Annotated in this window: 53 protein-coding genes (2 of these 53 running past the window's edge); 7 read left to right on the plus strand and 46 right to left on the minus strand. The window is 69.5% G+C overall.

The genetic code is table 11. The annotated features are described in order from the left end of the window. The 12 genes from coaBC to pyrR form a co-directional block, all read right to left on the minus strand. On the minus strand, positions 1–1,110 hold the 5' portion of the coding sequence (coaBC, locus tag test1122_RS00550; protein ID WP_232267168.1) for a bifunctional phosphopantothenoylcysteine decarboxylase/phosphopantothenate--cysteine ligase CoaBC. 129 nt of this gene lie to the left of the window's left edge; 1,110 of the gene's 1,239 nt are visible here — the first part of the coding sequence; the start codon lies at positions 1,108–1,110; its stop codon lies off the left edge, out of view. 89 nt (positions 1,111–1,199) lie between these two features. Beyond that, positions 1,200–1,472 (minus strand): DNA-directed RNA polymerase subunit omega, encoded by a 273-nt coding sequence (gene rpoZ / locus test1122_RS00555; RefSeq protein WP_232267169.1) that lies wholly within the window; start codon positions 1,470–1,472, stop codon positions 1,200–1,202. A gap of 28 nt (positions 1,473–1,500) precedes the next feature. Beyond that, on the minus strand, positions 1,501–2,097 hold the full coding sequence (gmk, locus tag test1122_RS00560) for a guanylate kinase (protein ID WP_232267170.1): 597 nt from the start codon (positions 2,095–2,097) through the stop codon (positions 1,501–1,503). A 38-nt stretch (positions 2,098–2,135) separates the two neighbouring features. Then, positions 2,136–2,459, minus strand: coding sequence for an integration host factor, actinobacterial type (locus test1122_RS00565; protein WP_232267171.1), 324 nt, complete (start codon positions 2,457–2,459; stop codon positions 2,136–2,138). Between the two features lie 213 nt (positions 2,460–2,672). Further along, positions 2,673–3,518 (minus strand): orotidine-5'-phosphate decarboxylase, encoded by an 846-nt coding sequence (gene pyrF / locus test1122_RS00570; protein WP_232267172.1) that lies wholly within the window; start codon positions 3,516–3,518, stop codon positions 2,673–2,675. Further along, positions 3,515–4,630: a quinone-dependent dihydroorotate dehydrogenase gene (locus test1122_RS00575; protein ID WP_232267173.1), complete on the minus strand. Its 1,116-nt coding sequence runs from the start codon at positions 4,628–4,630 to the stop codon at positions 3,515–3,517. Before test1122_RS00575 ends, pyrF begins: the two co-directional genes overlap by 4 nt. Before the next feature lie 85 nt (positions 4,631–4,715). Further along, positions 4,716–8,027, minus strand: a complete 3,312-nt coding sequence (gene carB, locus test1122_RS00580) for a carbamoyl-phosphate synthase large subunit (RefSeq protein ID WP_232267174.1) — start codon at positions 8,025–8,027, stop codon at positions 4,716–4,718. After that, positions 8,020–9,171, minus strand: coding sequence for a glutamine-hydrolyzing carbamoyl-phosphate synthase small subunit (carA, locus tag test1122_RS00585; protein ID WP_232267175.1), 1,152 nt, complete (start codon positions 9,169–9,171; stop codon positions 8,020–8,022). The genes carB and carA overlap by 8 nt, the downstream gene beginning before the upstream one ends. Beyond that, positions 9,168–9,737, minus strand: coding sequence for a PH-like domain-containing protein (locus test1122_RS00590; RefSeq protein WP_232271689.1), 570 nt, complete (start codon positions 9,735–9,737; stop codon positions 9,168–9,170). The genes carA and test1122_RS00590 overlap by 4 nt, the downstream gene beginning before the upstream one ends. An 89-nt stretch (positions 9,738–9,826) precedes the next feature. Continuing rightward, on the minus strand, positions 9,827–11,113 hold the full coding sequence (locus test1122_RS00595; protein ID WP_232267176.1) for a dihydroorotase: 1,287 nt from the start codon (positions 11,111–11,113) through the stop codon (positions 9,827–9,829). Positions 11,114–11,189: 76 nt separating this feature from the next. Beyond that, positions 11,190–12,179, minus strand: a complete 990-nt coding sequence (locus test1122_RS00600; protein ID WP_232267177.1) for an aspartate carbamoyltransferase catalytic subunit — start codon at positions 12,177–12,179, stop codon at positions 11,190–11,192. A gap of 93 nt (positions 12,180–12,272) precedes the next feature. Next, positions 12,273–12,887 carry a bifunctional pyr operon transcriptional regulator/uracil phosphoribosyltransferase PyrR gene (gene pyrR / locus test1122_RS00605; protein WP_232267178.1) on the minus strand — a complete coding sequence of 205 codons (615 nt, stop codon included), beginning with the start codon at positions 12,885–12,887 and terminating at the stop codon, positions 12,273–12,275. A 199-nt stretch (positions 12,888–13,086) separates the two neighbouring features. Between pyrR and bldD the strand changes: the two genes are divergently transcribed. Next, on the plus strand, positions 13,087–13,587 hold the full coding sequence (bldD, locus tag test1122_RS00610; protein WP_232267179.1) for a transcriptional regulator BldD: 501 nt from the start codon (positions 13,087–13,089) through the stop codon (positions 13,585–13,587). A gap of 545 nt (positions 13,588–14,132) precedes the next feature. Here bldD and nusB read toward each other — a convergent pair. From nusB to test1122_RS00680, 14 genes are all read right to left on the minus strand, one after another. Continuing rightward, positions 14,133–14,573: a transcription antitermination factor NusB gene (gene nusB, locus test1122_RS00615; protein ID WP_232267180.1), complete on the minus strand. Its 441-nt coding sequence runs from the start codon at positions 14,571–14,573 to the stop codon at positions 14,133–14,135. A 2-nt stretch (positions 14,574–14,575) separates the two neighbouring features. Beyond that, positions 14,576–15,142: an elongation factor P gene (gene efp / locus test1122_RS00620; protein ID WP_232267181.1), complete on the minus strand. Its 567-nt coding sequence runs from the start codon at positions 15,140–15,142 to the stop codon at positions 14,576–14,578. Between the two features lie 69 nt (positions 15,143–15,211). Then, a complete protein-coding gene (locus tag test1122_RS00625) occupies positions 15,212–16,333 on the minus strand; it encodes an aminopeptidase P family protein (RefSeq protein WP_232267182.1) in 1,122 nt (373 codons plus the stop codon). 72 nt (positions 16,334–16,405) lie between these two features. Beyond that, positions 16,406–17,203, minus strand: coding sequence for an AAA family ATPase (locus tag test1122_RS00630; protein ID WP_232267183.1), 798 nt, complete (start codon positions 17,201–17,203; stop codon positions 16,406–16,408). A 245-nt stretch (positions 17,204–17,448) separates the two neighbouring features. After that, on the minus strand, positions 17,449–17,898 hold the full coding sequence (aroQ, locus tag test1122_RS00635) for a type II 3-dehydroquinate dehydratase (RefSeq protein WP_232267184.1): 450 nt from the start codon (positions 17,896–17,898) through the stop codon (positions 17,449–17,451). Continuing rightward, the gene (gene aroB, locus test1122_RS00640) at positions 17,895–18,989 is read right to left on the minus strand and encodes a 3-dehydroquinate synthase (protein WP_232267185.1); all 1,095 of its coding nucleotides are present in this window, start codon (positions 18,987–18,989) and stop codon (positions 17,895–17,897) included. The genes aroQ and aroB overlap by 4 nt, the downstream gene beginning before the upstream one ends. Next, complete coding sequence (locus test1122_RS00645; RefSeq protein ID WP_232267186.1) at positions 18,986–19,504, minus strand: shikimate kinase; 519 nt, start codon at positions 19,502–19,504, stop codon at positions 18,986–18,988. Before test1122_RS00645 ends, aroB begins: the two co-directional genes overlap by 4 nt. After that, positions 19,501–20,685, minus strand: a complete 1,185-nt coding sequence (aroC, locus tag test1122_RS00650; RefSeq protein ID WP_232267187.1) for a chorismate synthase — start codon at positions 20,683–20,685, stop codon at positions 19,501–19,503. The genes test1122_RS00645 and aroC overlap by 4 nt, the downstream gene beginning before the upstream one ends. Before the next feature lie 412 nt (positions 20,686–21,097). Next, complete coding sequence (locus tag test1122_RS00655) at positions 21,098–21,922, minus strand: shikimate dehydrogenase (RefSeq protein WP_232267188.1); 825 nt, start codon at positions 21,920–21,922, stop codon at positions 21,098–21,100. Further along, the gene (gene mltG, locus test1122_RS00660) at positions 21,922–23,496 is read right to left on the minus strand and encodes an endolytic transglycosylase MltG (RefSeq protein ID WP_232267189.1); all 1,575 of its coding nucleotides are present in this window, start codon (positions 23,494–23,496) and stop codon (positions 21,922–21,924) included. Before mltG ends, test1122_RS00655 begins: the two co-directional genes overlap by 1 nt. A gap of 89 nt (positions 23,497–23,585) precedes the next feature. After that, complete coding sequence (gene ruvX, locus test1122_RS00665) at positions 23,586–24,050, minus strand: Holliday junction resolvase RuvX (RefSeq protein ID WP_232267190.1); 465 nt, start codon at positions 24,048–24,050, stop codon at positions 23,586–23,588. Next, positions 24,050–26,719: an alanine--tRNA ligase gene (gene alaS / locus test1122_RS00670; RefSeq protein ID WP_232267191.1), complete on the minus strand. Its 2,670-nt coding sequence runs from the start codon at positions 26,717–26,719 to the stop codon at positions 24,050–24,052. The genes ruvX and alaS overlap by 1 nt, the downstream gene beginning before the upstream one ends. Next, positions 26,719–27,042, minus strand: coding sequence for a DUF6167 family protein (locus tag test1122_RS00675; protein WP_232267192.1), 324 nt, complete (start codon positions 27,040–27,042; stop codon positions 26,719–26,721). The genes alaS and test1122_RS00675 overlap by 1 nt, the downstream gene beginning before the upstream one ends. 9 nt (positions 27,043–27,051) lie before the next feature. Continuing rightward, on the minus strand, positions 27,052–27,492 hold the full coding sequence (locus test1122_RS00680) for a DUF948 domain-containing protein (protein ID WP_232267193.1): 441 nt from the start codon (positions 27,490–27,492) through the stop codon (positions 27,052–27,054). Positions 27,493–27,704: 212 nt separating this feature from the next. Here test1122_RS00680 and test1122_RS00685 point away from each other — a divergent pair, with 212 nt between their 5' ends. Continuing rightward, positions 27,705–29,954 (plus strand): ATP-binding protein, encoded by a 2,250-nt coding sequence (locus test1122_RS00685; protein ID WP_232267194.1) that lies wholly within the window; start codon positions 27,705–27,707, stop codon positions 29,952–29,954. A 30-nt stretch (positions 29,955–29,984) separates the two neighbouring features. Here the strand turns inward: test1122_RS00685 and rpsD are convergent, their stop codons facing one another. Further along, positions 29,985–30,596 carry a 30S ribosomal protein S4 gene (gene rpsD / locus test1122_RS00690; RefSeq protein ID WP_232267195.1) on the minus strand — a complete coding sequence of 204 codons (612 nt, stop codon included), beginning with the start codon at positions 30,594–30,596 and terminating at the stop codon, positions 29,985–29,987. Positions 30,597–30,651: 55 nt separating this feature from the next. Here rpsD and test1122_RS00695 point away from each other — a divergent pair, with 55 nt between their 5' ends. After that, entirely contained in the window at positions 30,652–31,488 is an 837-nt protein-coding gene (locus test1122_RS00695) for a DUF2470 domain-containing protein (RefSeq protein WP_232267196.1), read from the plus strand. Positions 31,489–31,490: 2 nt separating this feature from the next. Here test1122_RS00695 and test1122_RS00700 read toward each other — a convergent pair whose 3' ends face one another. From test1122_RS00700 to test1122_RS00715, 4 genes are all read right to left on the minus strand, one after another. Further along, on the minus strand, positions 31,491–32,858 hold the full coding sequence (locus test1122_RS00700; protein ID WP_232267197.1) for a replication-associated recombination protein A: 1,368 nt from the start codon (positions 32,856–32,858) through the stop codon (positions 31,491–31,493). Between the two features lie 104 nt (positions 32,859–32,962). Further along, the gene (locus tag test1122_RS00705; protein WP_232267198.1) at positions 32,963–33,610 is read right to left on the minus strand and encodes a vitamin K epoxide reductase family protein; all 648 of its coding nucleotides are present in this window, start codon (positions 33,608–33,610) and stop codon (positions 32,963–32,965) included. Between the two features lie 59 nt (positions 33,611–33,669). Further along, positions 33,670–34,929: a histidine--tRNA ligase gene (gene hisS, locus test1122_RS00710; protein WP_232267199.1), complete on the minus strand. Its 1,260-nt coding sequence runs from the start codon at positions 34,927–34,929 to the stop codon at positions 33,670–33,672. 12 nt (positions 34,930–34,941) lie between these two features. After that, on the minus strand, positions 34,942–35,658 hold the full coding sequence (locus test1122_RS00715; protein WP_232267200.1) for an MBL fold metallo-hydrolase: 717 nt from the start codon (positions 35,656–35,658) through the stop codon (positions 34,942–34,944). A gap of 133 nt (positions 35,659–35,791) precedes the next feature. Between test1122_RS00715 and test1122_RS00720 the strand changes: the two genes are divergently transcribed. Further along, positions 35,792–36,616, plus strand: a complete 825-nt coding sequence (locus test1122_RS00720; protein ID WP_232267201.1) for a peptidylprolyl isomerase — start codon at positions 35,792–35,794, stop codon at positions 36,614–36,616. 212 nt (positions 36,617–36,828) lie between these two features. After that, positions 36,829–38,058: a DUF349 domain-containing protein gene (locus test1122_RS00725; RefSeq protein WP_232267202.1), complete on the plus strand. Its 1,230-nt coding sequence runs from the start codon at positions 36,829–36,831 to the stop codon at positions 38,056–38,058. 70 nt (positions 38,059–38,128) lie between these two features. Here the strand turns inward: test1122_RS00725 and test1122_RS00730 are convergent, their stop codons facing one another. The 15 genes from test1122_RS00730 to pgsA form a co-directional block, all read right to left on the minus strand. Then, on the minus strand, positions 38,129–40,669 hold the full coding sequence (locus test1122_RS00730) for a RelA/SpoT family protein (RefSeq protein WP_232267203.1): 2,541 nt from the start codon (positions 40,667–40,669) through the stop codon (positions 38,129–38,131). A 271-nt stretch (positions 40,670–40,940) separates the two neighbouring features. Continuing rightward, a complete protein-coding gene (locus test1122_RS00735; protein ID WP_422397054.1) occupies positions 40,941–41,492 on the minus strand; it encodes an adenine phosphoribosyltransferase in 552 nt (183 codons plus the stop codon). Positions 41,493–41,508: 16 nt separating this feature from the next. Further along, positions 41,509–42,654 carry a protein translocase subunit SecF gene (secF, locus tag test1122_RS00740; protein ID WP_232267205.1) on the minus strand — a complete coding sequence of 382 codons (1,146 nt, stop codon included), beginning with the start codon at positions 42,652–42,654 and terminating at the stop codon, positions 41,509–41,511. Between the two features lies 1 nt (position 42,655). Further along, positions 42,656–44,425, minus strand: coding sequence for a protein translocase subunit SecD (gene secD / locus test1122_RS00745; protein ID WP_232267206.1), 1,770 nt, complete (start codon positions 44,423–44,425; stop codon positions 42,656–42,658). A gap of 117 nt (positions 44,426–44,542) precedes the next feature. Beyond that, complete coding sequence (yajC, locus tag test1122_RS00750) at positions 44,543–45,001, minus strand: preprotein translocase subunit YajC (RefSeq protein ID WP_232267207.1); 459 nt, start codon at positions 44,999–45,001, stop codon at positions 44,543–44,545. 162 nt (positions 45,002–45,163) lie between these two features. Then, on the minus strand, positions 45,164–46,231 hold the full coding sequence (gene ruvB, locus test1122_RS00755; RefSeq protein WP_232267208.1) for a Holliday junction branch migration DNA helicase RuvB: 1,068 nt from the start codon (positions 46,229–46,231) through the stop codon (positions 45,164–45,166). Between the two features lie 421 nt (positions 46,232–46,652). Next, entirely contained in the window at positions 46,653–47,282 is a 630-nt protein-coding gene (gene ruvA / locus test1122_RS00760) for a Holliday junction branch migration protein RuvA (RefSeq protein WP_232267209.1), read from the minus strand. Continuing rightward, on the minus strand, positions 47,279–47,830 hold the full coding sequence (gene ruvC / locus test1122_RS00765; protein WP_232267210.1) for a crossover junction endodeoxyribonuclease RuvC: 552 nt from the start codon (positions 47,828–47,830) through the stop codon (positions 47,279–47,281). Before ruvC ends, ruvA begins: the two co-directional genes overlap by 4 nt. A 125-nt stretch (positions 47,831–47,955) precedes the next feature. Next, positions 47,956–48,705, minus strand: a complete 750-nt coding sequence (locus tag test1122_RS00770) for a YebC/PmpR family DNA-binding transcriptional regulator (protein ID WP_232267211.1) — start codon at positions 48,703–48,705, stop codon at positions 47,956–47,958. Between the two features lie 57 nt (positions 48,706–48,762). Beyond that, positions 48,763–49,359: a pyridoxal 5'-phosphate synthase glutaminase subunit PdxT gene (pdxT, locus tag test1122_RS00775; protein WP_232267212.1), complete on the minus strand. Its 597-nt coding sequence runs from the start codon at positions 49,357–49,359 to the stop codon at positions 48,763–48,765. A gap of 211 nt (positions 49,360–49,570) precedes the next feature. Continuing rightward, on the minus strand, positions 49,571–50,485 hold the full coding sequence (gene pdxS / locus test1122_RS00780; RefSeq protein ID WP_277879784.1) for a pyridoxal 5'-phosphate synthase lyase subunit PdxS: 915 nt from the start codon (positions 50,483–50,485) through the stop codon (positions 49,571–49,573). Between the two features lie 158 nt (positions 50,486–50,643). Continuing rightward, positions 50,644–51,210, minus strand: a complete 567-nt coding sequence (locus test1122_RS00785; protein ID WP_232267213.1) for a hypothetical protein — start codon at positions 51,208–51,210, stop codon at positions 50,644–50,646. 47 nt (positions 51,211–51,257) lie between these two features. Beyond that, positions 51,258–52,415, minus strand: coding sequence for a glycosyltransferase family 4 protein (locus test1122_RS00790; protein ID WP_232267214.1), 1,158 nt, complete (start codon positions 52,413–52,415; stop codon positions 51,258–51,260). Continuing rightward, entirely contained in the window at positions 52,412–53,338 is a 927-nt protein-coding gene (locus test1122_RS00795; protein WP_232271691.1) for a phosphatidylinositol mannoside acyltransferase, read from the minus strand. Before test1122_RS00795 ends, test1122_RS00790 begins: the two co-directional genes overlap by 4 nt. Continuing rightward, positions 53,329–54,024, minus strand: coding sequence for a phosphatidylinositol phosphate synthase (gene pgsA, locus test1122_RS00800; protein ID WP_232271692.1), 696 nt, complete (start codon positions 54,022–54,024; stop codon positions 53,329–53,331). The genes test1122_RS00795 and pgsA overlap by 10 nt, the downstream gene beginning before the upstream one ends. Positions 54,025–54,288: 264 nt before the next feature. Here pgsA and test1122_RS00805 point away from each other — a divergent pair, with 264 nt between their 5' ends. Further along, positions 54,289–56,487, plus strand: coding sequence for an elongation factor G-like protein EF-G2 (locus tag test1122_RS00805; protein WP_232271693.1), 2,199 nt, complete (start codon positions 54,289–54,291; stop codon positions 56,485–56,487). Between the two features lie 95 nt (positions 56,488–56,582). Next, positions 56,583–57,671, plus strand: partial view of a hypothetical protein gene (locus test1122_RS00810; RefSeq protein ID WP_232267215.1) — the 5' portion only. 579 nt of this gene lie beyond the right edge of the window; 1,089 of the gene's 1,668 nt are visible here — the first part of the coding sequence; its start codon is at positions 56,583–56,585; its stop codon lies beyond the right edge, outside the window.

Consider the following 57,671-nt stretch of genomic DNA (forward strand, 5'->3'; position numbering starts at 1 on the left):
CACAGCTTCGTTCGCGGCCGAACCGAAGGCCTTGTGCTCCCCGACCTCATTGACGACCAGCAGATCGCAGCCCTTGCGGGCCAGCTTGGCCCGGCCGTTGGCCAGCACCTCGTCGGTCTCGGCTGCGAAGCCCACCACGATCTGGTCCGGGCGGGCCCGCTCGGCGGAGAGCTCGGCGAGGATGTCGGGGTTACGGACGAGGGCGATGGGGTCCGGCTCCCGGCTCTCCCGCTTTTTAATCTTGCCTTCGGCGTAGCGGGCGGGACGGAAGTCGGCGACGGCGGCGGCCATCACCACGGCGTCGGCGTCCGCAGCCGCCTTGAGCACCGCTTCGCGAAGCTGCCCGGCGGTGCCGACCGGCACCACATCCACCCCCGCCGGGTCCGGCAGGGCGCTGTTCGCGGCGACGAGGGTCACCCGGGCGCCACGGGCCGCCGCGGTGGCGGCAAGGGCGTAGCCCTGCTTGCCGGAGGAGCGGTTCCCGAGGAAGCGCACCGGGTCCAGTGGCTCCCGGGTGCCGCCCGCGCTGATGACGACATGGCGGCCGGTGAGGTCGGGGGCGGCTGCCGGCACCCCGCGGGCAAGGACCCTGCGGCACAACTCGAAGAGCCCGCCAGGCTCGGGAAGGCGTCCCTTGCCGGTGTCGACGCCGGTGAGCCGGCCGACGGCGGGCTCGATGACCACGGCGCCACGGCGGCGCAGGGTGGCGACGTTCTCCTGGGTGGCCGGGTGCTCCCACATCTCCGTATGCATGGCGGGCGCGAAGATGACCGGGCAGCGGGCGGTGAGGAGCGTATTGGTGAGCAGGTCGTCGGCGAGACCATGAGCGGACTTGGCGAGCAGGTCGGCGGTGGCGGGGGCCACCACGACCAGATCGGCTTCCTGGCCGATACGGACGTGCGGGACCTCGTGGACGCTCTCCCAGACCTCGGTGGCCACCGGATTGCCGGACAGCGCCGACCAGGTGGCCTCACCGACGAAGTGCAGCGCGGAGCCGGTCGGTACGACACGGACGTCGTGCCCGGACTCGGTCAGCCGGCGCAGCAGCTCGCACGCCTTGTAGGCGGCGATTCCGCCGCTGACCCCCAGGACGACCTTGGGCTTGTCCATCCGTTCGCCTCTCCTCTGACACACCACGGTATGACACACCACGGGCCCGGCAGCTGTGCTGCCGGGCCCGTGGTGAACGGCTTACGTGCTTACTGGGCCGGGGCCTCAACGGCCTCGGAGGTCAGCAGGCCCGCGTTGATCTCGCGGAGCGCGATCGACAGCGGCTTCTCGTGGACGTGGGTGTCCACGAGCGGCCCGACATACTCCAGGAGGCCCTCGCCGAGCTGCGAGTAGTACGCGTTGATCTGGCGGGCACGCTTGGCGGCGTAGATCACCAGGCTGTACTTCGAGTCGGTGGCCTCGAGCAGCTCATCAATCGGCGGGTTGATGATGCCCTCGGGCGTGGTGATGGAAGAGGACACGCTCTGCCTTCCGGAGAGTGGAAAAAGATCAATCGATACCCATCAAGGTTAGCAGTTCTGCGGAGACCTCCTCGACCGAGGTATTGACCAAGGTCGTATCGAACTCCGGCTCGGCCGCCAGCTCGGTCCTGGCCACCGCCAGCCGCCGCTCGATGACCTCGGGCGGCTCGGTGCCCCGGCCGGTGAGCCGGCGCACCAGCTCCTCCCAGCTGGGCGGGGCCAGGAAGACGAGCTGGGCCTCGGGCATGGACTCACGGACCAGCCGCGCGCCCTGCAGGTCGATCTCCAGCAGCACGGGCTCGCCCGCTTCCAGCCGCTCCAGCACGGCCTGCCGGGGGGTGCCATAGCGGTTGCCCGCGAACTCCGCCCACTCCAGCAGCTCCCCGTTGGCGACCAGCTTGTCGAACTCCTCGTCATCCACGAAGAAGTACTGCACGCCATGCTGCTCACCAGGGCGCGGCTTGCGGGTGGTGGCGGAGACCGAGAGCCAGACCTCGGGATGGACCTTGCGCAAATGAGCGACGACCGTGCTCTTGCCGACCCCTGAGGGGCCGGAGAGCACGGTCAGCCGCGGACGACCTTCCGGGGGTACGGGGGTCGTCCCCCGGGAGACTGCGGTACTCATACAGCGATTATCCCGGTTCCCAGGAGTGCCTGGGAACGTCAGGAGCCGGTGCTGCCGAACTCTTTCTCCAGCGAGGCGATCTGGTTGGAGCCCAGACCACGGACGCGACGGCTCTCGGAGATACCGAGCCGTTCCATGATCTGCTTTGCTCGGACCTTGCCGACGCCGGGCAGCGACTCCAGGAGTGCGCTCACCTTCATCTTGCCGATGACGTCGTTCTTCTGGCCCTCCGCGATGACCTCGTGGAGCGTAGCGCCGGAGTGCTTGAGCCGATTCTTGACCTCGGCGCGCTCCCGGCGAGCCGCGGCGGCCTTTTCGAGCGCGGCTGCGCGCTGTTCAGGGGTAAGGGGCGGAAGAGCCACGCCTACGTCACCTCAGTTAGGACTGTCGGATATGGAACGGTGAGGAACCTAGTAGCCCCGCACCTGCGGAGCAACGAGCAACGCGCCTGTTCACGATGCTCTTGTCGGAGACTAGCGGCCCATGGCGCCAGAGTCAGCGAGAACAGCGGAAAAGTCCTGGTCAGACTCAAGTCGACCAGGACTTTTCCGGACAAAAAGGACCCGAGATGGGTCTCATTTCACCGCTGAGCGCACCTCATCGGCGAATCGGGCCGCCGCTTCGCGCAGTCCCGCCGCGTCCGGACCGTGCCGCAGCACCCCCCGGCTGACGCTCGGGATGACATTGCGGACCGACGGGCCGAAGACCCCGGGGAGGTCCGCCGGGGTGGCGCCCTGGGCGCCGATGCCGGGGGCGAGCAGCGGACCGTTGATCGCGAGCTCGGCGCCGGCCCGGCCCAGGGTCTCCCCCAGCGTGGCGCCGACCACCGCGCCGAAGGACCCCAGGGGCCCGGCGTCCGCGTTCTCGGCGGCGAGGTGCCCCAGCATGGTCGCGGCGACGCTGCGGCCGTCCTCCCGGACGGCGTGCTGTACCTCGGCGCCCTCCGGGTTGGAGGTGAGGGCGAGTACGAAGACCCCGCACCCGCTGTGCCGGGCGAGGTCGAGCGCGGGGCGCAGCGAGCCATAGCCCAGATACGGGCTGACCGTGACCGCGTCGGAGAAGAGCGGGGAGCCGCTGTCAAGGTAGGTGGCGGCGTAGGCGGCCATGGTGCTCCCGATGTCACCCCTCTTCGCGTCCATCAGGACCAGTGCCCCGGCGGCGCGGGCGTCGGCGACGGCCCGTTCCAGGACGGCGATGCCGCGGGAACCGAAGCGTTCGAAGAAGGCCGACTGCGGTTTGAGGACGGCGACCCGGTCGGCGAGGGCTTCGACGACCGTATGGGTGAAGCGCTCCAGACCGCCGATGTCGTCGCTCAGCCCCCAGTCGGTAAGGAGCGAGCCGTGCGGGTCGATGCCGACGCAGAGGGGGCCGCGCTCATCCATGGCGCGGCGCAGCCGTGCGCCGAAGGGCTGGAGGGTCATGCCGCTGCGTCCCCCTTACGGGCGTCGGCGCCGACGGCGTCGGCGAGGGTGGTGTACGGGCTGGCCCTCAGCCGTGCGGCCAGGCCCTGGTGGATGGCTCGTGGCCAGAGAGGCCCCTGGTAGATGAAAGCGCTGTAGCCCTGGACCAGGGTGGCACCGGCGAGAACGCGCTGCCAGGCGTCCTCGGCGCTCTCGATGCCGCCGACACCGATGAGGGTGACGCGGTCGCCGACGCGGGCGTAGAGGCGGCGCAGCACCTGGAGGGAGCGCTCCTTCAGGGGTGCGCCGGACAGGCCGCCGGTCTCCGCGACCAGGGCGGGAGCCGAGGTCAGGCCGAGGCCTTCGCGGGCGATGGTGGTGTTCGTGGCGATGATGCCGTCCAGCCGGAGCTCGACGGCGAGATCGGCGACGGCGTCGATGTCCTCATCGGCGAGATCGGGGGCGATCTTCACCAGCAGGGGGACGCGGCGGGTGGTGACCGTACGGTCGGCGGCCGCACGGACGGCGGCCAGCAGCGGGCGCAGCTGGTCGACCGCCTGGAGGTTACGCAGCCCGGGGGTGTTGGGCGAGGAGACGTTGACGACGAGGTAGTCGGCGTACGGGGCAAGGCGCTCGGTCGAGGTGACGTAGTCGGAGACGGCTTCGGATTCCGGGACTGCCTTCGTCTTGCCGATATTGACGCCGACGGTGGTCCTGAAGACCGCCTTACGGGCCGCGAGGCGGGCGGCCACGGCGCCGGAGCCGTCGTTGTTGAAGCCCATGCGGTTGATCAGCGCCCGGTCCTGGACGAGCCGGAAGAGCCGCTTTGGGGGGTTGCCCGGCTGCGGCTGTGCGGTGACGGTGCCGATCTCGATGTGGTTGAAGCCGAGCATCGCCATACCGTCGACACCGACGGCGTTCTTGTCGAAACCGGCAGCGAGGCCGAAGGGGCCGTACATGCGCTGACCGAACGCCTCGGTACGCAGCTCCTGGTAGCGCGGAGCCAGAAGGGCCGCGACCAGGGTGCGTACCACCGGGATACGGGCGAGCAGGCGGATCCAGGCGAAGGCCAGGTGGTGGGCCCTCTCCGGGTCCATCCACTTGAAGATCAGATTGAAGACGAGGCGGTACATGGCAGTGGCTCCTGGCCTACTGGGCGGGCGGAGAGGGCGGGCTCATGGCGAGGGGGACACCGGATCGGTGTCCCCCTCGGGCGCCTTACTCCTGGCGGGCGGTGATCAGGTGCTCCGCGTGCTCCTGCAGGGAACGGACGCCGACCTCGCCACGGCCCAGCGCCTCAATGCCCTGGACGGCGGCGGCGAGGGCCTGGACGGTGGTAAGGCAGGGGACGGCGCGGGCGACGGCGGCGGTACGGATGTCGTAGCCGTCCAGACGGCCACCGGTGCCGTAGGGGGTGTTGATGATCAGGTCGACCTCGCCATCGTGGATGAGCTGGACGATGGTCCTCTCCCCCTGCGGCCCCTCGCCTTCGCTCTGCTTGCGCACGACGGTGGCGTTGATGCCGTTGCGCTTGAGGACCTCCGCGGTGCCGGAGGTGGCCAGCAGCTCAAAGCCGAGACCCACCAGCTCCCGCGCCGGGAAGATCATCGAGCGCTTGTCCCGGTTGGCGACCGAGACAAAGGCACGGCCCTTGGTGGGCAGGGCGCCATACGCCCCGGCCTGTGACTTGGCGTAGGCGGTGCCGAAGACCGCGTCGATGCCCATGACCTCGCCGGTGGAGCGCATCTCCGGGCCCAGCACGGTGTCCACGCCGCGTCCGTGCACATCGCGGAACCGCGACCACGGCATCACGGCCTCCTTGACGGAGATCGGCGCGTCCAGCGGCAGCGTGCCGCCGTCCCCGCTGCCGGGCAGCATGCCCTCGGCGCGCAGCTCAGCGATGGTGGCGCCCAGCGAGATGCGGGCGGCGGCCTTGGCCAGGGGGACAGCGGTGGCCTTGGAGGTGAACGGGACGGTGCGCGAGGCGCGTGGGTTGGCCTCCAGGACGTAGAGGATGTCCCCGGCCATCGCGAACTGGATGTTGATCAGCCCCCGGACCCCCACACCCCGGGCGATGGCCTCGGTGGAGGCACGCAGCCGCTTGATGTCGAAGCCGCCCAGGGTGATGGGGGGCAGCGCGCAGGCGGAGTCACCGGAGTGGATACCGGCCTCCTCGATGTGCTCCATGACGCCGCCGAGGTAGAGCTCCTGGCCGTCATAGAGGGCGTCGACATCGATTTCGATGGCGTCATCGAGGAAGCGGTCGATGAGGACCGGATGCTCGGAGATCAGGCCCGCGTGCCGGGTGAGGTACTCGGCCAGCGAGGGCTCGTCGTAGACGATCTCCATGCCACGGCCGCCCAGCACATAGGAGGGCCGGACCATGACCGGATAGGCGATCTCGGCGGCGATGGTCTTGGCCTCGGCGAAGGAGTAGGCGGTGCCGTACTTCGGGGCGGGCAGCCCCGCTTCGGTGAGAACGCGGCCGAACGCGCCGCGCTCCTCGGCGAGGTCGATCGCCTCGGGCGAGGTGCCCACGATCGGGACGCCGTTGTCCTTGAGCGCCTGGGCCAGGCCGAGTGGGGTCTGGCCGCCCAGCTGGACGATGACGCCCGCGACCGGCCCTGCCTGCTGCTCGGCGTGGACGATCTCCAGTACGTCCTCCAGGGTGAGCGGCTCGAAGTAGAGCCGGTCGGAGGTGTCGTAGTCGGTGGAGACGGTCTCCGGGTTGCAGTTGACCATCACGGTCTCATAGCCCGCGTCGCTCAGCGCGAAGGAGGCGTGCACACAGGAGTAGTCGAACTCGATGCCCTGGCCGATGCGGTTGGGACCCGAGCCGAGAATGATCACAGCGGGCTTGTTCCGCGGTGCGACCTCGGACTCCTCGTCGTAGGAGGAGTAGAAGTACGGGGTGCGGGCGGCGAACTCGGCGGCGCAGGTGTCGACCGTCTTGTAGACCGGCCGGACGCCCAGGGCGTGCCGCACTTCGCGCACCACATCCTCGCGCAGACCACGGATGGCGGCGATCTGGGAGTCGGAGAAGCCGTAGCGCTTGGCCTTGGCCAGCAGCTCCGGTTCCAGCAGCCGGGCGGCGGTCAGCTCGTCGGCGATCTCCTTGATCAAGAAGAGCTGGTCAGTGAACCAGGGGTCGATCTTTGTGGCGTCGAAGATCTCCTGTGGGGTGGCTCCGGCGCGGATGGCCGCCATGACGGTATTGATCCGGCCGTCGGTGGGACGCCTCGACTCGGCCAGCAGTACGTCCTTCTCGCCCACCTCGCTGACGAAGTCGAACTGGCTGTCCTTCTTCTCCAGGGAGCGCAGCGCCTTGTTCAGCGCCTCGGGGAAGTTACGGCCGATCGCCATGGCCTCGCCCACCGACTTCATGGTGGTGGTGAGGGTGGAGTCGGCGGCCGGGAACTTCTCGAAGGCGAAGCGCGGGGCCTTGACGACGACATAGTCGAGAGTGGGCTCGAAGGAGGCCGGGGTCTTCTCGGTGATGTCGTTGGGGATCTCATCGAGCGTATAGCCGACGGCGAGCCGGGCGGCGATCTTGGCGATCGGGAAGCCGGTCGCCTTGGAGGCGAGCGCCGAGGACCGCGAGACGCGTGGGTTCATCTCGATGACGATGACCCGGCCGTCGTCGGGGTTGACGGCGAACTGGATGTTGCAGCCGCCGGTGTCGACGCCGACCTCGCGGATCACGGCGATCCCGATGTCGCGCAGGGTCTGGTACTCACGGTCGGTGAGGGTCATCGCCGGGGCGACGGTGATGGAGTCACCGGTGTGCACGCCCATCGGGTCGAAGTTCTCAATCGAGCAGACGACCACGACATTGTCGTGCTTGTCGCGCATCAGCTCGAGCTCGTACTCCTTCCAGCCGAGGATGGACTCCTCCAGAAGCACCTCGGTGGTCGGTGAGAGGGTGAGGCCCTGCCCGGCGATACGGCGCAGCTCCTCTTCGTTGTGCGCGAAGCCGGAGCCCGCGCCGCCCATGGTGAAGGAGGGGCGGACGACGACCGGGTAGCCGCCGAGCTCCTCGACACCCGCCAGGACCTCCTCCATCGAGTGGCAGATGACCGAGCGGGCGGACTCGCCGTGGCCGATCTTGGCGTGGACGGCCTTGACGACCTCCTTGAACTGGTCGCGGTCCTCGCCCTTGTGGATCGCCTCGACCTTGGCGCCGATCAGCTCGACGCCGTATGTGGCGAGGGTGCCCGACTCATGGAGGGAGATGGCGGTGTTGAGCGCGGTCTGCCCACCAAGGGTGGGCAGCAGCGCGTCAGGCCGCTCCTTGGCGATGATCTTCTCAACGAACTCCGGGGTGATCGGCTCGACGTAGGTGGCGTCGGCGATCTCCGGGTCCGTCATGATCGTGGCCGGGTTGGAGTTGACCAGGATCACCCGCAGACCCTCGGACTTGAGGACACGGCACGCCTGAGTGCCTGAGTAGTCGAACTCCGCGGCCTGGCCGATCACGATCGGGCCGGAGCCGATGACCAGGACGGACTGGATATCGGTGCGCTTAGGCACGCTGGCCCTCCATCAGGGATACGAAGCGGTCGAACAGGTAGGCGGCGTCGTGCGGACCGGCGGCCGCTTCGGGGTGGTACTGGATGCTGAACGCGGGCTGGTCGAGCAGCTGAAGGCCCTCCACCACGTTGTCGTTGAGGCAGACGTGGGAGACCTCGGCCCGGCCGTAGGGGGTGTCGGAGACCTTGTCGAGCGGGGCGTCGACGGCGAAGCCGTGGTTGTGCGCGGTGACCTCGACCTTGCCGGTCGTACGGTCCTGTACCGGCTGGTTGATACCGCGGTGGCCGTACTTCAGCTTGAAGGTACCGAAGCCGAGCGCCCGGCCCAGGATCTGGTTGCCGAAGCAGATACCGAACAGCGGGGTCTTCCGCTCCAGGACACCCCGCATCAGGGCGACCGGGTGATCGGCGGTGGCGGGGTCACCAGGTCCGTTGGAGAAGAACACACCGTCGGGGCTGAGGGCGTAGATGTCCTCGATGGTGGCGTTCGCCGGGAGGACACGCACCTCGATGCCGCGCTCGGCCATCCGGTGCGGGGTCATGCCCTTGATACCGAGGTCGACGGCGGCGACGGTGAACCTCTTCGTGCCGATGGCCGGGACGGTGTACGGCTCACCGGTGGTGACCTCACCGCACAGGTCGGCGCCCTTCATCTGGGGGGACGCCTGCACCTTGGCGAGCAGACCGGCTTCGCCGGCCGGACCGTCGAGAGCGGGGCCGGAGAAGATACCGACCCGCATGGCGCCGCGCTCACGCAGATGGCGGGTGAGCGCGCGGGTGTCAATTCCGCTGATCCCCACGACGCCCTGGGCGGCGAGCTCCTCGTCCAGGGTGCGCACCGAGCGCCAGTTGGAGGGGATACGGGCGGGCTCGCGGACCACATAACCGGAGACCCAGATCCGCTTGGACTCGGGGTCCTCGTCGTTGACTCCGGTGTTGCCGACGTGCGGGGCGGTCATGACGACCACCTGGCGGTGGTACGAGGGATCGGTCAGGGTCTCCTGGTAACCGGTCATACCGGTGGAGAACACGGCCTCGCCGAAGGTCTCCCCCACGGCACCGTAAGCACGGCCACGGAAGGAACGGCCGTCCTCCAGGACAAGTACGGCGGGAGCCCGCAAGGCTCCTCGGGTGGCGGTCGTCATCGTGCACCTTCTTCGGGGGTTACGGGGGTCGTCCCCCGGGGGACTGCTGCGGGGGTTACGGGGGTCGTCCCCCGGGAGACTGCGTTCTGGTTGTGCGTGAGTCCGTTGAGGGCTTCAACCCAGGCCGTGTGCTCGGCGGGGTGGTCGGCACGGAAACCGGAGTCCAGCTGCCGCTCGCCGTGCTGCCAGGTGATCACCAGCAGACCGCCCTCGGTGAGGACCTTGCCCGCGATGCCCTTGTCCAGCCGGGCACCGCGCAGCGCTGCGACCGGGACGAAGAAGTCCACCGCCCCGGGCCGTACGACGCTCAGGCCCTGCTCCGTCAGGGTGAGCTCGGCGCGGCTGCGGGTGCCCAGGCCGTGAGCGACGATGCGGTCGAGCCACTGTCCCGCGGTGGTGGAGCCGTGATAGCGGCCGGACAGGGTGAGCTCCGGCGTGCCCGCGTCCTCGGGGACGGCGGCCAGCTCAGGAAGGTCGCCCTGCAGGGTTCCGCGCCACTTCCAGCCCTCCCGCATCAGCCAGTAGAGCAGCGCGATGAACAGCAGCAGGCCAACGACCCAGCCCATACGCGCGGCCCAGTCGGTTACCTCCTGCGACTTCCGCTCGACTGTGCCGTCAGCTGCGCCATCAGCGAGGAGAATCAGTACCGAAGGATTCACGCCAGCTTCCCATCCACGACCGTTGCCCGGCCCCGCAGGAAGGTGTGTGTGACGCGGCCCGGCAGCTCGCGTCCCTGATAGGGGGTATTGCGGCTGCGGGAGGCGAAGCCCGCAGGGTCCACCTGACCACGGTATGCCGAATCGACCAGGGTGAGGTTGGCGGGCTCACCAGCCGAGACGGGGCGGCCCTGGCCGGTGAGGCGGCCGATCCGGGCCGGCCGGAAGGACATCCGGTCGGCGACCTGCGCCCAGTCGAGCAGACCGGTCTCGACCATGGTGTGCTGAACGACGGAGAGCGCGGTCTCCAGGCCCACCATGCCCATGGCGGCGGCGCCCCACTCGCAGTCCTTGTCCTCATGCGGGTGCGGGGCATGGTCGGTGGCGACGCAGTCGATGGTGCCGTCGGCCAGCGCCTCGCGCAGGGCCATGACGTCGGCCTCGGTACGCAGCGGCGGGTTCACCTTGTAGACGGGGTTGTAGGACCGTACGAGCTCATCGGTGAGCAGCAGGTGGTGCGGGGTGACCTCGGCGGTGACGTTCCACCCCTTGGACTTGGCCCAGCGGACGATCTCCACAGATCCGGCGGTGGACAGGTGGCAGATGTGCACCCGGGAACCGACATGCGCGGCGAGCAGCACATCGCGGGAGATGATCGACTCCTCGGCGACCGCGGGCCAGCCGCCCAGGCCCAGCTCGGCGGAGACGATGCCCTCGTTCATCTGAGCGCCCTCGGTCAGCCGCGGCTCCTGGGCGTGCTGGGCGATCAGGCCGTCGAAGGCCTTGACGTACTCCAGGGCGCGGCGCATGATCACGGCGTCGTCGACACACTTGCCGTCGTCGGAGAAGACCTTGACGCCCGCCGCCGAGTCATGCATCGCGCCCAGCTCGGCGAGCTTCTTGCCCTCCAGGCCGACGGTGACGGCACCGACCGGCTGGACGTCGCAGTAGCCGGATTCCCTGCCGAGCCGCCAGACCTGCTCGACAACTCCGGCGGTGTCAGCGACGGGAAAGGTGTTGGCCATGGCGTGCACGGAGGTGTAGCCACCGACGGCGGCGGCCCGGGTGCCGGTGAGTACGGTCTCGGAGTCCTCGCGGCCCGGCTCGCGCAGATGGGTGTGCAGATCGACCAGGCCCGGCAGCAGGATCTGGCCGTCCGCCTCGATGACCCGGGCACCTGTGGCGGAGAGTGCGGCACCCACCTCGGTGATGGTCTCGCCATCGATCAGAACGTCCTGCGGCTCGCCGTCGAGTACCTTCGCCCCGCGGATCAGGATCTTGCTCATGCCTACCTCTGTCGCAGTCTGTGGTCAAGGTGACGCGGACCGTCACCGATTCGGTGGTATGCGCGGTGGCCGGACGTCAACTGCTCTCCTCGGTACGAGTAAGAGCCGGGGCGGCGGGCTCGCTCACGGCGGGCTCGGCGCCGCCGAGCAGCAGATAGAAGACGGCCATCCGGATACTGACGCCGTTGGTCACCTGCTCGACGGCCGTACAGCGCGGCGAGTCGGCGACATCGGCGGTGATCTCCATGCCGCGGTTCATCGGACCCGGGTGCATGACGATGGCGTGCTCGGGCATCCGGGCCATCCGCTCACCGTCGAGGCCGTAGCGGCGGGCATACTCGCGCTCGGTGGGGAAGAAGGCGGCGTTCATCCGCTCGCGCTGGACGCGCAGCATCATCACCGCATCGGACTTGGCGAGGACGGAGTCGAGGTCGTACGACACCTCGCAGGGCCAGTGTCCGACTCCGATGGGCACCAGGGTCGGCGGGGCGACCAGGGTGACATCGGCACCGAGCGCGCTCAGCAGATGGACATTGGAGCGGGCGACCCGGCTGTGCAGGATGTCGCCGACGATGGTGACGCGCCGCCCGGCGAGGTCGCTGCCGGTGCCCTGGCCCAGATGGCGGCGCATGGTGAAGGCGTCGAGCAGTGCCTGGGTGGGGTGTTCATGGGTGCCGTCGCCGGCGTTGACGACGGAGCCGCCGATCCAGCCCGAGGTGGCCAGCCGGTGCGGGGCGCCGGAGTCATGGTGCCGGATGACGACGGCGTCGGCGCCCATCGCCTCCAGGGTGAGCGCGGTGTCCTTGAGGGATTCGCCCTTGGAGACCGACGAGCCCTTGGCGGAGAAGGAGATGACATCGGCGGAGAGCCGCTTGGCCGCGGCTTCGAAGGAGATCCGGGTCCGGGTGGAGTCCTCGAAGAAGAGGTTGACGATGGTGCGGCCGCGCAGGGTCGGCAGCTTCTTGATCGGCCGGTCGGCGAGCCGGGCCATCTCCTCGGCGGTGTCGAGGATCAGGACGGCGTCATCGCGAGTGAGGTCGGCGGCCGAGATGAGGTGGCGCTTCATCTGTACTGGCTCCGTGGGGTTCTGGAGGGTGCTGACGTGCGGGCAGGCAGGCGCGGCCGATGGGCCAGCTGTCGTGGGCCGTACGGGAGTGCGCTACTGCTCGCCGACCGGGGTGGTTTCGCTCTCCCGGCCTTCGGCCGGGGGGACCCCCACCTCGCTTCGCTCGCCGAGCAGCACGCCATCGCGGCCGTCTTCCTCATCGAGCTGGACCCTGACTGTCTCCCGCAGGGACGTGGGCAGGTTCTTGCCGACATAGTCGGCGCGGATGGGCAGTTCGCGGTGGCCACGGTCGACAAGAACGGCCAGCTGCACGGCGCGCGGGCGACCGATGTCGTTCAGGGCGTCAAGCGCGGCGCGGATGGTGCGGCCGGAGAAGAGCACATCGTCAACGAGAATCACCAGCCGGCCGTCGATGCCGTCACCCGGGATGTCGGTACGGGCGAGGGTGCGGGCTGGACCGAGACGCAGATCGTCGCGGTACATGGTGATGTCGAGTGAGCCGACCGGCGTGGGTCGTGTGGTGATCTCTTCGAGCTTGCCGGCCAGCCGATGGGCGAGGTGAACACCTCGGGTGGGGATGCCGAGCAGCACTACATCGTCGGCGCCTTTGGCACGCTCGACGATCTCGTGGGCGATACGGGTCAGGACCCGTGCGATATCCGGAGCCTCGAGCACGGGGCGCGCCGGAGTGGAGCTGTTGCTGTCCATGCGTGACGGACCTCCTTCCCCGCCTCACGGGACGGGCCTTAAAGGACGTCGGAATTATGCGCTGTCAACCGTACCAGGAGGCTGCGCCCTCCTCTGCATCGCCCCTGGTCGGAGGGGGGAACATCGGTTTCGGCTTGACGCCGCATATTACGCTGCGTAACATCACAGTGAGTTACGAAAACCTCATCCGGGGAGCCTTATGTCCAGCGAATACGCCAAACAGCTCGGAGCCAAGCTCCGTGCCATCCGCACCCAGCAGGGCCTCTCCCTCCACGGTGTCGAGGAGAAGTCCCAGGGCCGCTGGAAGGCGGTCGTGGTGGGCTCGTACGAGCGTGGCGACCGTGCGGTGACCGTACAGCGTCTCGCCGAGCTGGCGGACTTCTACGGCGTCCCGGTGCAGGAGCTGCTGCCGGGCACCACCCCTGGCGGGGCCGCCGAGCCGCCGCCGAAGCTGGTCCTCGATCTGGAGCGGCTGTCGCACGTTCCGTCCGACAAGGCGGGCCCGTTGCAGCGGTACGCGGCGACGATCCAGAGCCAGCGCGGTGACTACAACGGCAAGGTGCTGTCGATCCGCCAGGACGATCTGCGCACGCTCGCCGTCATCTATGACCAGTCGCCGTCGGTCCTCACCGAGCAGCTGATCAGCTGGGGGGTGCTTGACGCGGATGCGCGTCGGGCGGTCTCCCATGAGGAGGTCTGACGGCTGGTCCAGCCGAAGCAGAAACGTGCCGCCGCCCCGGCCGGGGCGGCGGTTTCTGCGTTTGCGGTCCGCTGTTCCTACGGGTGCGGCTCCGCCCCGCGGCGGGGCTCCGCCCGGCTGCGGGGTGCGGTGGGTGGGTTTCCCCGTACCCCGCCCCTTCCCGGCTGTACCGATATGCGGCTCCGCCGCACGGCGGAGCTTCCCCCGGCTGCGGGGTGCCGTGGGTGGGCTCCCCCGTACCCCGCCCCTTCCCGTAACCGGGGCTTGCGCCCCGGGGCCCCGGGGTTGGCCGGTGCGGGCCGGTGGCCCGGTGTTGTGCCCACCCGTTCCGCCCCTCGGGCGGACCGAGTGCCCACAACACCTCGCGGGCCTGGGGGCGGCAGCCCCCAGTTTCGGGGAGGGGCCGGGTGAGGGGAATCCCCACCGCTGACAGCGGCGCTCAGCCACAACCACCGACGGACGGAGTCCGGCGCAGGCGGCCGAAGCTTGTGAGGCCCCCCGGGGCCGAACAATGCGAGGACGCCGTTAAGAAACGGTGGGCGCCGTCAAGAAGGGGTGGTGTCGTGGCGGAGGGTTGGTTTCAGTTCCTTCAGGCGGCCGAGGAGGCCGTTGATGAAGGCTGGGGATTCGTCCGTGGAGAATTCCCTGGCCAGCTGCACACACTCATCCAGCACCACGGCGTCCGGAATGGCGTCCTCCCAGATCAGCTCGTAGGCGCCGAGCCGCAGAATGTTGCGGTCCACGACCGGCATCCGGTCGAGGGTCCAGCCGACCGCATAGGTGGCGATCAGCTCATCAATACGGTCCGTACGCTCGGCGTACCCCTCGATCAGCTGCATCGTGTACTCGCTGACGGGGGGCTGGCGGTCGTCGGTCCGCGCGTGCCTGATCCAGTCCGCGAGGACGCCCGTGACAGTGCTGCCACGCTGGTCGGCCTCGAAGAGGATCTGGAAGGCACGCTTACGGGCCTTGCTGCGAGCTGCCACGGTTAGCTGGTCACCCGGCCGAGGTAATCGCCGGAACGGGTGTCGACCTTGATCTTCTCACCGGTGGTGATGAAGAGCGGCACACCGATCTCGTAACCGGTCTCCAGCTTGGCGGGCTTGGTGCCGCCGGTGGAGCGGTCGCCCTGGACGCCCGGCTCGGTGTGCTCGATGGTGAGCTCGACGGCCGCGGGCAGCTCGACGGAGAGCGGGTTGCCCTCGTACATCGCCACCGTGGCCTCAAAGCCCTCGATCAGGTAGTTGGCGGCATCGCCGACGACCTTCGGCTCCACATGGAGCTGGTCGTAGGTGTCCATGTCCATAAAGACGAAGTACTCGCCGTCCATGTACGAGAACTGCATGGTGCGGCGGTCCACGGTGGCCGTCTCGACCTTCGTGCCGGCGTTGAAGGTCTTGTCGACGATCTTGCCGGACAGTACGTTCTTCAGCTTGGTGCGCACGAAGGCAGGGCCCTTACCGGGCTTGACGTGCTGGAACTCGACAACGGACCAGAGCTGGCCCCCCTCGAGCTTGAGCACCATGCCGTTCTTGAGGTCGTTCGTGGTGGCCACTGTCGCGGATTCTCCTGAGACTGCTGCTTCGGAGACCAAGGCCTTTCGGAACCCCGGCCCGGCTTCGGGCTAGAGGGCGAGCAGCTCTTTGGTCGTGATGGTAAGTAGCTCGGGCCCGCCGTCTGCCGGTGGGCGGACGACGAGTGTGTCATCAATCCGGACGCCGCCCCGACCCGGGAGGTGGACCCCCGGTTCGACGGTGACCGGCACACAAGCGTCCAGTTTACCCATGGCCGCAGGTGACAGCCGAGGGTCCTCACCGATTTCGAGCCCGACACCGTGCCCGATGCGGGCGCCAAGTGCCTCACCATACCCGGCGGCGTCCAGCACTTGCCGCGCGGCACGGTCCACAGCACGGCACTCGGTACCCGGAACGAGGGCTTCCCGGCCCGCCCGCTGCGCGGCGAACACCACGTTGTAGAGGTTGACCTGCCAGTCGGCGGGAGCGGTGCCGATCACGAACGTACGGCCGATCTGGCAGCGGTAGCCGCCGTAGCGCGCACCGAGCCGGACAGAGAGGAAGTCGCCCTCCTCCACCCGGCGGTCGGTCGGTGTATGCGCGGGAAGCCCGGAGTGCCGTCCGGTGGCCACTGAGGTGGGGAAGGCCGGGCCGTCGGCGCCGTGGTCGATCAGTCGGCGCTCCAGCTCCAGCGCGAGATGGCGCTCGGTACGGCCCACCAGGATGGATTCCAGGAGCTCGCCCAGCGCCTGGTCGGTGATCTCCGCGGCGATCCGCAGGGCGGCGATCTCCTCGTCATCCTTGATGAGGCGCTGCTGCTCCACAGCGCCGCCGAGGTCCACCAGCCGCAGCCGGGGCGCCACCGATGCCAGCGCCCGGTGCCGGGCCACGGTGAGGTGGTGCTCCTCGACGGCCAGCACTCCGCTGCCCGTGTTCGCCGCCAGTTCGGCGGCGGCCACCGCCGGATCGCCGTCCGCACCGGGCAGGATGAGGGCGCGCAGCTCATCGGCGGGTTCGGGCAGGCCCTGTGGCCCGGCGGCGGGATCCGGCAGGGTCAGCAGGGTGTCCCGGCCATCAGCGCCGAGCAGCAGCGCTGCGCCCCGCGGGGCGCAGCCGGTGAGATAGCGGATGTTGGCGGGGCTGGAGACCAACACGGCCGTGCTGCCGCCCACCGCGTTCGCCGCGCAGCGGTCGCGGAGGCGGGAGCGGCGGGCCAGGTGCACCTCGGACATATCCCCGAGCCTACGGCTGGCTGGACCGGCGCGTCCGGTTGAGCTGGGCCGTATGGGCAGCCCAAGGGAGGCCTACCAGCTCGGCGGGCTGGCGAGGCTGCGGGCGACGACCTCGTCAAGCATCCGGGCGGTGGTCTCCACGTCGTGCCGGGAGTTGTCGATGATGGGCAGCCCGGAGCCGTACCAGCCCGCCATCCGGCCGTGGATCCGGGCCACTTCCTCGTCCGTGAGGCGACGGTTGCCGGTGCGCTCGGCGTTGCGCTCCAGGACGATCTCCAGCCCGGGCAGCAGCACCACAGGAATCAGACCGGGGCCCACATGGCGCTTCCAGCCGCCCAGGCCGACGACGGGGCGGTCGGGGAAGACGGCGTCGTCGAGGATGCAGGAGATGTGGTTGGCCAGGAAGTTACGGGCGGCGAAGCCGCAGGTGCGACGGGCCAGCCGGTACTGGGCCTCCGAGTGGTCGTTCCAGCCCGACTGGGGGTCGGCGAAGCCGGAGCGGACCCACTCCCGGACATCGTCGAGGCTGATGTGCGCGGTGGGGACGCGGCGGCGTCCGGCCCAGTGCCGGGCCACGGTGGTTTTGCCCGCGCCGGCCGGCCCGATGAGCAGCACCGCGACGGCCGCCTGGGCGGCGTCCAGGGAGGCCGGGTCAGCGGCGGGGGAAGGTATCTGCACCGGGCCGCCGGGCGGCAGCTGGATGTGGCCGGTCGTCTCGGCGGCCGGCGGCTGGGGAAGGGAGGCCGGGGCTGCCGGACCGGTCCAGCCGGGGGCCGCGGGCGGCTGCGCTGGCTGCGGCGGGTGGCCGTGGGGGTGCCCCTGGACGGAGTCGGGGCGAGGGACGGGCGGCTGCGCCCCGTGGTGCTGCATACGGTCCCCTACTCCGTTCCTTACGGGCACTGCCTCGGCGCCTGCGTCTGCGATCTGCTGTTACGTGGCCTCTGGTGAGAAGACCCCTGGCCTCAAGTCAGGGCGGTGGCCCGCTCCTTGACCTGACAGCTTATGTGGGTCGCGACAGCCAGGCGACCAGCGGGCGGGGTGACCACCGCAGGGTGTGCGGACCTCGGCAGCGGCTGCTTTGCGAAGCGCCAACCGCCGGCCCACGGGTGGGCGGGTCATTCCTTCAGCTCGTCGGCCAGCGCACGCAGGGCGAGACGGTAGGAGCCGATGCCGAAGCCCGCCACGGTGCCGCTGGCGATGGCCGCGATGACCGAGGTGTGCCGGAACTCCTCCCGGGTGTACGGGTTGGAGATGTGCACCTCGATCAGCGGGGCGGTGCGCTGGGCGGCGGCGTCCCGCATCGCGTAGGAGTAGTGCGTGAACGCTCCGGGGTTGATGATGACCGGAATCGAGCCGTCCGCGGCTTCATGGAGCCAGCGGATCATCTCGCCCTCGTCGTTGGTCTCCCGGACCTCCACGGCGAAGCCCAGCTCCTTGCCGAGCGTGGTGCACTGCTCCACCAGCCCGGCGTAGGAGGTGGAGCCATAGACATCGGGCTCCCGGGAGCCGAGGCGACCGAGGTTGGGGCCGTTGAGGACATAGACCCGGCGTCCCTGCTCGCTCATGCGGCGATCTCCGCGTGTGCGGCGAGCAGCATGGCCGGGTCGGGGCCTTCCAGGACCGTCGGCCTGGCGAGGCCGTCGAGGACGATGAAACGCAGCCGGTCGCCGCGGGTCTTCTTGTCGACCTTCATGGTCTCCAGGAGCTTGGGCCACTGGTCGCCGCGGTAGGTGATGGGCAGCCCGACCGACTCCAGCACCGTGCGGTGCCGGTCGGCGGTGGCATCGTCCAACCGTCCGGCGATACGGCCGAGTTCGGCGGCGAAGACCATGCCGACGGCGACGGCGGCACCGTGCCGCCACTCATAGCGCTCGTTCTTCTCGATGGCGTGGGCGAGGGTGTGCCCGTAGTTGAGGATCTCGCGGAGCCCGGACTCCTTGAGGTCGCTGGAGACGACCTCGGCCTTGACCTTGATGGAACGCTCGATGAGCTCGGCGGTGTGCGGACCGGCGGGGGTACGGGCCGCCTGGGGGTCTTCCTCGATGAGATCGAGGATGACGGGGTCGGCGATAAAGCCCGCCTTGATGATCTCGGCGAGTCCGCTCACATAGTCATGCACGGGCAGCGAGTCCAGGGCGGCGAGGTCGCACAGCACCCCGGCTGGCGGGTGGAAGGCACCCACCAGGTTCTTGCCCTCGGCGGTGTTGATGCCGGTCTTGCCGCCCACCGCGGCGTCGACCATACCGAGCACGGTGGTGGGCAGGGCGATCCAGCGCACCCCGCGCAGCCAGGTGGCGGCGACAAAACCCGCGACATCGGTGGTCGCTCCGCCGCCGACACCGACGATCACATCGGTACGGGTGAAACCGGTCTGGCCAAGCGCCTTCCAGCAGTAGGCGGCGACCTCGACGGTCTTGGACTCCTCCGCGTTGGGCAGCTGGATGGCGATGGCCTCATAGCCCTGTGCGGCCAGGTCCTCGCGGAGTACCTCGCCGGTCTCGGCGAGGGCTTCGGGGTGCAGCACGGCCACGCGCTGGGCTGCCTTGCCGATGAGGCCGGGGAGTTCACCGAGCAGCTGCCGCCCGATGAGGACGTCATAGGGCGCGGTGCCCGCGCTGCCGCCGACGGTGATCCGGGTGGTGGCTGAAGTGGTCATGCTTGCTTGAGCTCCAATGCGTCGAGGACCGCTTCGGCGACCTCTTCGGGGCTGCGGCCCTCGGTGCTGACGACGGCGCGGGCGACCTCGGTGTACAGCGGGCGGCGCTGTTCCATCAGGGTGCGCCACTGCTGGCGGGGGTTGATGGCGAGCAGCGGGCGGGGGGCGTCCAGGCCGACGCGCCGGACGGCGTCGGCGAGTGCGACGTCCAGGAAGACGACGGGCAGTCCGGCCAGCAGGGCGCGGGTGGACGCGTCCATGACGGCGCCGCCGCCCAGCGAGAGCACTCCGTCGTGTTCGGTGACGGCGGTACGCACCGCTTGCCGCTCCAGCTCCCGGAAGTGCGGCTCGCCCTGGTCGAGGAAGATGTCCGGGATCGGCTTTCCCGCCGTCTCCTCGATATCAGTGTCGGTGTCCCGCATCCCGACGCCGAGCCGCTGGGCGAGCAGGGCGCCGATGGTGGTCTTGCCCGCGCCGGGCGGGCCCACCAGGACGACGGCCGGGCCATGGGTCACTTGATCTCCAGATGGTCGAGGAAGCCGGTGACATTGCGGCGGGTCTCGGTCACGCTGTCGCCGCCGAACTTCTCCGCGACGGCGTCGGCGAGGACGAGGGCGACCATGGCCTCGGCGACGATCCCGGCGGCCGGGACGGCGCAGACGTCCGAGCGCTGGTGGTGTGCCTGGGTCGCCTCGCCGGTGGTGACATCGACGGTGGCCAGCGCCCGGGGCACGGTGGCGATCGGCTTCATCGCGGCCCGTACGCGCAGGAGTTCACCCGTGGACAGTCCCCCCTCGGTGCCGCCGGAGCGGCCGGAGGCGCGGCGGATGCCGTCTTCGGTGGGCAGGATCTCATCGTGCGCCTTGGAGCCGGGCACCCGGGCGAGTTCGAAGCCGTCGCCGACCTCGACGCCCTTGATGGCCTGGATGCCCATCAGGGCTCCGGCGAGCCGGGCGTCCAGCCGGCGGTCCCAGTGGACATGCGAGCCCAGGCCGACCGGCACCCCATGGGCGACCACCTCGACGACGCCGCCGAGGGTGTCGCCGTCCTGGTGGGCCTGGTCGATCTCGGCGACCATCGCCTTGCTGGCGTCCGCGTCCAGACAGCGCACCGGGTCGGCGTCCAGCTTCGCCACGTCCCCGGGGACGGGCACCTGACCGTACGGCGCCTTGGCCGCGCCCAGCTCGACGACATGCGAGACGATCTCGATGCCCGCGGTCTCCTTGAGGTAGGAGCGGGCCACGGTGCCCAGCGCCACCCGGGCCGCGGTCTCCCGGGCGGAGGCGCGCTCCAGGACGGGGCGGGCCTCGTCGAAACCGTACTTCTGCATCCCGGCCAGGTCCGCGTGGCCGGGCCTGGGCCGGGTCAGCGGGGCGTTACGGGCCAGCTTGGCGAGCTCGGCCGGGTCGACCGGGTCGGCCGCCATGACCTTCTCCCACTTGGGCCACTCGGTGTTGCCGACCATGATGGCCACCGGCGATCCCATGGTCAGGCCGTGCCGGACCCCGCCGAGGAAGGTGACCTCATCGCGCTCGAACTTCATCCGCGCGCCGCGGCCGTAGCCGAGCCGCCGCCGTGCCAGGGCGTCCGCCACCATTTCGGTGGTAACCGGCACACCGGAGGGCAGCCCCTCCAGCGTCGCCACCAGTGCGGGGCCGTGTGACTCCCCCGCGGTCAGCCAGCGCAACCTGCTCAACGGTGCTCCTCGGTAACTTCGGCCGTGCGAATGCTCGCCTTGATCCTCCCACGAGCCGGTGACCGTCCCGTGTCACGTCCAGCGTACGGACGTAGTCCCCCGGCGGTGGCTCCCCGGCCTGCCCTGTTGCCGGGCCAGGCCCGCGCAGTCAGCCCCGTGCCTGGGGGGGGGAGGGGTTCCCCGATTCCCGCCCCTTCCCGGAAACCGGGGCTCCGCCCCGGGGCCCCCGGTGCGGCCGGTGGCCGGGTGTTGTGCCCACCAAGCGTCGCGAGCTCCGCCCCGGGGTGGGCCGGAGCGTCGTGGCTGGTGTGGGTGGGTGGTTGCGTAGCAGGGCGGGCCCACGCCCCTCGCGGGGCTGGGGGCACCTCCCAGCGTTAGCTGGGGGAGAGTGCCCACAACACTGGTGGGGTGCTTACTGGGTTAGGGCGGATTCGCCTGCTTTGCGCATGGCGGCCAGGGGGGCCGGGGAGCAGCCGGTCATCTGCTCCACCTGGAGGACCGCCTGGTGGACGAGGAGGTCCAGGCCGCCGACGACCGAAGCGCCACGGTCGCTCCAGGCGGCGGCCAGGGGGGTGGGCCAGGGGTCGTAGAGCACGTCGAAGAGGGTGCCGGGGTGCTCGGGGACGGCCGGGGCGAGGGCGTCGGTGGTGCCCGCCGGGGTGGTGGCGATGACCAGTGGTGCGCTCAGTGCCTGCTGGGCGTCCGACCAGTCGGCGGTGCGTACGGGCACGCCCAGCCGGGCGCCCCAGCCGCGCATCTCGGCGGCGCGGGCCTCGCTGCGTACATAGGCGGTGACCTCGCCGGTGCAGATTCGGGACAGGGCGGCCAGCGCCGAGGAGGCGGTGGCACCGGCGCCGAGGATGGCGGCCCGCTCGACCCGCTCGACGCCGCGCTCGCGCAGCGCGGCGACCATCCCGGGGATGTCGGTGTTGTCACCGAGCCGCCGCCCGTCGTCGGTGAAGACCACGGTATTGACCGCCTCCACGGCAGCGGCGGTCTCACTGACCTCGTGCAGGAACGGGATGACGGCCCGCTTCAGCGGCATGGTGAGGGAAAGCCCGGCCCAGTCCTCGCCCAGGCCGCTGAGGAATGGCCCGATGCCCTCTTCGTCGACCTCGAACCGGTCATATGTCCAGTCGGTCAGCCCCAGCTCCGCATAGGCCGCGCGGTGCAGCACCGGCGAGAGTGAGTGGGCGATCGGCGAGCCAAGGACAGCGGCGCGCTTACCGTCGGACATCAGCCGTCGTTCTCCCTCTTCTTGCGCTGCTCCTCGTTGAACTCCCGCACATGTTCGTTGTGCTCCTCTAGGGTGACGGAGAAGCGGGTGTCGCCGGGTTTGACGGTGACGAAGTACAGCCAGTCACCCTTGGTCGGGTTGAGCGCCGCGTCGATGGCCTGGTGGCCGGGGTTACCGATCGGGCCTGGCGGCAGCCCCGGGTGCCGATAGGTGTTGTACGGCGACTTGAGCTTGGTGTCGTTCACGGTGACGTCCAGGGTGGACCGGCCCAGCGCGTAGTTGATGGTCGAGTCGAAGTCGAGCTTTCCGTTCGTCGCCGTGTTATCGGGTTTCAGACGGTTGTAGACGACCCGGGAGACCTTGCCGAAGTCCTCGTCATCCTGCGCCTCGGCCTGAATGAGGGAGGCTACGGTGAGAACTTCGAACGGGGTCAGGCCGACCTTCTTCGCGTCCGACTCCACCTTCTTGAACTCGGCCTTGGACCGCTTCACCATCTCCTTGAGCACGGCCTTGGGCTCGGTCTTCTTGCCGACACTGTATTTCGCCGGGAAGAGGAAGCCCTCCACTTTGCCGCCCGCCCACTCGGGCAGGGCCAGATTCGCGGACTTGGCGGCCTTCTTGGTGGTGCCTGCTGGGGATTCGGTCTTCTCGTCGATCAGTTTGTAGATCGCCGAGGCGCGCATTCCTTCCGGAATGATGAGGCCGGACTGGCTGGCCGGGTCGAGCATCATGGTCAGGGCCGCGGCCGCGGACATCTCCTTGCGCAGGACATAGGTGCCAGCCTGAATGGTCTGCGCCTTGGTGTTGTTCCTGGCCGCGGCGACGAACGCGTCATGGCTCTTCACCACACCCTCACGCTTGAGGATGTTGCCCATCTGGGAAACCGTGGACTCCGGCGGGATCTCGATATGGACCTCGCCGGTGCCCTGTCCGGCGTAGTCGGGCGCGTCCGCGAAATGGCTGTTGTAGAACGTATAGCCGTAGTAGGCGCCGGTGCCGACGCCGCCCGTGAGGACGAGGGCGACAACCATGCAGGCGCAGCCGCTCTTGCGCTTGACGCTGCCGCGCCGGGAGCGACCGCTCCGACGGCCGCCCCGGGTGGGCGGCTCATCATCGTCGTCGTCCTCGTCCCGGTCGGCGAAGAAGGCGTGTTCGCCCTCGTCGGGTCCGGGGTCCCAGCCGGTGTCCGGGTCCGGTCCCGGCTCCGCCGTCCGCTGCCGCTGGGGCCGGGGCGGCGGATACGCGTCCGGGGTGCCGTAGTAGTCGGGCTGCTGGCCGTAGGGGTTGGGGGGTGGCTGCTGGCCGTAGGGGTCGCCGACCCCCGCGCCGTAGAACTGGTCCGTCCCGCCCTGGCTGCCGTCCCAGTTCCCGTACGGAGTCTGCTGATGTTCCTGAGGCTGTTGGGGATGCTGGGGGTGCTGGGGCTGTTGGGGGTAGTACGGCTCCTGCGGTTGCTGCTGGCCGCCGTAGGAGTCCCAGCTGCTCTGCTGCGCGCCGTCCCATGCCCGGTCCCCATAGAGCGGGTCCTCGGGGTGCCACGGTTGGGAGCCTGGGCCCCGGCCATACTCAGTCATCTGTCCCCTATGCCGTGCTGCGGCAACTGTCCTGGCTCGGACGGCGTTCGAACAGTTGCCGTGTCGCGCGGAACGTTACCGTACGGCGATCAGACAACCACTTCGACGCACTGCCCCGGCGGCTGGCCTGACACCCGTTCGGTCTCCAGGGTGCTCTGCAGGATGACTACCGCGGCTGCCTGGTCTATACGGGCGCGGCCCTTCCTGGCGTTCACCCCGGATGCGCGCATGGACTGTGCGGCGGTGACCGTGCTCATGCGCTCATCCACCAGGCGTACCGGAACGGGGGCGATCCGCTGGGCGGTTTCCTGGGCGAAGGCGCGGACCTTGGCCGCCGCCGGGCCCTCACGCCCGTTGAGGGAACGCGGGAGCCCTATGACGACCTCAAGGGGCTCATACTCAGCGACGAGTTCGGCCAGCCGCCGCTGGGCGGCCGGGATATCGCGTCCCGGTACGGTCTCGACGGGCGTGGCGAGGAGCCCGTCGGGGTCACTGCTCGCGACCCCGATACGGGCGTCCCCTACATCGACGGCGAGCCGTCTGCCGCGCCGCATCAGGCGCTCTCCGCCACCAGGCGCTCAACGGCGGCAAGCGCCTCATCGATGGCGGCCGGGTCCTGGCCACCGCCCTGGGCGACATCCGGCTTGCCGCCACCGCCGCCGCCGAGGGTCTTGGCGGCGGTACGGACCAGGTCACCGGCCTTGAGGCCACGCTCGCGGGCGGCCTCATTGGTGGCGATGACGGTCAGCGGACGGTCCTTGACCACGGTGAAGAGGGCCACCACAGCCGGACGGTCGCCCGGAATGCGGTGGCGTACATCGAGGACCAGCTTGCGCAGGTCGTCGGCGCTGGTGCCGTCCGGCACGCGGCCGCTGGCCAGCGCCACGCCACGGATGTCCCTGGCGCCCTCGGCCAGGCCGCCGGCGGCCTGCAGGACCTTCTCCGCGCGGAAGCGTTCGATCTCCTTCTCGGCGTCCTTGAGCTTGCTGAGCATCCCGGAGATCTTCTCCGGCAGCTCCTCCGGGCGTCCCTTGATCAGCTCGGTGAGCTGAGCGACGACCGTGTGCTCCCTGGCCAGGAAGTTGTAGGCGTCGGTGCCGACGAGGGCCTCGACCCGGCGCACGCCGGAACCGATGGAGGATTCGCCGAGCAGCTTGACCAGGCCGAGCTGGGCGGTGTTGTGGACGTGGGTGCCGCCGCACAGCTCCTTGGAGAAGTCGCCGATGGTGACCACGCGCACCCGGTCGCCGTACTTCTCGCCGAACTCGGCGATGGCGCCCTGCTTCTTGGCCTCGTCCATGCTCATGACCTCGGCGTGGACGTCGAGTTCGCGGCCGAGCACCTCATTGATCTTCTGCTCGACGTCGTTGAGGACCGTACCGGGCACAGCGGTCGGTGAGCCGAAGTCGAAGCGGAAGCGGCCGGGCGAGTTCTCCGAACCGGCCTGGGCGGCGGTCGGTCCAAGGGCGTCACGCAGCGCCTGGTGGGTGAGGTGGGTGGCGCTGTGGGCGCGGGCGATGGCCCGGCGGCGGCCCACGTCGATATGGCAGTAGGCGCCCGAGCCGACGGTGACCTCACCGACCTGGACCACGCCCTTGTGCACGCTGACCCCGGGGACCGGCTGCTGGACATCGCGGACCTTGACGACGGCACCGGAATCCAGCTTGATACGGCCCGTGTCGGCGCGCTGGCCACCGCCCTCGGCGTAGAACGGGGTGCGGTCCAGTACGACCTCGACCTCGTCGCCCTCATGGGCGGCGGGCGAGGAGACGCCGTTCACCAGCAGGCCGACGAGGGTGGCCTCGCCGTCGGTGTGGGTGTAGCCGGTGAACTCGGTGGCGCCCGCGGCGTCGGCGACCTCACGGTAGGCGGAGACATCGGCGTGGCCGGTCTTCTTGGCCCTGGCGTCGGCCTTGGCCCGCTCCCGCTGCTCCTCCATGAGGGTGCGGAAGCCCTCCTGGTCCACGGTCAGGCCCTGCTCGGCGGCCATCTCGAGGGTGAGGTCGATCGGGAAGCCCCAGGTGTCGTGGAGCAGGAACGCCTTGTCGCCGGGGAGCACCTTGCCGCCGCTCGCCTTGGTCTCGGTGACGGCGGTGTCGAGGATGTTGGTGCCGGCCTTGAGGGTCTTGAGGAAGGCGGCTTCCTCGGCGAGCGCGACGGTCTCGACGCGCTTGCGGTCGGTCAGCAGCTCCGGGTACTGCTGGCCCATCGTCTTGAGCACGACATCGACGAGCTCGCCGACGACGGGGCCGTCCGAGCCCAGGATGCGCATATTGCGGATGGCCCGGCGCATGATGCGGCGCAGCACATAGCCACGGCCCTCATTGCCGGGGGTGACGCCGTCACCGATGAGCATCACGGAGGTGCGCATATGGTCGGCGACCACGCGCAGGGCGACGTCCGTGTCCTCGTTCGCGCCATAGCGGACGCCGGTGAGCTCGGTGGCCTTGTCGATCACGACGCGCAGGGTGTCGGTCTCGTACATATTGCGCACGCCCTGCAGGATCATGGCGAGACGCTCAAGGCCGAGGCCGGTGTCGATGTTCTTGCTGGGCAGCTCACCGAGGATCGGGAAGTCGTCCTTGCTCTCGCCGGCGCCCCGCTCGTACTGCATGAAGACTAGGTTCCAGATCTCCACATACCGCTCGTCGTTGACGGCGGGGCCGCCCTCGACGCCGAACTCGGGGCCGCGGTCGTAGTTGATCTCGGAGCAGGGGCCGCAGGGGCCGGGGACGCCCATGGACCAGTAGTTGTCGGCCATGCCCAGGCGCTGGATGCGCTCGGTGGGGACGCCGATGACATCGCGCCAGATCCGCTCGGCCTCGTCGTCCAGCTCGTAGACGGTGATCCAGAGCCTGTCCGGGTCCAGACCGTAGCCACCGTCCGCCTGGGAGCTGGTCAGCAGCTCCCAGGCGAGCTTGATGGCGCCTTCCTTGAAGTAGTCGCCGAAGGAGAAGTTGCCGCACATCTGGAAGAAGGTGCCGTGCCGGGTGGTCTTGCCGACCTCTTCGATGTCCGGGGTGCGGACACACTTCTGCACGCTGGTGGCGCGCGGGGCGGGCGGGGCGACCTCGCCGAGGAAGTACGGCTTGAACGGGACCATGCCGGCGGGGACCAGCAGCAGCGTCGGGTCGTCCGCGATCAGCGACGCCGACGGCACGACGATGTGCCCACGCTCCTCGAAGAAGCTCAGCCAGCGGCGGCGGATTTCAGCCGACTCCATCAGTGGTCCTCTTTTCCGGTCGTACGGTTGATCGGGCCGAGCTGGGCTCGGCGGGCCTGGCCAGGCAGCTGCCTGACGGGTGCGGGGTGGTCGGGGTCCGCGGTGAGGCCCAGGGCTTCGTTCAACTCACTCTCGCGCTGCGTCATTCCGGCGCGTACGTCGAGGGCGAACTCCTTGAGCCGGTGGCCGGTGTCAACGGCCTTGCCGGCGGCGCGTGCGGCAAGCGACTCGGGGGTGAGGCTGCGCAGCTTGCGGTTGACCTTGGTGGTGGCCCAGACGCCTGCGGCGGCGCCCGCGCTGAACCAGAAAGCGCGGCGGAACATGGTGGCTGATCAGTCCTTTCCACCGCGGCGCCGCCACCCGCCGCGCCGGGCGGACGGAACGGTCCGGCTGACGACGACGGTGGACCGGGGCTGCGGGGCCGGTGTGCTCTTGCGGCCGAGTGCGCGGCGCACGCCGTAGCCGAACGCCGCGACCTTCACCAGCGGGCCGCCGAAAGCAGTGGAGACGGTCGAGGAGAGCGCCGAGGCGTTGGAGGTGACCTCCTGGACATCGGACGCGATGGCGTCCACCCGGTCCAGCTGCGTCTGCGCGGAGCGCACGGTCGCCGACGCCTCGCCCAGGAGGGGGACCGCCTGCTCCGTCACACCCGTCACCAGCTTGGTGGCGGCCTTGAGCGTCTGCGCGAGCCTCACCAGCACCACGGCGAGGAACGACACCAGAATCGCCCAGAAGACAGCCACCAGGAGGCCGGCTACCTCTCCACCGGACACGCTGCACCGCTTCCCTCGGGTCGTATGGGGGTCGGCCGCCGCTCACCTGGACGCCGCTCGTCGCGCGCCTGCCGGGTACGGCGGCAGATACCGACCTTATCGCGCCGGGCGCCGCGTCCCTACCGCATTCCCCCGGCGCTCAGCGGGCGGGAATCCCCGGCTGCCCTGGGCGATTGTACGGTCCGCTTACCAACAAGTACGCTCCGTGTGCCATGCGACGCATCCCGCGCCCCGAGCCAGGCTCCCGCGACTCCCCCGCCCCCCGGCGCACGCGGGGCAATCTGCCGGCGGAGCTCAATCAGTTCGTGGGCCGCCGTACCGAACTGGAGCGGTTACACCAGCAGCTCGCCGACGGCCGGCTGGTAACGGTCACCGGTGTGGGCGGGGTGGGCAAGACCCGGCTCGCGGTGCGTGCGGCGGAGCAGCTACAGGATCGCTTCCGCGATGGGGTGTGGCTGGTGGAGCTGTCCATGCTCCAGGACGGCGGGCTGCTGGAGCACGCGGTCGGCGAGGCGCTGGGACTGGCCGACGCCACCGGGCGGCCACCGCGCTCCGTACTCGTGGACCACCTTGCCGAGCGGCGGACGCTGCTGGTCCTGGACGGGTTCGAGCATCTTGTCGACGCGTGTGCCTCGCTCACCCACACCCTGCTGCTCCAGGCGCCGGGCCTGCGGGTGCTGGCCACCGGTCGGCGGCCGATGGGTGTGACGGGCGAGCGGACGTACCCCCTGGCCCCTATGCCCGCACCGGCCCCCCGGAGCAGCGGCGCTGACGCTGCCGGTGAGGGGCACGCGGCCGGTGACGCTGTCGCGCTCTTCGCCGACCGGGCCGCCGCTGTGGTGCCGGAGTTCACCGTTACGCCGGAGAACGTACGGGACGTAGCCGAGCTGTGCCATCAGCTGGACGGGATCCCACTGGCCCTGGAGCTGGCCGCCGGACGGCTGCGCGCGCTGTCCGTACGGCAGGTGCTGCTGCGGCTGGATGACCGTTTCCGGCTGCTGACCGGTGGCAGCCGGGGGGCGCTGCCCCGCCATCAGACGCTGCGTACGGCCATCGGCTGGAGCCATGAGCTGTGCACCCCCGAAGAGCGGCTGCTGTGGGCCCGGCTCTCGGTCTTCGCCGGGCACTTCGATCTTGAGGCGGCTGAGTATGTCTGCTCGGGACCGGATCTCCCCGCGGATGAGCTGATCGATGTTCTGGCCGAGCTGGTCGCGCAGTCCGTGGTGATCCGTGATGAGGGGACCGCCGCGGGGTCTGCGGTGCGCTACCGGATGCTCGACACCGTACGGGCCTATGGCGCCGGATGGCTGGACACGCTCGGGGACACCGCCCGGATGCGGCGGCGGCACCGTGACTGGTACATGGGGCTGGCCACCTGGTGCGAGCTGGACTGGTTCAGCCCGCGGCAGGAGGAGGTGAAGGAGCAGATCGACAGCGAGCTGCCCAATCTGCGGGCCGCCCTGGAGTTCAGCCTGGAAGGCACGGAGGACACTCATCTGGGGCAGTACCTCGCGGGCACCCTGTGGTTCTACTGGGCCGGCTGCGGGCGGCTCGCCGAAGGGCGGCACTGGCTGGACCGCGCCCTTGAGCTGCCCTCGGAGCACGGTGACTCCCGGCTGAAGGCGCTCTGGGTGGTGGGCTATACGGCCGTGCTGCAGGGCGATACGGCCGGCGCGCTCGCAGCGCTTCAGGAGTGCCGTGACGGGGCGGAGCTCACCGGCAACCGGCTGGCCGCCGCGTACGCCCAGCACCGCACCGGCTGTCTCGCCCTGGTCTCCGACGACATGCCGCGTGCCGAGGAACTGATCCGCGGCGCGCTGGCGCGGTACCGGGAGATCGGCGAGCTGAACAGCAATGTGCTCATGGGGCAGGTCGAGCTCGCCATGGCGGTGGCCTTCCAGGGGGATCTGGCGGGCGCGGTCGCGCTCTGCGAGGAGGTCCAGGAGGTCTGCGAGGACCACGGCGAGCGCTGGACGCTGGCCTACGCGCGCTATGTGCTGGCGTATGCCGCCTGGGCCCGGGGCGAGCCGGACAGGGCCCGGGAGCTGCTGGCAGAGTGTCTGGCCATCAACCATCTCTTCCACGATCTGCTCGGCCTGGTACTCGCCGTGGAGCTGATGGCACTGATCACCTCGGCGCGGGGCGACCCGGCTGAGGCGGCCGTGCTGCAGGGCGCGGCCGGGCGGATCTGGCCATCGGTGGGGCTGAAGCTGTTCGGCTCCCGGTACTTCTACGCGCCCCATGTGCTGTGCGAGGAGCGGGCCCGTGCGGCGCTCGGCACGGTGGAGTACGAGCGGCTGCTGCGCGAGGGTGCCCGGCTGGATCTGGCAGCGACCGTGGAGCGCGTGCTGGGCGTACGGGAGCCGTCCCGGCACCGGGGAGCCGTGCCTGCGGCACGGACCGCGTCGGCACATCAGCCCTCCGCCTCCCCGGCCGTGAACGGCGGGGAGGCGGAGGGCTGAGCGCGGTGCGGCTGCGGCTGCTGGAGCCGGTCAGCGGGCGTAGTACTCGACGACCAGCTGCTCGTCGCAGGTGACCGGGATCTCCTTGCGGTTGGGGTCCCGGTCCAGCCGGAAGGCGAGCGCCTCGAGGTTGACCTCGAGGTAGCGCGGGGTCTCGCCATCGGGGGCGTAGCCGCCCTCGCGCGCCACCAGGAAGGGGTGCTTACCGCGGCTGCGCTCGCGGACCGTCACGACATCGTCCGGGCGGACCCGGAAGGACGGCTTGTCGACCTTCCGGTCGTTCACCGCGATGTGACCGTGCACCACCATCTGGCGGGCCTGGTAGATGGTGCGGGCGATACCCGACCGCAGGACGAGCGCGTCCAGACGGCGCTCAAGCTCGACGATGAGGGCTTCGCCCGTCTTGCCGTCGACCTTCCGAGCGCGGTCGTAGGCACGCGCCATCTGGCGCTCACTGATGTCGTACTGAGCGCGCAGACGCTGCTTCTCCAGCAGCCGGACCTTGTAGTCACTGGTCTGCTTGCGACCCCGGCCGTGCTCCCCCGGCGGGTAGGGACGCTGCTCGAAGTACTTGACGGCCTTCGGGGTCAGCGCGATGCCGAGGGCACGCGACTTCTTGACCTTGGGACGCGACTGGTTCACGTTGAACGGACCTCCGTGTAAGTTAGGTGAGGCTTACCTTAGCGGAGGAGAACGTATGTTTCGACCTGGGATCCCCCTGCCCAGCACCGATGACGACGCAGGGACGGGTCAGCCGCGTCCCGTGGAAGAAGACCCTCGGCAGCCGACCGCCGCCGAGCGAGTACGAACCCTCGTGGAGTCCAGCGTATCCGCCGTACTGAGAATTCCCGGCGTCGAGCCCGATGAGCTGGGCTCCGGGGTGCCGCAGTCACGGGCGGTGACCTCCGACGGGGACGTGGTCGTACTGGTCCCGGCCGACTCCCCGGCCGCACGGGCCGCCGCCTACGCCCAGGACGACGACCTCACCGCCGTGATGGAAATCACGGATGTCGCACCGGTCTCGGTGCCCCACCGGATCCGCGGGCGGGCCTGGGTCACCGGCTGGCTGACAGCGGTGCGCGGCGCCGACCGGGGCGAATGCGGCAAGCTGCTCGCCGAGCGCCACCCGGCCGGTCCGCCGGTCAGCGGCCCGGGATGGATGATGCTGCGACTGGAGGTCGGCGAGGCGTATATCGACGATCTGTGGGGTGAGAGCCAGGTCGAGCCGGACGATTTCGCGGCGGCCCAGGCCGATCCGCTGGTGCCGCACGAGGCTGATCTGCTGCAGCATCTGGCGGCCGCGCACAGTGAGCAGGTAGGCGGCCTGTGCGCACTGCTGGGCGAGCGGGAAGGTCCCTGTGCCGCGGGGCGGCGTGCGGTACCACTGGCGCTGGACCGTTTTGGGCTGCGGGTGCGGTACTGCGGAGAGAGCGACGGGTTCGACGCGCGCTTTGAGTTCCCGGAGCCGGTGGCTGACGTGGCGCAGCTGCGGCGGGCCATGCACCGGCTGTTCGAGGCGGCTGCGGTGGAGTAGCGCTACCGCTCGTCGGGCAACGGCTCGTCGCGCAGCCGGGCGCGGACGCGTTCGGCGACGTCGGCATACCGGGCCTCGGCGCCGTACCGGGTGGGCTCGTAGTACCGCTTGCCGTGGATCTCATCCGGGGCGTACCGCTGTGCCGCGATGCCGCCGGGCAGATCGTGCGGGTACTGATACCCCTTGCCGTGGCCGAGCTTGTCGGAGCCCTTGTAGTGGCTGTCCCGCAGATGCGGCGGCACCGGTCCGGCGAGCCCGGCCCGGACATCCGCGAGCGCGGCGTCGATGGCCAGGTAGGCGGCGTTCGACTTGGGGGCCAGGGCGAGGGCCACGGTCGCCTGGCTGAGGGTGATACGGGCCTCGGGGAAGCCGATCATCGCCACGGCCTGGGCCGCCGCCACCGCCGTCTGCAGGGCGGTGGGATCGGCCAGACCGATGTCCTCGCTGGCGGAGATCATCAGCCGTCTGGCGATAAAGCGCGGATCCTCCCCCGCCTCGATCATCCGGGCCAGATAGTGCAGTGCGGCGTCCACGTCCGAACCACGGATGGATTTGATGAGGGCACTGGCCACGTCGTAGTGCTGGTCACCATCGCGGTCGTACTTCACCGCGGCCCGGTCGACAGCCTCCTCCAGCGTCGCCAGGGAGATCGCGCTCTCGCCCTTGGCCATGGCCGCGCCCGCTCCGGCCTCCAGCGCGGTCAGCGCCCGGCGGGCGTCGCCGCCTGCTATCCGCAGCAGATGGCCTTCGGCGTCCTCGGGGAGCGTGACCGCCCCGGCCAGGCCCCGGGCGTCGGTGACCGCCCGGCGCAGCAGCCCGCGCAGATCGTCGTCGGTCAGCGACTCCAGAGTGAGCAGCAGGGAGCGGGAGAGCAGCGGGGAGATCACCGAGAAGTACGGATTCTCGGTGGTGGCCGCGATCAGCGTCACCCAGCGGTTCTCAACGGCGGGCAGCAGCGAATCCTGCTGGGCCTTGCTGAAGCGGTGGATCTCATCGAGGAAGAGGACCGTGTCCTTGCCGTACGCGCCGGAGGAGCGCCGGGCGCCGTCGATGACCGCCCGCACTTCCTTGACTCCGGCGGTGATGGCCGACAGCTCGACAAAGCGCTTCTCGGTCGCCTGGCTGACCACATAGGCGAGGGTCGTCTTGCCGGTGCCCGGCGGCCCCCACAGGATCACCGAGGAGGAACCGGCCGGGCCCCCGCCGCCTTCACCGACCAGGCGGCGCAGCGGGGATCCGGGGCGCAGCAGATGCTGCTGGCCCACGACGTCATCGAGGGTGCGCGGGCGCATACGGACGGCCAGCGGGCTGGCGGATGGATCCTGCGCCTGGCGTTCCTCTGCGGCGGCGGTGAACAAGTCGGGCTCCACGGTGGAACCCTAAACGACGCCGCTGACAGCCCTGGCGGGCCGGAGGGGCCTCGCCTTTTTGCCGGTATGCGGCTCCGCCGCGTGGCGGGGCTTCGTCGGGCGGCTTAGCTGGTCCAGAAGTCCCACCAGCGGGTCAGGATCAGCATGCCGATAATGCCGACATGCACCACCGGCAGCACCCAGTGGAACTCGAGCACGCCGCGCCGCAGCGCGGCCGGGGCCGGAATGATGTTGTGCCGCAGGTTGTGCACAAGCGTGTACCAGAACATAAAGATCGTGGCGACCCAGGCCAGGTTGCACCACAGGCACAGCGAGTTGATGACATACAGCGACTGGTACATCAGCCAGGTACAGAAGGCGACGCCGAAGAGAGTGCCGCCCTGCAGACCGAGCCAGAACCAGCGGCGGTGCCTGGCGCCGGAAAGCGCCGCGACCCCGATGGCGATCACCACGGAGTAGGTGACCAGGCCAAGCATGGGATTGGGGAATCCGAAGGCCGATGCCTGGTCGCTCTCCATGATGTTGCCGCAGGAGACGATGGGGTTCAGGCTGCAGCCGGGGGTGAAGCTCTCCCCGGCTGCCTTCGCCTCCAGGAGCTTGAACTTGTCGATCGTGATGACCCAGGCTGCGAGCAGCCCTGCCGCCCCGCTCACGATCAGCAGCCAGGCGAAGGAGCGGCTCGCCGCGACGGCACCCCGCGATGGCCCGTTCTGGCCAGTGCCGGCCGTGTCAGCGGGTGCCGTCGTCGTCATAGTGTGTGTCGTCCTGTCGTCCGAGGTCTGCTGACTATTGTGCATCAACGACTCAGGGGTCAGCCGAGTTTCGCGAGCACTTCGGCCACCGCCGTATCGAGTGCGACCGCTGTCTGCTCACCGCTGTCCAGGTCCTTGATCTGGAGCACCCCCTCGGCGAGGTCGCGCTCGCCCAGCACGAGTGCGTAGCGGGCGCCGGAGCGGTTGGCTGACTTCATGGCGTTCTTCATGCCCTTGCCACCGTAGGCAAAGTCCGCCGCCACACCCCCACGGCGCAGTTCGGTGATCACGCCGAAGAGGGCCCGCCGGGCCTCCTCACCGATCGGGACGGCGAACACATCGGTGCGCGACGGAAGCTCCAGCGTGACGCCCTCCGCACGCAGCGCGAGCACCGTACGGTCCACCCCGAGCGCCCAGCCGACGGAGGGCAGCGCCGGACCGCCGATCATCTCCGAGAGCCCGTCGTAGCGGCCACCGCCGCCGACGGCGGACTGAGAGCCAAGGCCATCGTGGACGAACTCAAAGGTGGTGCGGGTGTAGTAGTCCAGGCCACGGACCAGCTTGGGATCGTCCTCGAAGGCGACACCGGCGGCGATGAGCAGTTCACGCACCTGCTCGTGGTAGATCTTGCACGCCTCACAGAGGTGGTCGCGCATCATCGGGGCACCGATGAGCTGCTGCTGTACGCTATCCCGTTTGTCATCGAGGACCCGCAGCGGGTTGATGTCAATCCGCTGGCGGGTGTCCTCATCGAGGTCGAGGCCGCGTAGAAAGTCCTGGAGTGCCGCCCGGTAGACCGGGCGGCACTCGGTGTCCCCCAGCGAGTTGAGCAGCAGCCGGAAATTCTGCAGGCCCAGGGACCTGTAGGCGTCGACGGCCAGAATGATCAGCTCGGCGTCCAGCGCCGGGTCCTCGGAGCCCAGCGCCTCGGCGCCTACCTGTGAGAAGTGCCGGTAACGACCGGCCTGCGGCCGCTCGTAGCGGTAGTACGAGCCGGAGTACCAGAGCTTCACCGGCAGCGCGCCACGGTGCAGATTCGCCTGGAGGGCGGCGCGCAGCACGGAGGCGGTGCCCTCGGGGCGCAGGGCCAGCTCATCACCGCCCTTGGTGGTGAGGGTGTACATCTCCTTGGTCACGATGTCGGTGGACTCACCGACGCCGCGGGCGAAGAGGGCGGCCTGTTCAAAGCCGGGCGTCTCGATATAGCCGTATCCCGCGCGCTTGAGTGGCGCGGCGATCGCCTCGCGCACCGCCAGATAATCAGCCGAATCCGGTGGAATCAGGTCATACGTGCCCTTAGGGGCGGAAAAAGTGCTCACGGATTGTTCTCGCTACATTCCTCGTCGTGGGGCGGCCGTCGCGCCGCCGCCAGGGCCGCCCGCTGCCACATCCCGCATAAAGGGATTGGTGGCGCGTTCGCGGCCGATGGTGGTCTGGGGGCCATGGCCGGACAGCACCACGGTCGAGTCATCGAGCGGCAGGCACACCCGTGCCAGCGATCCGAGGAGCTCGGCGTGGTCGCCGCCGGGCAGATCGGTACGTCCGACGGAGCCGGCGAACAGCAGGTCGCCCGAGAAGAAGACCGGTGGAACGTCGTCCTGCTCGGGCAGCTTGAAGGTCACCGACCCCTTGGTATGACCTGGCGCGTGTGCGACGGTCAGCTCCAGACCGGCCAGCTCCAACCGCGATCCGTCCGTGAGCTCCTGGACATCGTCCGGCTCTCCCACGGTCAGCTCGCCCATCAACGGCTGCCCGATGGAGCGGCCCAGCCCCTTCTCCGGGTCGCTCATCATGTAGCGGTCGGCGGGGTGGATCCAGGCCGGGACACCGTGGGCACCGCAAACGGGCACCACCGAGGCCACATGGTCGAGATGGCCATGGGTGAGCACCACGGCGACCGGCTTCAGCCGGTGCTTGGCGATGGCCTCCTCGACACCTTCGGCGGCCTGGTGGCCTGGGTCGATGATCACGCACTCCTCACCAGCGGCGGGGGCGACCAGATAACAATTGGTCCCCCAGGCCCCGGCGGGGAACCCGGCAATGAGCACGATCGTCCTTCAGTCGTCCGGCAGAGGGTTGGGCAGTTCAGAGCCTACCGGCGGCGGCGCGGCCGTCGCGAACCCGTATACGGTACGGGCAACCTCTGGCACGTATGTACGCATGGTCCGAAGGAGACGTCCCGTGGTCAGCAGTGAGCAGCGGCGCAAGCAGCTCGCGCAGCAGAAGCTCGCCCGCCAGGAGCAGCGGCGGGCCGCCGCGCGCCGGAAGGCGCGGATCCGGAACTCAGCGATCGCGGGCGGACTCGTCCTGGTGCTCGCGGCGGGCATCGTGTATGCCACGGGCGCGCTGGGCGGCGACAGGAACGACGACGGGGAGAAGGACAGTGGAGACACCAAGGCCTCCTCGGATCTCTGCGAGAAGCCCGCGAAGGGCGAGCCGAACGGCAAGCAGTGGAAGAAAGAGCCGAAGATGGCGATCGACACCTCAGCGTCGTACGTCATGAACCTCGAGACCACATGCGGCGATATCGGCATCAAGCTGGACGCCGCGAAGGCACCGCGTACCGTGAACTCCTTCAACTTCCTGGCAGGTAACGGGTACTTCGACCACACCCGCTGCCACCGTCTGGTCGACCAGGGCATCTATGTGCTGCAGTGCGGCGACCCGACGGGTACGGGCCAGGGCGGCCCCGGCTACACCATTCCGGACGAGAATCTGAAGGACCCGAAGGTCAAGGACAAGGTCTACCCGGCCGGCACCGTGGCAATGGCCAATACGTACAACGCCCAGACCGGCAAGGGCCGCAACACCGGCGGCAGCCAGTTCTTCCTGGTCTACGAGGACAGTCCGCTGCCCCCGGACTACACCCCGTTCGGGACGGTCAACACCGGCATGGACGTGCTGAGGAAGATCGCGGAAGAGGGTTCCGTCAGCGATCCGCAGATTCAGGCCACGGTGCCGAAGGCGAACGTGGTGATCAACAAGGCGCCGGTCAGCAAGAGCTGAGACATGCCAAGCGTGGAATTTCGGTCGCGCTGGATGCGGACAGCCTGGCCGCCGGTCGCCTATGTTGGCGTTGTGTAGGGTGCCTGCTCCGGCCAGGCGATCAGCCCAGGCGATCAGCATTGTGAACCATTCCGAAGAACAGTCGGCCGGACGACAACTGTGGACGATGCCGGGGGTGCGGTGCCCCGTCGGTGTCATGTGGAGGAGGCGCTGTGAGCAGCGACCCGTGGGGCCGCGTCGATGAGACGGGGACCGTGTACGTGCGTACCGCCGATGGCGAAAAGGTCGTCGGCTCATGGCAGGCAGGCTCCCCAGAGGAGGCCCTGGCCTACTTCGAGCGCAAGTACGAGGGCCTGGTCGTGGAGATCGGCCTCCTTGAGCGCCGGGTGAAGACCACCGATCTGTCGGCCAAGGACGCGATGAGCGCGATCGGGCATCTGCGCGAGCAGGTGGACGCCCATCACGCGGTCGGCGACCTGGACGCGCTGCGCAAGCGGCTCGACAAGCTGACTGAGACGGTCGAGGCCCGTCGTGAGGAGCGCAAGGCAGCCAAGGCCAGGCAGTCCGAGGAGGCACGCAAGGCCAAGGAAGCGCTGGTCGCCGAGGCTGAGGAGCTTGCGCGCAGCGAACAGTGGCGGGCGGCCGGTGAGCGGCTGCGCGCACTGGTCGACACCTGGAAGGGCCTGCCCCGGCTGGACCGCAAGACGGACGACGAGCTGTGGCACCGTTTCTCCCATGCCCGCTCGGCCTTCTCCAAGCGCCGCAAGGCGCACTTCGCCGCGCTGGACGCGCAGCGCGAGGAGGCACGACAGCGCAAGGAGAAGCTGGTCGCCGAGGCCGAAGCGCTCTCGGACTCACGGGACTGGGGCCCGACGGCCGCCAAGTACCGCGAGCTGATGCAGGAGTGGAAGGCCGCGGGCCGGGCGCAGCGTGAGCACGAAGATACTCTGTGGCAGCGCTTCCGTGGTGCACAGGACGTCTTCTTCCAGGCACGCGGTGAGGTGTTCGCGGAGCGGGACGCGGAGCAGCGGGAGAACCTGGCCCGTAAGGAGGAGCTGGTCACCGAGGCCGAGAAGCTCCTGCCGATCACCGACCTCAAGGCGGCGCGGGCGGCCTTCCGGGCCATCAATGAGCGCTGGGACGCCGTTGGTCATGTGCCGCGGGACGCCCGGCCGAAGATCGAGGGCCGGATGCATGCTGTGGAACGGGCCATCCAGGAGGCCGAGGAGGCCGAGTGGCGCCGCACCAACCCGGAGGCGCGGGCACGGGCGGCCGGGCTGACCGGACAGTTGCAGGACGCGGTCGACAAACTCCGTGCGCAGGCCGAGAAGGCCCGGGCGGCGGGGAACACGGCCAAGGCCGAGAAGCTGGAGAAGGAGCTGGCCGGCCGGCAGGAGCTGCTGGACCAGGCACTCAAGGGCTTGGAGGAGTTCGGCGGCTGAGGGGTTCCGGCCGGGGCGGGAGGTGGGGGTTCCCCACCTCCCGCCCCTGTGCGGCCTGTCAGCCTGCCCGTTACGGTCTGCGCGCCGACGTGACGCGGTAGACGTCGTAGACGCCTTCTACGCCGCGGACCGCCTTGAGGACATGGCCCAGGTGCTTGGGGTCGCCCATCTCGAAAGTGAAACGGGAGGTGGCGACCCGGTCGCGGGAGGTCTGGACGGCCGCCGACAGGATGTTGACGTGCTGGTCCGAGAGGACCCGGGTGACATCCGAGAGCAGCCGGGAGCGGTCCAGCGCCTCGACCTGGATGGCGACCAGGAAGACGGAAGACTGGGTGGGCGCCCATTCGACCTCGAGGATGCGCTCCGGCTCCCGGGAGAGCGAGTCGACGTTGACGCAGTCGGCGCGGTGAACCGATACGCCGCTGCCACGGGTGACAAACCCGATGATGGGGTCACCGGGCACAGGTGTGCAGCAGCGGGCCAGCTTGACCCAGACGTCATCGACGCCCTTGACGATCACGCCGGGGTCAGCGCTGGAGCGCCGCTTGGCCCGGCGCTGGATCGGTGGGGCGGTCTCGGCGATGTCCTCGTTCGCGGCGTCCTCGCCACCGAGGGCCTGGACAAGCTTCTGGACGACGTTCTGCGCGGAGACATGGCCCTCGCCAATAGCCGCGTAGAGCGAGGAAATGTCCGGGTAGCGCATCTCATGCGCCAGGGTGACCAGTGAGTCGCCGGTGAGAATGCGCTGGATCGGCAGATTCTGCTTGCGCATCGCGCGGGCGATGGAGTCCTTGCCCTGCTCGATGGCCTCCTCACGGCGCTCCTTGGAGAACCACGCACGGATCTTGTTGCGGGCGCGGGGAGACTTGACGAAGCCGAGCCAGTCCCGGGAGGGCCCGGCGCCGGATGCCTTGGAGGTGAAGACCTCCACGGTGTCGCCGTTGTCCAGGGTCGACTCGAGCGGGACAAGCCGCCCGTTGACCCGGGCGCCGATGGTGCGGTGGCCGACCTCGGTATGGACGGCATAGGCGAAGTCGACGGGGGTGGCCCCGGCCGGAAGCGCTATGACATCGCCCTTGGGGGTGAAGACAAAGACCTCGTTACGGGAGAGGTCGAAGCGCAGCGACTCCAGGAACTCGCCTGGATCCTCGGTCTCCTTCTGCCAGTCGAGCAGCTGCCGCAGCCACGCCATGTCATTGACGGCGTCTTCCTTGCCGGCCTTCTTCGGCACATCCGTACGCACCTTGGAGGAGCCCGCCACGGCCTCCTGCTTGTACTTCCAGTGCGCGGCGATGCCGTATTCGGCGCGGCGGTGCATATCGAAGGTGCGGATCTGCATCTCGACGGGCTTGCCGCCCGGCCCGATGACCGTCGTGTGCAGCGACTGGTACATATTGAACTTGGGCATCGCGATGTAGTCCTTGAACCGCCCGGGCACCGGATTCCACCGGGCGTGCACGGTGCCCAGCGCCGCGTAGCAGTCACGGACGGTGTCGACGAGGACACGGATGCCCACCAGGTCGTAGATCTCGGCGAAGTCGCGGCCGCGCACGATCATCTTCTGGTAGACGCTGTAGTAGTGCTTGGGGCGCCCGGTCACGGTCGCCTTGATGCGGGCGCCGCGCAGATCGGACTGGACCTCGTCGGTGACGATCGCCAGGTACTCGTCGCGCTTGGGGGCGCGCTCGGCGACCAGCCGCACGATCTCGTCGTACATCTTGGGATAGAGGATCGCGAACGCGAGATCCTCCAGCTCCCACTTGATGGTGTTCATGCCCAGACGGTGGGCGAGCGGAGCGTAGATCTCCAGGGTCTCGCGGGCCTTCTGCTCCTGCTTCTCCCGGCGCAGGAAGCGCATGGTGCGCATATTGTGCAGCCGGTCGGCGAGCTTGATGACCAGGACCCGTGGGTCCTTCGCCATGGCGACGACCATCTTGCGTACGGTCTCGGCCTGGGCGGCCTCACCGAACTTGACCTTGTCCAGCTTGGTGACGCCGTCGACCAGGAGGGCGACCTGGTCGCCGAAGTCCCGGCGCAGGGTGTCCAGGCCGTACTCGGTGTCCTCGACGGTGTCGTGCAGCAGGCCCGCCATCAGGGTCGCCGGGTCCATGCCGAGCTCGGCGAGGATGGTGGTGACGGCCAAGGGGTGGGTGATGTACGGGTCGCCGCTCTTGCGCTTCTGGCCGCGGTGCCAGCGCTCGGCCACCTGATAGGCCCGCTCGATCTGGCGCAGGGTGGAGGTGTCGGCCTTCGGGTCGTTGCCGCGCACTATCCGCAGCAGGGGCTCCAGGACGGGGTTGTACGGGCTGGAGCGCTGCACACCGAGCCGGGCGAGGCGGGCACGTACGCGGTTGGAGGAGCCGTAGCGGCCGGAGACCCCCGAGACGGCACGCGCGGGCGAGACCTGGGCGCGCGCGCCCGGGTCCTCCTTCTTGCCCACCGCTGTCGACCCCGAGCCCGCACGGGCGGCTGCCTGGGGGCTGCTGGAAGACTGCGGCTTGGCGGTGTCGCCACTGCCCTGGTCGGGCGTCTTATCCGCGCCCTGGGCGGGTGCGGATGAGTCGGCGTCCCGGCGCTGTGCGGCGGTGAGCGGCTGGGACTCGTCTGGCAAGAGCACTCCTCGAGTGGACCCTCCTTGGCCGAAGACGGACGAGAAGGGATGTTCCGGCCCCCAGAAACAGATCTGGGCCTCCATGATATCGGCGCCGACGGCCCTGCTGGCGCGCGGCCGCCCAGAGCCTGCCACCGGTGGGGCTCCAGTGGCATGGCAGAAGGGCCGGGGAGCCAGCGATGTGGCCGCACAGGATGTTCTTCAGCGAAGAGAAAGGGCGTCCCGGGAAATCCGGGGCGCCCTCTCCTGCGGCATGCGCGTTGGGTGGTGGTCAGACCGTGATCAGTGCCTCCAGCGGGGCACCATTGAGGGACTGCTTCAGCCGGTGCCGTCCGGCGAGGAAACCCAGCTCCAGCAGGACGCCTATGCCCGCGACCTCGGCCCCGGCCCGGCGGATGAGCTGTAGCGACGCCTCGGCAGTGCCGCCGGTGGCCAGCACATCGTCGATGACCAGGACGCGGTCATCGGAGCCCAGCGCGTTGGCCTGGAGCTCGATCTCGGCGGTGCCGTACTCCAGCTCGTACGCCTGGCCGAGGGTCGGACCGGGCAGCTTGCCCGCCTTCCGCACCGGCACAAAGCCGACGCCGGCGCGGATGGCGACCGGGGCGGCAAGGATAAAGCCGCGTGCCTCCAGCCCGACGACCTTGGTCGCGCTGAATTCGGCACAGCGCTCGGCCAGTGTTTCGGTGAGCGCGGTGAAGGCGGCCGGATCGGCGAGCAGCGGTGAGATGTCCTTGAACATCACGCCCGGCTTCGGGTAGTCCGCCACATCGCGGATCCGGCTGAGCAGCAGGCTGGCCAGCTCCTCAGGGACCGGGGTCAGTGAGGTCACGGGGCCGTCACCGCCGCTTTCCGGAGCGGCTGCGGCCACGGCCACCGGGCGTACCACCCTGGCGGCGTGGAGCGACGACCCCGGCACCGGCCGGTGCGGCGTCCTGCGGCTCGGCGTCCTCGTCGGCGTCGTCGTCCTCCTCGTGGAGGTCTACAGAGCCGTCTTCCTCGGAGCCGACCTTCGTCAGGGTCTTGGCCCGCTTGGTCAGCACCCGCTTGTCGTGGGCCTTGACCGTCGATTCGCGGGTCTTGAGGTCCACGACCACCGGGGTGGCGATCATGATCGAGGAGTACGTACCCGCGGCGAGGCCGACGAACAGCGACAGCGCGATGTCCTTGAGCATGCCGCCGCCGAGCAGCCCGGCGCCGATGAAGAGGAGCCCGGCCACCGGGAGCAGGGCGACCACCGAGGTGTTGACGGAACGGATCAGGGTCGCGTTGAGCCCGAGGTTGGCGAGCTCGCCATACGTGTGGCGGGACTGCTTGCCGAGGGTCCCGGTCTTCTCCTTGACCTTGTCGAACACCACGACCGTGTCATACAGCGAGTAGCCGAGGATCGTCAGCACACCGACCACGGTGCCGGGGGTGACCTCGAAGCCGACGATGGCGTACACCCCGACGGTGATCACCAGGTCGTGGATCAGAGCGACCAGGGCGGCCAGCGCCATCCGCCACTCGAAGGCGATGGCCAGATAGACGCTCACCAGCACCAGGAAGATCACCATGCCGGTGAGGGCCTTGCTGGTCATCTGCTCGCCCCAGCTGGGGCCGACCAGATCGGAGTCCAGTTGCTGGGTGGGGATACCGAGCTCCTTGGCGAGAGCCGCACGGGTCTCGTTGGAGGTCTCCGTGTCCAGGCCCGTGACCGTGATGCGGAGCCCGCCGCTGCCCAGCTGCTGGACTCGGGCATCGTTTCCGGAGGCAGCCTGGGCGGTCGAGCGCGCCTGCTCTACGGTCATCTCGGTCTTGGGCGTGGTGTAGACAGCACCGCCCTGGAACTCGACGCCCATGAAGAGCCCCTTGGCCCCAAGGCCGGTCAGGGAAATCACGATCATGAGCAGCGAAATGCCGTACCAGAGCTTCCGCCGGGCGACGAAGTCATAGCTGGAGTCACCGCGGTACAGCTTGGCACCGAGAGCGCCGATCCGTGACATCTCAGGCCTCCTTCGGGTCGGCGGAGAGGGGGGCCGAGCGACGGCGACTGCCCCTGATCGGTGGCCGTGCGCCGAGACGCTTGGGGCTGAGGCCGGACCACGGGTGGCCGTCAGCGAAGAACTTCCGACCGGCAAGCAGCGTCGTCATCGGCTTGGTGAGCAGGAACACCACCACCACGTCCAGGGCCGTGGTCAGGCCGAGCACGAAGGCGAAGCCCTGCACCGTACCGACGGCGGCGAAGAACAGCACCACGGCGGCCAGGAACGAGACGACGTCGGAGACGAGGATCGTACGCCGGGCCCGGGGCCAGGCCCGTTCGATGGCGGGCCGGATGCTGCGTCCCTCCCGGACCTCGTCCCTGATTCTCTCGAAGTAGACGATGAAGGAGTCCGCTGTGATGCCGATGGCCACGATGGCGCCGCAGATCGCCGGGAGACTCAGCGCGAAGCCGATCCCCGGCCCCAGCAAGGTCATGATCGTATAGGTCAGCCCGCCCATGGCCATCAGGCTGGCGACCGCGACAGCGGCCAGCGCCCGGTAGTAGAAGAGCAGATAGAGGACGACGAGTGCCAGGCCGATGGCCCCGGCGATCAGACCCGCCTTGAGCTGCTCACCGGCGAGTGCGGCTCCAATGCTGGAGACGTTGGCCTCCTCGAAGCTGATCGGCAGGGCACCGAACTTGAGGACGTTCGCCAGATCGCTGGCGGACTCCTGGGTGAAGCTGCCTTCGATCTTGGCCTGGCCGCCGGGGATCCGTCCCTGAACGGAGGGGGCGGAGACGACTTCACCGTCGAGCACGATCGCGAACTGGTTCTGCGGCGGCGGCAACTGGGCGATCTGACCCGTGACGTCAGCGAACTTCTCGGCTCCACGGGAGTTGAAGTCCATCTGGACGATCCACTGACGGCTCCGCTCGTCAATGACGGCGGCGGCGCCCTTGACGTCGGTCCCAGGGACCTCGACCTTGCCGAGCGCGTACTTAACCGGGCGCTCACGATCACAGGCCACGATGGGGTCGGACGCATCAACCTGGGCCGCAGCCCGGTTGGCCTCGAGACGGGCCTGCTTGGTGGAGCAGTCCAGCGCCTCCAGCTGCTTGCCCAGATCGCCCGGAAGGCCCTGCTGCCCCGGCACGGTGGGGTCTTCCTGCTTCTCCTCCGGGGCGGGGGAGCCCGTCGGCTTCGGCGACTCGGTGCCGTCGTCGTTGGCCTTCAGGGCATCGGTGGCGGCACGACCCTGGGTGGTGGGCTCGGAGGACGGGGAAGAGGCGGAGTCAGTCTTGTCGCCCTTGTCGCCCTTCTTCTCGTCACCCTTGTCGCCGCCGTCCTTGGCCCCATCGGGCCGAGCGGGGGCGGGCGTGGCGGGAGCCTCGGCGAGCACCAGCCGGAAGCCCAGCTCGGCCGTGGATCCGACCTGCTCGCGGGCCTGCTTCTCGTCAGTGCCGCGGGGGATGTTGACGATGATGTTCCGGGTGCCCTGGGTCTGAACCTCGGCTTCCGCGACGCCCAGCCCATTGACGCGCCGCTCGATGATCGAAGCGGCGGTGTTCATGTTGGTCTCGTTGATGGCGCTCTTCTTGCCGGGCTGGTCCTGCGCCTCGAGCGTGATGCTCGTGCCGCCCGCCAGGTCGATGCCCAGCCGGGGCGTTTGAGACGGGGCAAGGAACATGCCCCCGACGAGAACCCCCATGAGCACGATGATCATCGTGAGGGGGCGCCACGGTTTTCCCGGCGTCCCCGGGGACCTGCGGCCCCTTTTCGGTGTTGCCACCTTCTCGTATCTCCCTGTCCAGCCGCCCGCGCGCGATGGTCACCGCGCGGCCGCGAAGTGGTGTGCGGAACGTGCGACGCCGCCGGACCTTATGGGTCGGTCCGGCGGCGTGCCCGATTACTTCGAGCCGTTGTCGCCGTCCTGCTTGGTGTCCTTGGGCTCCCCGTCCTCAGCGGCGTCGGTCTCGTCGCTGTTCTTACCCAGGTCGATCTTCTCACCCTCGGTGGCGTCCGGGTCCTCGGTCAGTGAGGAGGCGTCGTCCGGGATCACCGGGGTGTCGTCGTCGACGGCGGGTGCGCCGGTGACGATGCGCTCGTACTCATCATCCTCCAGCACCGCGCCAACGGCATTCTTCGCGTACATGGCGTGCACCCCAGGGGCCACCTCAAGGAGGACGGTGTCGTCGTGGACCTCCTTGACCGTGGCGTACATACCGCCGATGGTCCGGATGCCGGTGCCAGGCTGCATCTGTTCACGCATCTGCACGGCCTGCTGCTGCTTCTTCTTAGCCGACCGGGTCATCAGGAACATGGCGCCGATGAGCACGATGAAGGGGAGGAGAATTGCGATATCCACGGCGGAAGAGTTTCCTTTGTATGACCGCGGGGAGCGGCCTGGGGTATGGGGTGGGCAGGCCATCCGGTAGGGACGGCATCGGCGGAGTCTAAGCGAGCCCGCACCTGTGGAACAACGTCCAGCATGGCACTGGGGTTCCATCGGCGGCGAGTCTCCTCGCCGTCACACTCCGAAGAGCCCGCCTTGTCCCGGTGCGCCCCCTTGCGGTGACGCGGACTGCTGGGGCGGGACGAGCCCCAGGTGAGCCCATGCGGCAGGGGTGGCGACGCGGCCCCTGGGAGTGCGGGCGAGCAGGCCCTCACGGACCAGGAAGGGCTCGGCGACTTCTTCAACTGTCTCACGTTCCTCCCCAACCGCGACGGAGAGGGTGGACAGGCCCACCGGGCCACCGTTGAACAGCTTGAGCAGCGCTTCGAGCACCGCACGGTCGAGCCGGTCCAGACCGCGGCCATCCACCTCATAGACCGCCAGGGCCCGGGCGGCCACCTCGCGGGTGATCACGCCATCGGCCTTGACCTGGGCGTAGTCCCGCACCCGGCGCAGCAGTCGGTTGGCGATACGCGGGGTGCCACGGGAGCGTCCGGCGATCTCGGTGGCGCCTTCGGCGTCGGTCTCGACGTCCAGCAGCCGGGCGGAGCGGTGGATGACGCGCTCCAGTTCGTCGGGCTCGTAGAACTCCATATGCGCGGTGAAGCCGAAGCGGTCACGCAGCGGGGGCGGCAGCAGTCCGGCCCGGGTAGTGGCGCCGACCAGCGTGAAGGGCGGGAGCTCCAGGGGGATGGCGGTGGCGCCGGGGCCCTTGCCGACGATGACGTCGACGCGGAAGTCCTCCATGGCCATATAGAGCATTTCCTCGGCGGGCCGGGACATCCGGTGGATCTCATCGAGAAAGAGCACCTCGCCCTCCTGAAGGGAGGAGAGGATCGCGGCGAGGTCTCCGGCGTGCTGGATGGCCGGACCGGAGGTGATCCGGATGGGGGCGCCCATCTCGGCCGCGATGATCATAGAGAGGGTTGTCTTGCCAAGGCCGGGCGCACCGGAGAGCAGCACATGGTCGGCTGTGCCACCGCGCTGGCGGGCGGCCCTGAGTACCAGGTCGAGCTGTTCGCGCACCTTGGTCTGGCCGATGAACTCGTCCAGGTCCTTGGGGCGCAGGGCCGCCTCGACGGCGGTGTCCTCGCTGTCGGCGGTGGCGCCCACGAGGCGCTCCGCGCCGTCATCCCAGGTCATACGGGTCGCCTCCCGGAATCGAGGTCTTTCCCCAGCCCCTCCCCTTCCCGAGACTGGGGGCTCCGCCCCCAGACCCCCACTGTGTTGTGGGCACAGCCCCGGCCACCGGACCGCACCGGCGCCCCCGGGGGCCCGGAGCCGGAGCCCCGCCACGCGGCGGAGCCGCACATCGGCACAGCGGGGAGGTGGGGGCACCTCCTGGGGGCACCTCCCAGACGAAGTCTGGGGGAGGTAGCTGGGGGAGGGACTCGGGGACACCAACCCAGGACGCCCCCGGAGCGGGTAGTTGCGTGGGCAGGGCCCAGCGACGGGCCACCCGGTGAGCCCACGCTGAAAGCGCGGGCCCCCAGCGCGGGCGGCAGGGCTCCGCAGTAAGTACAGCTGGGGCAGGGCAAGCGTGGCATCGGGAATCTCTCGTTGGTCAACGGGTGCGGTTCAGGGTCTGCAGCGCCGCGCGGAGCAACCGCGGGACCGGCGGCGGGCCGCCCTCGGCCGCCGCAGCTTCGGCCTGCGGGGCGACGGCGGTTACCGCCTCGTCGGCCTCCCGGGTGGCGTAGCCGAGGCCGATCAGGGCGGCGTGCAGCTGCTCCCGCCAGTCGGCGGCGGCGTTGCCCACGCCTTGGCGGCCGATATGCGCTCCGGCGCCCACGGGCCCGCCCAGCCGGTCCTTGAGCTCCAGCAGCAGCTTCTGCGCGCCCTTCTTGCCGATGCCCGGGACGGCGGTGAGGGCTTTTTCGTCGCCGCTGGATACGGCCAGCCGCAGTGCGTCGGGGCTGTGTACGGCGAGCATCGCCTGAGCGAGCCGGGGGCCGACGCCGCTGGCGGTCTGCAGCAGCTCGAAGACCTGTCGCTCATCGTCGTCGGCGAAACCGTAGAGGGTGAGCGAGTCCTCCCGTACGACCAGCGAGGTGGCGAGCTTGGCCGGCTGTCCTACGCGCAGTCCGGCCAGGGTGGCGGGGGTGCACTGGACGGCCATGCCGACACCGCCGACCTCGACCACGGCGGTGTCCGGGGCGAGGGCGGCGACCGGCCCGGAGACGAAGGCGATCATCGGATGGTGCCTTTCTGTACACGGGGGTCGGGACCGCGCCGGGCGGCGGCATGGGCCCGCTGAAGACGGTTCAGCGCGGGCGCGCGCCAGAGGTGGCAGATGGCGAGCGCGAGCGCGTCGGCGGCGTCCGCGGGCCTGGGCGGCGCGTCGAGCCGCAGCAACCGGGTCACCATCGCGGCGACCTGCGCCTTGTCGGCCCGCCCGGTGCCGGTGACGGCGGCCTTGACCTCGCTGGGGGTGTGCAGGGCGACCGGCAGCCCGCGGCGGGCGGCGCAGAGCATGGCGACGGCACTGGCCTGGGCGGTGCCCATGACCGTACGGACGTTGTGCTGGCTGAACACCCGCTCCACGGCGACCGCTTCGGGCTGGTGGGTGTCCAGCCACTCGTCCATGCCGCGCTCGATCTCCACGAGCCGCTGGGCGACTTCGGCGTCGGCGGGGGTGCGGATCACGCCCACCGCGGCCATCCGCAGCGGGCGGCCCGCGACGCCCTCCACGACCCCGATGCCGCAGCGGGTCAGCCCCGGATCCACGCCGAGCACGCGCACCGCGCCCTCACCTTCTCGCTTCGGTCAACTGTTCTCGCAGGTTATCGGCTGGCGCCGACAACGCCGACGGGCCGGTGAGGTGTGTCTGCCTCACCGGCCCGCTGGATACCGCAAAGCTCAAAAGCTCAGCCGACCTTGGCCATGACCTCGTCGGAGACATCGAAGTTGGCGAAGACGTTCTGCACGTCGTCGCTGTCCTCAAGGGCGTCGATCAGCTTGAAGATCTTGCGTGCGCCCTCCTCGTCCAGCTGAACCTGCATGGTCGGTACGAAGTTGGCGTCGGCCGAGTCGTAGTCGATCCCGGCTTCCTGGAGCGCGGTGCGGACAGCGACCAGGTCGGTCGCCTCGCTGATCACCTCGAAGGACTCGCCCAGGTCGTTGACTTCCTCAACACCCGCTTCGAGGACCGCGCCAAGGACATCGTCCTCGGTCAGCTCTCCCTTGGGGACGATGACAACGCCCTTGCGGTTGAAGAGGTACGAGACCGAGCCGGGGTCGGCCATCGAACCGCCGTTGCGGGTCATGGCGACACGGACATCGGAGGCGGCCCGGTTGCGGTTGTCGGTCAGGCACTCGATAAGAACCGCGACGCCGTTGGGGCCGTAGCCCTCGTACATGATCGTCTCGTAGTCGGCGCCGCCGGCCTCAAGACCCGCACCGCGCTTGACCGCGCTGTCGATGTTCTTGTTCGGCACCGAGCTCTTCTTCGCCTTCTGAATGGCGTCGTAGAGCGTGGGGTTGCCGTCCGGGTCAGCTCCGCCGGTACGGGCCGCGACCTCGATGTTCTTGATCAGCTTGGCGAAAAGCTTGCCGCGTTTGGCATCGATCACGGCCTTCTTGTGCTTGGTGGTTGCCCACTTAGAGTGGCCGGACACAGCCTCGCTCCTTCAAAGTCACCAACAGAACCAACTCCGCGATCCTACGCCAGCCGCTTATCCCGCTTCCCGCACCATCGCGGTGAACAGCGAGTGCACGCGGTGGTCGCCGGTGAGTTCGGGGTGGAAGGAGGTAGCCAGGAGGTTCCCCTGGCGGACCGCGACCGTGTGACCGTCATACCTGGCCAGAGTCCTGGCCTCGGCGCCGGTGGACTCCACCCACGGTGCCCGGATGAACACGCCGTCGACCGGGCCGCCCTCGATGCCCGCGACCTCGATGGCGGCCTCGAAGGACTCGTTCTGCCGCCCGAAGGCGTTGCGGCGCACGATCATGTCGATGCCGCCGATGGTCTCCTGGTCCGAGCGCGGGTCCAGGATCTTGTCGGCGAGCATGATCATGCCCGCGCAGGAGCCGTAAGCGGGCATCCCGGAGCGGACCCGGTCGCGCAGCGGCTCCAGCAGGCCGAAGGCGGTCGCCAGCTTGGAGATGGTGGTGGACTCGCCACCGGGTATCACCAGGCCGTCGACCGCTGCGAGCTCTTCGGGGCGGCGGACGGTACGGGCCTCGGCGCCGGCGCCGGCGAGTGCGGCCAGATGCTCACGGACGTCGCCCTGGAGGGCGAGAACGCCGATGGTGGGGGTGCGGGTGCTCAACGGGTACCTCTCGGAACGGGTGCTGTCGGCCCACGCCGGGGCGGGTGGTTTCTCCCCAGTCCCGCCCCTTCCCGGAAACCGGGGCTTCGCCCCGGGACCCCGGGGTTGGCCGGTGCGGGCCCGGTGGCCGGTGTTGTGCCCACCCGTTCCGCCCCTCGGGCGGACCGAGTGCCCACAACACTGTGGGGGTGAGCCTGCTAGGGCTCCCCCGTTACCAGCCTCGGGTGGCGTAGCGTTCGGAGTCGGGGAGGGTGTCGCAGTTGATGCCGACCATGGCCTCGCCCAGGTCGCGCGAGGCCTCCGCGATGACCTTGGGGTCGTCGTAGAAGGTGGTGGCCTTCACGATGGCGGCGGCGCGCTTGGCCGGGTCACCGGACTTGAAGATGCCGGATCCGACGAAGACACCCTCGGCGCCGAGCTGGCGCATCAGCGCCGCGTCGGCCGGGGTGGCGACACCACCGGCGGAGAAGAGCACCACCGGCAGCTTGCCGAGCTCGGCGACCTCCTTGACCAGCTCATACGGGGCGCGCAGGTCCTTGGCGGCGGCGTACAGCTCGTTGTTGTCGAAGCCGCGCAGGCGGGCGATCTCGTTCTTGATCTGGCGCATGTGGCGGACGGCCTCCACCACGTTGCCGGTGCCGGCCTCGCCCTTGGAACGGATCATGGCCGCGCCCTCGGCGATCCGGCGCAGGGCCTCGCCAAGGTTGGTGGCACCACAGACGAAGGGGGTGGTGAAGGACCACTTGTCGCTGTGGTTGACCTCGTCGGCCGGGGTGAGGACCTCGGACTCGTCGATGTAGTCGACACCGAGCGACTGGAGCACCTGGGCCTCAACGAAGTGGCCGATACGCGACTTGGCCATGACCGGGATGGAGACCGCGCTGATAATCCCGTCGATCATGTCCGGGTCGGACATACGGGCCACGCCACCGTCCTTGCGGATATCGGCCGGGACACGCTCCAGGGCCATCACCGCGACAGCACCGGCGTCCTCAGCGATCTTCGCTTCCTCGGGCGTGACAACATCCATGATCACGCCGCCCTTGAGCTGCTCGGCCATGCCACGCTTGACGCGCGCGGTGCCGATCTCGTGGTTCTGGGACGCGTTGGGGGACGTGCTCGACACGGTTTGACCTCACTCGACGACGAAAAGTGCGATGGGGACCATCGTAGGCCCGTTCGGTTAGCCACTCCGACCGGCCACCGAGTCCACTTCGGGGCCGGTCGTGCTGCACAAGTGATAAAAGCGCCAGATCCACCGCCCCGGAAAGGGCCAATTCGAGGTCAGTGGCTCTCCCCGCCGACCGTCCCACGGTCGGCGAGGGCGGCCGGGGGCTCATCATCCATCTCGAAGGCGAGCGGGAACGGGGCGTGCCCGGCGAGCCGGAACCAGCGCACTTTGTGGTGGCGGCGCAGGGCTCGCGCGGCCCGTACCGCGTCGTTGTGGAAGCGCCGTGCCATCGGCACCCGGCGCACCGCCGCGGCCAGTTCGGCCGCGGTGGCCTCGCCACCCGGCACGGCCCGTACGACGTCGACCTGGGCGCTGTCGGCGAAGACCGCGCGCAGGGCCTGGCTCAGCTCGCTCTCGGCGACCTCGCGCTGCTCCTCCTCGGCGAGCCGGGCGACGTGCGCGGCCTGGTAGAGGACCATCGAGGCGGCCGGATCGAACACCCCGGAGGTGGCGAGCTCCTGGGCGATGGAGGCCCGGCGCAGCAGCTGAGCGTCGAGCGCGGCCCGGGCCGCGTCGATACGCGCGTGCAGCCGGTCGAGGCGTCCGGCCGTCCAGCTGAGGTAGACGCCGATGAGCAGCAGTGCCGCAGTGATCCAAAGGAGCCAGAAGAGCGTGGTCACGGCTCGCTACCGTACCTGCCGGAACGTTGCGCCCCTTGGTCCGCCCATCATGCGCGAGGCCACAGTCGGCCGAAGGGCCGCACTCGGTCATCCGCGGCTACGGTGGAGGCGCCTTCCGCCACCGTCTCGTACACGGCGAGGATGTCCGCACCGACCGTGGACCAGTCGAAGCGGCGCACATGGCGGGCGGCGCGGTCCTGCAGCTCCTTGCGCCGCTTCGGATCGCTGAGCAGGCGCAGGGCCGCCTCGGCCAGGGCTCCGGCGTCCTCATTGGCGAACAGCTCGCCCGCCTCTCCCCCGTCCAGCACCTGGATGAAGGCGTCCAGATCGCTGGCGAGCACCGGGGCCTGCGCGGACATTGCCTCCACGAGAATGATGCCGAAGCTCTCCCCGCCGAGATTGGGCGCGACGTAGAGGTCGACGCTGCGCAGCAGCCGCGCCTTGTCCTCGTCGCTGACCATGCCAAGGAACTCGACCCGCTCGCGCATCCGGTGCGGCAGGGCGGCGACGGCCTCCTCCTCGTCGCCGCGCCCGGCGACCAGCAGCCGGGTCTGCGGCCGCTCGGCGAGAATCTGCGGCAGGGCCTTCATCAGCACCGGCAGCCCCTTGCGTGGCTCGTCAATCCGGCCGATGAAGCCGATGGTGTCCCCCTGCCACTCCGTCTTGGGCTGGGCGCTGGCGAAGAAGTCGACATCGACGCCGTTGGGGATGACCACCGCGTCGCCGCCCAGGTGCTCGACCAGGGTGCGCCGGGCGTACTCGCTGACTGCGATACGGGCGCTGATCTTCTCCAGCGCGGGCTGCAGCATCGGATACGCCGCGATCATGGCCCGGGAGCGGGGGTTGGAGGTGTGGAAGGTGGCGACGATCGGGCCGCGCGCCGCCCAGCAGGAGAGCAGGGCAAGCGAGGGGGTGGTCGGCTCGTGGATGTGCAGGACGTCGAAGTCGCCCTCATTCACCCAGCGGCGTACCCGGGCGGCGGACAGAAAGCCGAAGTTGAGCCGGGCCACCGAGCCGTTGTACGGCACCGGCACGGCACGGCCCGCGGAGACCGCGTAGGGCGGCAACGGGGTCTCGTCATCGGCGGGAGCGAGTACGGACACCTCATGCCCCTGCCGGATCAGGTGCTCGGCCAGGTCGCGGATATGGAATTGGACACCACCGGGGACATCCCAGGAGTACGGGCAGACGATCCCGATCCTCACGGTCGCTCCGATCCCGGGCTGTTCCGCACACGTGGCTCCAGGTCGGCGAGCCACAGCCGCTGAAGCATATGCCAGTTCTCCGGGTGCTCGGCGATCCCCGCCGCGAAACCATCGGCCATGGCCTGGGTCATGACCGCGGCCTTCTCCCGGCGGGTGCCGGTCTCGGGGATCTCCACCGGCGGAAGGACCCGGCCCTTCATGACCGGCGAGTCATCGAACCACAGCTGGGCCGGCAGCAGCAGCGCACCGGTCTGCTGGGCCAGCAGGGCCGGTCCACCGGGCATCCGCGCCGTCTCGCCGAAGAAATTCACCTCGATACCGGAGGCCGACAGATCACGGTCGGCGACCAGGGCGACCAGACCGCCCGCGCGCAGCCGCCGGGCGAGGACGCCGAAAGCGGCGCCGCCGGTGTGTGGCAGCACCTCCATTCCCAGGCTCTCGCGGTAGGCAACGAAACGGTCGTAAAGGCTCTCCGGCTTCAGCCGCTCGACGACCGTGGTGAGCGGGGTGCCGAGCTCGGTGGTGACCCAGGCTCCGGCCAGGTCCCAGTTGGCCATGTGCGGCGTTGCCAGAATGACGCCCCGGCCGGAGGCGATCCCATCGGTGAGACGGTGCAGCTCCTCGACCTCGACGCTGCGGCGAATCCGCTGCTCGCTCCAGGCGGGCATCCGGAAGGACTCGATCCAGTAGCGCATGTACGAGCGCATACCCGCTCGGGAGAGCTCCCTGAGCTGCTGCGGGGTGGCGTCGGGGACGACCCGGGCGAGGTTGGACTCCAGTCGGCGTACGCCCTCGCCGCGCCGCCGCCAGGCGGCGTCGCCGATACGCCGTCCCAGCGGTACGGCGGTGCGCTCGGGAAGCCGCTTCACCGCGCCCCAGCCGAGCCCGTACAGGCCGTCGGCAAGCCGTTCCTTCACGCCGATCCACTCCCCTGCTCCGCCCCGGTCCCGGACCCGGGCTCAGGCCCGGGCCCGGCGGCCGCGTCCGCCTCCGCCGCCTCGCGACGTACGGTCACCACCCGCTGTGCGAGGGTGACGAGGCTGCCCACGGCCACGACCCACAGCGCGATCGGCAGCAGCACCCCGATATGCGGGACACCGAATTTCTCAAAGCCGGCCAGCCCCGCGGACACCAGCGTGATGACCAGCCGCTCGGCCCGTTCGACGAGCCCGTTGACCCTGACCGGCAGCCCGATGCTCTCACCACGCGCCTTGGTGTACGAGACCACCTGGCCGCTGGCGAGGCAGAAGATCGCCACCGCACAGAGCAGGATGCTGTCGCCCCTGCCCGCGTACCAGAGCGCCAGCCCGCCGAAGACGGCCGCGTCGGCGACCCGGTCAAGGGTGGAGTCCAGGAAAGCGCCCCAGCGGCTGGACGTCCCGGCCTGCCGGGCCATATTGCCGTCGATCAGATCCGAGAAGACGAACAGCGTGATGGTGACGGCGCCCCAGAAGAACTCGCCCTGCGGGAAGAAGACCAGCGCTCCGGCCACCACCCCGCCCGTACCGATGAGAGTGACCGCGTCAGGGCTCACCCCCAGACGCAGCAGCAGTGCGGCGAACGGTGTGAGGACACGCGTGAAGAAGGCACGCGCGTACTTGTTCAGCATGGCCGTCCCGGAGGTTCGTTTACGAGCCGGATGGCGTGCGGCCACCGGCTGGCCCATCGTAGCCACGAGCCCCCGGGCAACCGCGAACGGATCGCGGCTGGCCGGGTTGAGCGGGAGCCATCGTCGAACAGGTCGATGATCGGCCAAATGTGCGATCTCGTTCAGCCGCCCGGTTACGGCGCCATGTGTGACGTATGGACGCATGGTGCTCCCAGTGGAAAGCTCGAAGAACCGCGGGTGTCGACCGAAGAGGCGGGACACATCATGGGCGACAAGGCGAGCACACCCTCTGGAGCCGCCGGCAGGGCAACGGCGGCCGACCATCCCTCATCCATCCGGAATGTGGTGCTGGTCGGCCATAGCGGGTCCGGGAAAACAACTCTGGTCGAGGCCCTGGCGCTGGCCTCAGGCGCGGTGAACCGCGCGGGCCGGGTAGAGGACGGCGGCTCTCTGTCCGACTACGACGAGATCGAGCACCGGCAGCAGCGCTCGGTGCAAGTGTCGCTGGTGCCCGTCGAATGGGGCGGCATCAAGATCAATCTGCTGGATACTCCCGGATACGCCGACTTCGTCGGGGAGTTGCGGGCCGGTCTGCGGGCAGCGGACGCGGCCCTTTTCGTTGTCTCCGCGGCCGACGGTGTGGACGGGGGGACCCAGCTGGTCTGGAACGAATGCGCGGCGGTTGGCATGCCACGGGCCATCGTGGTCACCCATCTGGACGCAGCCCGGGCGAACTTTCATGAAATGACCGCGGTCTGCCAGCGGATCTTCGGCGGCGACGACCCCGACGCCGTACTGCCGCTGTATCTGCCGCTGCACGGCGAACCGGGAGCGGACGGGCATCCACCGGTGGCCGGGCTGATCGGGCTGCTGTCCCAGCGGATCTTCGACTACTCCTCGGGCACCCGGACCGACCGCGAGCCGGACCCCGGGCATCTGCCGCTGATCGAGGAGGCCCGCAACCGGCTCATCGAGGGGATCATCGCCGAGAGCGAGGACGAATCCCTGATGGACCGCTATCTGGCCGGCGAGAGCCTGGACACCAAGACGCTCATCGAGGACCTCGAGAAGGCCGTCGCACGAGCCGTCTTCCACCCGGTGCTGGCCGCCGCACCAGCCGCCGAGGGAGCCAGACAGGGACTGGGCACGGTAGAGCTCCTGGAGCTGATCACCGGGGGCTTCCCCACCCCCGAGGAGCGGGACATCCCGCCGGTCACCACCCCGCAGGGCAAGCCGCGGCCACCGCTGGTCTGCGACCCGGCCGGCCCGCTGGCGGCCGAGGTCGTGAAGACCTCATCCGACCCGTATGTGGGACGCGTCTCCCTGGTGCGCGTCTTCTCCGGGACGCTGCGCCCCGACCAGACGGTCCATGTCTCGGGACACGGACTGGAGGACCGTGGTCACGAGGACCACGATGTCGACGAGCGGGTGGGCGCGCTGACCTCTCCCTTCGGAAAACAGCAGCGCACCCTCAACCGGGCCATCGCGGGCGACCTCGCCTGTGTCGCCAAGCTGTCCCACGCCGAGACCGGAGACACCCTCTCCGGCAAGGACAACCCCCTGCTGATGGAGCCGTGGGTGATGCCCGATCCGCTGCTGCCGGTCGCCATCCGGGCACACAGCAAGGCGGACGAGGACAAGCTCTCCCAGGGCCTGTCCCGGCTGGTCGCCGAGGACCCGACCATGCGCCTGGAGCAGAACCCGCACACCCACCAGGTCGTGCTCTGGTGCCTGGGCGAGGCCCATGTGGATGTGGCGCTGGAGCGGCTGCGTACCCGCTACGGGGTACAGGTCGACACCGAGCCGCACCGGGTGTCGATGCGGGAGACCTTCGCTGGGCGGGCGGCCGGGCGCGGGCGGCATGTCAAACAGTCGGGCGGGCACGGCCAGTACGCCATCTGCGAGATCACCGTGGAGCCGCTGCCCGGCGGTTCGGGCATCGAGTTCGTCGACAAGGTGGTGGGCGGCGCGGTGCCCCGGCAGTTCATCCCCTCCGTCGAGAAAGGCGTACGCGCCCAGGCCACAAAGGGCGTCGCCGCCGGATATCCGCTCGTCGATGTGCGGGTGACGCTGCACGACGGCAAGGCGCACTCGGTGGACTCCTCGGACGCGGCCTTCCAGACCGCGGGAGCACTGGCGCTACGGGAAGCCGCTTCCCAGGCTTCAATCCATCTGCTGGAACCGGTCGCCGAGATCGAGGTCCTGGTCGCGGACGAGTATGTCGGCTCCGTGATGAGCGATCTGTCAGGGCGGCGCGGCCGGGTCGTGGGCACCGAGCAGACCAGCGGCGGCACCACACTCGTACGGGCCGAGGTGCCGGAGATCGAGATCAGCCGCTACGCGGTGGATCTGCGCTCACTGTCCCATGGCACCGGGCGGTTCTCCCGCTCGTACATCCGTCATGAGCCCATGCCTCAGCAGCTCGCGGCGAAGATCCGCGAACAGACCGAGAACGGCGGCTGATGCCGGATACGCTGACGGTTCGGCACGATGTGTGCGGCATCCCGTAGTGGGGAACGGGCCCTTGGCCGGATGTGCGAACGAGAGTGGGGGCATACGTGGCGGGCTTCGATGACCGACAGCAGGGCGTGGAGGTGGACTTCAGCCCGGGCGCGCAGATTCCGCTGACCGGCGCCGCCGGGCAGACCGCCGTCACCCAGGCGCTGGCCTCGGCCGCCTACCGGGACGGCTCGGTCGAAGATCTGCTGAAGGCCAATGAGGATGCCACGGTCAAGCCGCCCAAGCTCTCCCTGTTCGAGCCGAACCTGGGTGAGGCCTTCTCCCGCGCGGTGCAGGTGCGGGTGCTGGGCGGCGGACGCAAGCCACTGATCCAGTCGTTCGGCACCGACGCGCAGTCGATCGTCGACCACTGCATCGCCGCTACCCGGATCCGCAAGGAGCGCGATACCCGGCTCACCGTGGTGATGGTGGTCTTCGGGCTGATTTTCCTGCCCGGAGTGCTGATCTGGCTCGGCGGCTTCCAGCTCCGCCGGTCACTGGCCGGATCGCAGGACAAGCGGGCCGGGGCGGTGGGCATCGCCGCTCTGGTGGCACTGGCCGCGGTGATCATCGTAGTCGCCATACAGCTGCCGTTCAGCGGCTTCTGGGCACTCTATCTGCGCGCCATGCTGGTTGCCCCGGTCGTCGGCTGGCTGTGGGCCAAGCAGATCTGCGAGCGGTACGCGAAGGATCTCCGCGAATACTGGAAAGGGCTGCTGGGGGGCGCCGGTGTCGGGGCGAAGATCCCCGAGGCGGTGCCACAGGACCCCGGCGACGCCGAGGCCGAGCGGCTCCGGCAGGCCCTGACCAAGCTCGCCGCCGAGCAGAACAGCAACCTCGTCTTCTACGCCGGGCCCAAGGGCATACTCGGCATGGGCACCCGCTGGGGCAGCTGGCAGATGGCCGAGGAGCTGACACCGGCCGAGGGCATGGACGACATCAACCCCTTCCGCAGCTGGGACGTGATACGTGCCATCCACGACCAGCTCCGGATGCTTGAGCGCGGCCCGCTGCACACCGGCGGCTTCCCCAAGCCATCGATACGGCACTGGATCGTCTCCCCGGTGGGCGAGGGTGCCAAGGAGGTGGCACGGCCGGAGGGCCAAGAGGTCGAGGCATTCCAGATCAAGGACTTCGAGATCCAGCGG

The organism is Streptomyces gobiensis (assembly GCF_021216675.1).
GTDB lineage: Bacteria > Actinomycetota > Actinomycetes > Streptomycetales > Streptomycetaceae > Streptomyces > Streptomyces gobiensis.

What these genes read in the sequence shown, in the direction of transcription:
- aroQ (WP_232267184.1), bottom strand. Translation starts at nt 17,898, where the DNA reads ATGAGCGAGCAGGGACGCCGGGTCTATGTCCTCAACGGCCCCAACCTC.
- test1122_RS00655 (WP_232267188.1), bottom strand. Translation starts at nt 21,922, where the DNA reads ATGTCCGACGGTAAGCGCGCCGCTGTCCTTGGCTCGCCGATCGCCCAC.
- pyrR (WP_232267178.1), bottom strand. Translation starts at nt 12,887, where the DNA reads ATGGACAGCAACAGCTCCACTCCGGCGCGCCCCGTGCTCGAGGCTCCG.
- ruvA (WP_232267209.1), bottom strand. Translation starts at nt 47,282, where the DNA reads ATGATCGCCTTCGTCTCCGGGCCGGTCGCCGCCCTCGCCCCGGACACC.
- alaS (WP_232267191.1), bottom strand. Translation starts at nt 26,719, where the DNA reads ATGGAGTCGGCTGAAATCCGCCGCCGCTGGCTGAGCTTCTTCGAGGAG.
- bldD (WP_232267179.1), top strand. Translation starts at nt 13,087, where the DNA reads ATGTCCAGCGAATACGCCAAACAGCTCGGAGCCAAGCTCCGTGCCATC.
- gmk (WP_232267170.1), bottom strand. Translation starts at nt 2,097, where the DNA reads ATGAGTACCGCAGTCTCCCGGGGGACGACCCCCGTACCCCCGGAAGGT.
- ruvB (WP_232267208.1), bottom strand. Translation starts at nt 46,231, where the DNA reads ATGACCTGGGATGACGGCGCGGAGCGCCTCGTGGGCGCCACCGCCGAC.
- secF (WP_232267205.1), bottom strand. Translation starts at nt 42,654, where the DNA reads ATGTCACGGATCGGCGCTCTCGGTGCCAAGCTGTACCGCGGTGACTCC.
- aroB (WP_232267185.1), bottom strand. Translation starts at nt 18,989, where the DNA reads ATGACCACTTCAGCCACCACCCGGATCACCGTCGGCGGCAGCGCGGGC.
- test1122_RS00590 (WP_232271689.1), bottom strand. Translation starts at nt 9,737, where the DNA reads ATGGGCTGGGTCGTTGGCCTGCTGCTGTTCATCGCGCTGCTCTACTGG.
- mltG (WP_232267189.1), bottom strand. Translation starts at nt 23,496, where the DNA reads ATGACTGAGTATGGCCGGGGCCCAGGCTCCCAACCGTGGCACCCCGAG.
- test1122_RS00805 (WP_232271693.1), top strand. Translation starts at nt 54,289, where the DNA reads ATGGGCGACAAGGCGAGCACACCCTCTGGAGCCGCCGGCAGGGCAACG.
- test1122_RS00630 (WP_232267183.1), bottom strand. Translation starts at nt 17,203, where the DNA reads ATGCAGCACCACGGGGCGCAGCCGCCCGTCCCTCGCCCCGACTCCGTC.
- test1122_RS00575 (WP_232267173.1), bottom strand. Translation starts at nt 4,630, where the DNA reads ATGTACCGCCTCGTCTTCAATCTGATCTTCAAGTGGATGGACCCGGAG.
- test1122_RS00625 (WP_232267182.1), bottom strand. Translation starts at nt 16,333, where the DNA reads ATGTCCGAGGTGCACCTGGCCCGCCGCTCCCGCCTCCGCGACCGCTGC.
- pgsA (WP_232271692.1), bottom strand. Translation starts at nt 54,024, where the DNA reads ATGCTGAACAAGTACGCGCGTGCCTTCTTCACGCGTGTCCTCACACCG.
- test1122_RS00695 (WP_232267196.1), top strand. Translation starts at nt 30,652, where the DNA reads ATGTTTCGACCTGGGATCCCCCTGCCCAGCACCGATGACGACGCAGGG.
- carA (WP_232267175.1), bottom strand. Translation starts at nt 9,171, where the DNA reads ATGACGACCGCCACCCGAGGAGCCTTGCGGGCTCCCGCCGTACTTGTC.
- test1122_RS00705 (WP_232267198.1), bottom strand. Translation starts at nt 33,610, where the DNA reads ATGACGACGACGGCACCCGCTGACACGGCCGGCACTGGCCAGAACGGG.
- test1122_RS00595 (WP_232267176.1), bottom strand. Translation starts at nt 11,113, where the DNA reads ATGAGCAAGATCCTGATCCGCGGGGCGAAGGTACTCGACGGCGAGCCG.
- ruvX (WP_232267190.1), bottom strand. Translation starts at nt 24,050, where the DNA reads ATGCGGCGCGGCAGACGGCTCGCCGTCGATGTAGGGGACGCCCGTATC.
- test1122_RS00675 (WP_232267192.1), bottom strand. Translation starts at nt 27,042, where the DNA reads ATGTTCCGCCGCGCTTTCTGGTTCAGCGCGGGCGCCGCCGCAGGCGTC.
- test1122_RS00600 (WP_232267177.1), bottom strand. Translation starts at nt 12,179, where the DNA reads ATGAAGCGCCACCTCATCTCGGCCGCCGACCTCACTCGCGATGACGCC.
- pyrF (WP_232267172.1), bottom strand. Translation starts at nt 3,518, where the DNA reads ATGACCCTCCAGCCCTTCGGCGCACGGCTGCGCCGCGCCATGGATGAG.
- test1122_RS00685 (WP_232267194.1), top strand. Translation starts at nt 27,705, where the DNA reads ATGCGACGCATCCCGCGCCCCGAGCCAGGCTCCCGCGACTCCCCCGCC.